Source organism: Nocardiopsis sp. KDC1DS13DA1 (assembly GCF_055632325.1).
Genome location: NZ_JBVMUY010000015.1, coordinates 56,542 through 114,212, shown reverse-complemented (window position 1 = coordinate 114,212; position 57,671 = coordinate 56,542). Strand labels below are relative to the sequence as shown.

47 protein-coding genes (2 of these 47 only partly in view) are annotated in these 57,671 nt (G+C 72.3%); 21 read left to right on the top strand and 26 right to left on the bottom strand.

The window, feature by feature from the left end; genetic code table 11:
* The 3 genes in view from ACTVAJ_RS10865 to ACTVAJ_RS10855 are tightly spaced (each overlapping or abutting the next) and all read right to left on the bottom strand, a layout consistent with a single transcriptional unit that may run on beyond the window.
* A protein-coding gene (locus tag ACTVAJ_RS10865; RefSeq protein WP_470387980.1) for an ATP-binding cassette domain-containing protein crosses the window boundary here: on the bottom strand, positions 1–261 show its 5' portion. 627 nt of this gene lie to the left of the window's left edge; only the first 261 of its 888 coding nucleotides appear in the window; its start codon is at positions 259–261; the stop codon falls past the left edge of the window.
* Positions 258–1,064: a zf-HC2 domain-containing protein gene (locus ACTVAJ_RS10860; protein WP_470387979.1), complete on the bottom strand. Its 807-nt coding sequence runs from the start codon at positions 1,062–1,064 to the stop codon at positions 258–260. Before ACTVAJ_RS10860 ends, ACTVAJ_RS10865 begins: the two co-directional genes overlap by 4 nt.
* Positions 1,061–1,648 (bottom strand): RNA polymerase sigma factor, encoded by a 588-nt coding sequence (locus tag ACTVAJ_RS10855; RefSeq protein ID WP_470387978.1) that lies wholly within the window; start codon positions 1,646–1,648, stop codon positions 1,061–1,063. The genes ACTVAJ_RS10860 and ACTVAJ_RS10855 overlap by 4 nt, the downstream gene beginning before the upstream one ends.
* A gap of 262 nt (positions 1,649–1,910) precedes the next feature.
* On the opposite strand from ACTVAJ_RS10855, the gene ACTVAJ_RS10850 reads away from it, so the two are divergent.
* From ACTVAJ_RS10850 to ACTVAJ_RS10825, 6 genes are all read left to right on the top strand, one after another.
* A complete protein-coding gene (locus ACTVAJ_RS10850; protein WP_470387977.1) occupies positions 1,911–2,846 on the top strand; it encodes an LLM class F420-dependent oxidoreductase in 936 nt (311 codons plus the stop codon).
* Positions 2,847–3,227: 381 nt separating this feature from the next.
* Entirely contained in the window at positions 3,228–5,942 is a 2,715-nt protein-coding gene (acnA, locus tag ACTVAJ_RS10845) for an aconitate hydratase AcnA (protein ID WP_470387976.1), read from the top strand.
* 186 nt (positions 5,943–6,128) lie between these two features.
* On the top strand, positions 6,129–8,174 hold the full coding sequence (locus ACTVAJ_RS10840; RefSeq protein ID WP_470387975.1) for a hypothetical protein: 2,046 nt from the start codon (positions 6,129–6,131) through the stop codon (positions 8,172–8,174).
* Positions 8,164–9,465: a hypothetical protein gene (locus ACTVAJ_RS10835; protein WP_470387974.1), complete on the top strand. Its 1,302-nt coding sequence runs from the start codon at positions 8,164–8,166 to the stop codon at positions 9,463–9,465. The genes ACTVAJ_RS10840 and ACTVAJ_RS10835 overlap by 11 nt, the downstream gene beginning before the upstream one ends.
* Before the next feature lie 158 nt (positions 9,466–9,623).
* Entirely contained in the window at positions 9,624–11,897 is a 2,274-nt protein-coding gene (locus tag ACTVAJ_RS10830; protein ID WP_470387973.1) for a serine/threonine-protein kinase, read from the top strand.
* A 256-nt stretch (positions 11,898–12,153) separates the two neighbouring features.
* Positions 12,154–12,831, top strand: a complete 678-nt coding sequence (locus ACTVAJ_RS10825) for an ion channel (protein ID WP_470387972.1) — start codon at positions 12,154–12,156, stop codon at positions 12,829–12,831.
* A 30-nt stretch (positions 12,832–12,861) separates the two neighbouring features.
* Here the strand turns inward: ACTVAJ_RS10825 and ACTVAJ_RS10820 are convergent, their stop codons facing one another.
* Positions 12,862–13,548: a TetR/AcrR family transcriptional regulator gene (locus ACTVAJ_RS10820; RefSeq protein ID WP_470387971.1), complete on the bottom strand. Its 687-nt coding sequence runs from the start codon at positions 13,546–13,548 to the stop codon at positions 12,862–12,864.
* A 142-nt stretch (positions 13,549–13,690) separates the two neighbouring features.
* Here ACTVAJ_RS10820 and ACTVAJ_RS10815 point away from each other — a divergent pair, with 142 nt between their 5' ends.
* Positions 13,691–14,563: an alpha/beta hydrolase gene (locus ACTVAJ_RS10815; protein WP_470387970.1), complete on the top strand. Its 873-nt coding sequence runs from the start codon at positions 13,691–13,693 to the stop codon at positions 14,561–14,563.
* Positions 14,564–14,585: 22 nt separating this feature from the next.
* Here ACTVAJ_RS10815 and ACTVAJ_RS10810 read toward each other — a convergent pair whose 3' ends face one another.
* Positions 14,586–15,200: a uridine kinase family protein gene (locus tag ACTVAJ_RS10810; protein ID WP_470388048.1), complete on the bottom strand. Its 615-nt coding sequence runs from the start codon at positions 15,198–15,200 to the stop codon at positions 14,586–14,588.
* A 112-nt stretch (positions 15,201–15,312) separates the two neighbouring features.
* Between ACTVAJ_RS10810 and ACTVAJ_RS10805 the strand changes: the two genes are divergently transcribed.
* The 8 genes from ACTVAJ_RS10805 to ACTVAJ_RS10770 all read left to right on the top strand — a co-directional run bounded on the left by ACTVAJ_RS10805 (position 15,313) and on the right by ACTVAJ_RS10770 (position 26,657).
* On the top strand, positions 15,313–16,488 hold the full coding sequence (locus ACTVAJ_RS10805; RefSeq protein WP_470387969.1) for an ROK family transcriptional regulator: 1,176 nt from the start codon (positions 15,313–15,315) through the stop codon (positions 16,486–16,488).
* A gap of 363 nt (positions 16,489–16,851) precedes the next feature.
* A complete protein-coding gene (locus ACTVAJ_RS10800) occupies positions 16,852–17,997 on the top strand; it encodes an ABC transporter substrate-binding protein (RefSeq protein ID WP_470387968.1) in 1,146 nt (381 codons plus the stop codon).
* An 83-nt stretch (positions 17,998–18,080) separates the two neighbouring features.
* Positions 18,081–18,878 (top strand): ATP-binding cassette domain-containing protein, encoded by a 798-nt coding sequence (locus ACTVAJ_RS10795; protein WP_268643125.1) that lies wholly within the window; start codon positions 18,081–18,083, stop codon positions 18,876–18,878.
* A complete protein-coding gene (locus ACTVAJ_RS10790) occupies positions 18,878–20,158 on the top strand; it encodes a sugar ABC transporter permease (RefSeq protein WP_470387967.1) in 1,281 nt (426 codons plus the stop codon). Before ACTVAJ_RS10795 ends, ACTVAJ_RS10790 begins: the two co-directional genes overlap by 1 nt.
* A gap of 543 nt (positions 20,159–20,701) precedes the next feature.
* Positions 20,702–21,943, top strand: a complete 1,242-nt coding sequence (locus ACTVAJ_RS10785; RefSeq protein ID WP_470387966.1) for a styrene monooxygenase/indole monooxygenase family protein — start codon at positions 20,702–20,704, stop codon at positions 21,941–21,943.
* Positions 21,944–22,006: 63 nt separating this feature from the next.
* A complete protein-coding gene (locus tag ACTVAJ_RS10780) occupies positions 22,007–22,777 on the top strand; it encodes a sulfite exporter TauE/SafE family protein (protein WP_470387965.1) in 771 nt (256 codons plus the stop codon).
* A gap of 279 nt (positions 22,778–23,056) precedes the next feature.
* Positions 23,057–24,991: a 1-deoxy-D-xylulose-5-phosphate synthase gene (dxs, locus tag ACTVAJ_RS10775; protein WP_470388047.1), complete on the top strand. Its 1,935-nt coding sequence runs from the start codon at positions 23,057–23,059 to the stop codon at positions 24,989–24,991.
* A gap of 262 nt (positions 24,992–25,253) precedes the next feature.
* Complete coding sequence (locus tag ACTVAJ_RS10770; RefSeq protein ID WP_470387964.1) at positions 25,254–26,657, top strand: FAD-dependent oxidoreductase; 1,404 nt, start codon at positions 25,254–25,256, stop codon at positions 26,655–26,657.
* 30 nt (positions 26,658–26,687) lie between these two features.
* Here ACTVAJ_RS10770 and ACTVAJ_RS10765 read toward each other — a convergent pair whose 3' ends face one another.
* Both ACTVAJ_RS10765 and ACTVAJ_RS10760 read right to left on the bottom strand, forming a co-directional pair.
* Positions 26,688–27,533, bottom strand: coding sequence for a neutral zinc metallopeptidase (locus tag ACTVAJ_RS10765; protein ID WP_470387963.1), 846 nt, complete (start codon positions 27,531–27,533; stop codon positions 26,688–26,690).
* Between the two features lie 600 nt (positions 27,534–28,133).
* Complete coding sequence (locus ACTVAJ_RS10760) at positions 28,134–28,925, bottom strand: TetR/AcrR family transcriptional regulator (RefSeq protein WP_470387962.1); 792 nt, start codon at positions 28,923–28,925, stop codon at positions 28,134–28,136.
* A 151-nt stretch (positions 28,926–29,076) separates the two neighbouring features.
* On the opposite strand from ACTVAJ_RS10760, the gene ACTVAJ_RS10755 reads away from it, so the two are divergent.
* Both ACTVAJ_RS10755 and ACTVAJ_RS10750 read left to right on the top strand, forming a co-directional pair.
* Positions 29,077–31,302 (top strand): MMPL family transporter, encoded by a 2,226-nt coding sequence (locus ACTVAJ_RS10755; RefSeq protein ID WP_470387961.1) that lies wholly within the window; start codon positions 29,077–29,079, stop codon positions 31,300–31,302.
* Between the two features lie 112 nt (positions 31,303–31,414).
* Entirely contained in the window at positions 31,415–31,681 is a 267-nt protein-coding gene (locus tag ACTVAJ_RS10750) for an MMPL family transporter (protein WP_470387960.1), read from the top strand.
* Here ACTVAJ_RS10750 and ACTVAJ_RS10745 read toward each other — a convergent pair.
* The 6 genes from ACTVAJ_RS10745 to ACTVAJ_RS10720 all read right to left on the bottom strand — a co-directional run bounded on the left by ACTVAJ_RS10745 (position 31,650) and on the right by ACTVAJ_RS10720 (position 39,369).
* Entirely contained in the window at positions 31,650–32,522 is an 873-nt protein-coding gene (locus ACTVAJ_RS10745) for a DUF4351 domain-containing protein (RefSeq protein ID WP_470387959.1), read from the bottom strand. The genes ACTVAJ_RS10750 and ACTVAJ_RS10745 overlap by 32 nt on opposite strands.
* Before the next feature lie 150 nt (positions 32,523–32,672).
* Positions 32,673–34,766, bottom strand: coding sequence for a 3-hydroxyacyl-CoA dehydrogenase NAD-binding domain-containing protein (locus tag ACTVAJ_RS10740; RefSeq protein WP_470387958.1), 2,094 nt, complete (start codon positions 34,764–34,766; stop codon positions 32,673–32,675).
* Complete coding sequence (locus ACTVAJ_RS10735; RefSeq protein WP_470387957.1) at positions 34,763–35,962, bottom strand: thiolase family protein; 1,200 nt, start codon at positions 35,960–35,962, stop codon at positions 34,763–34,765. Before ACTVAJ_RS10735 ends, ACTVAJ_RS10740 begins: the two co-directional genes overlap by 4 nt.
* A 209-nt stretch (positions 35,963–36,171) precedes the next feature.
* On the bottom strand, positions 36,172–37,254 hold the full coding sequence (locus ACTVAJ_RS10730) for a tetratricopeptide repeat protein (protein ID WP_470388046.1): 1,083 nt from the start codon (positions 37,252–37,254) through the stop codon (positions 36,172–36,174).
* Between the two features lie 198 nt (positions 37,255–37,452).
* The gene (locus ACTVAJ_RS10725) at positions 37,453–38,715 is read right to left on the bottom strand and encodes an HRDC domain-containing protein (protein ID WP_470387956.1); all 1,263 of its coding nucleotides are present in this window, start codon (positions 38,713–38,715) and stop codon (positions 37,453–37,455) included.
* Between the two features lie 78 nt (positions 38,716–38,793).
* Positions 38,794–39,369 (bottom strand): DUF3000 domain-containing protein, encoded by a 576-nt coding sequence (locus tag ACTVAJ_RS10720; RefSeq protein WP_470387955.1) that lies wholly within the window; start codon positions 39,367–39,369, stop codon positions 38,794–38,796.
* 274 nt (positions 39,370–39,643) lie between these two features.
* Here ACTVAJ_RS10720 and hemE point away from each other — a divergent pair, with 274 nt between their 5' ends.
* Positions 39,644–40,675, top strand: a complete 1,032-nt coding sequence (gene hemE, locus ACTVAJ_RS10715; protein WP_470387954.1) for a uroporphyrinogen decarboxylase — start codon at positions 39,644–39,646, stop codon at positions 40,673–40,675.
* A 36-nt stretch (positions 40,676–40,711) separates the two neighbouring features.
* On the opposite strand, the gene ACTVAJ_RS10710 is transcribed toward hemE, so the two are convergent.
* Positions 40,712–41,824 (bottom strand): DUF4349 domain-containing protein, encoded by a 1,113-nt coding sequence (locus ACTVAJ_RS10710; protein WP_470387953.1) that lies wholly within the window; start codon positions 41,822–41,824, stop codon positions 40,712–40,714.
* Between the two features lie 177 nt (positions 41,825–42,001).
* Between ACTVAJ_RS10710 and hemG the strand changes: the two genes are divergently transcribed.
* Both hemG and hemQ read left to right on the top strand, forming a co-directional pair.
* Positions 42,002–43,471: a protoporphyrinogen oxidase gene (gene hemG / locus ACTVAJ_RS10705; RefSeq protein WP_470387952.1), complete on the top strand. Its 1,470-nt coding sequence runs from the start codon at positions 42,002–42,004 to the stop codon at positions 43,469–43,471.
* Positions 43,468–44,178, top strand: coding sequence for a hydrogen peroxide-dependent heme synthase (gene hemQ / locus ACTVAJ_RS10700; RefSeq protein WP_470387951.1), 711 nt, complete (start codon positions 43,468–43,470; stop codon positions 44,176–44,178). The genes hemG and hemQ overlap by 4 nt, the downstream gene beginning before the upstream one ends.
* 202 nt (positions 44,179–44,380) lie before the next feature.
* Here hemQ and ACTVAJ_RS10695 read toward each other — a convergent pair whose 3' ends face one another.
* The 3 genes from ACTVAJ_RS10695 to msrB form a co-directional block, all read right to left on the bottom strand.
* Positions 44,381–45,196 (bottom strand): CDP-alcohol phosphatidyltransferase family protein, encoded by an 816-nt coding sequence (locus ACTVAJ_RS10695; protein ID WP_470387950.1) that lies wholly within the window; start codon positions 45,194–45,196, stop codon positions 44,381–44,383.
* Positions 45,183–45,851, bottom strand: coding sequence for a phosphatidylserine decarboxylase (locus tag ACTVAJ_RS10690; RefSeq protein WP_470387949.1), 669 nt, complete (start codon positions 45,849–45,851; stop codon positions 45,183–45,185). Before ACTVAJ_RS10690 ends, ACTVAJ_RS10695 begins: the two co-directional genes overlap by 14 nt.
* Positions 45,852–46,107: 256 nt before the next feature.
* Positions 46,108–46,554: a peptide-methionine (R)-S-oxide reductase MsrB gene (msrB, locus tag ACTVAJ_RS10685; RefSeq protein WP_470387948.1), complete on the bottom strand. Its 447-nt coding sequence runs from the start codon at positions 46,552–46,554 to the stop codon at positions 46,108–46,110.
* Between the two features lie 251 nt (positions 46,555–46,805).
* On the opposite strand from msrB, the gene ACTVAJ_RS10680 reads away from it, so the two are divergent.
* Positions 46,806–47,186, top strand: a complete 381-nt coding sequence (locus ACTVAJ_RS10680) for a hypothetical protein (protein WP_470387947.1) — start codon at positions 46,806–46,808, stop codon at positions 47,184–47,186.
* Between the two features lie 73 nt (positions 47,187–47,259).
* On the opposite strand, the gene ACTVAJ_RS10675 is transcribed toward ACTVAJ_RS10680, so the two are convergent.
* The 9 genes from ACTVAJ_RS10675 to ACTVAJ_RS10635 form a co-directional block, all read right to left on the bottom strand.
* The gene (locus ACTVAJ_RS10675) at positions 47,260–48,039 is read right to left on the bottom strand and encodes a GntR family transcriptional regulator (RefSeq protein ID WP_470387946.1); all 780 of its coding nucleotides are present in this window, start codon (positions 48,037–48,039) and stop codon (positions 47,260–47,262) included.
* 176 nt (positions 48,040–48,215) lie between these two features.
* Positions 48,216–49,007, bottom strand: coding sequence for a pyrimidine reductase family protein (locus tag ACTVAJ_RS10670; protein ID WP_470387945.1), 792 nt, complete (start codon positions 49,005–49,007; stop codon positions 48,216–48,218).
* A gap of 47 nt (positions 49,008–49,054) precedes the next feature.
* On the bottom strand, positions 49,055–51,208 hold the full coding sequence (glgX, locus tag ACTVAJ_RS10665; RefSeq protein WP_470387944.1) for a glycogen debranching protein GlgX: 2,154 nt from the start codon (positions 51,206–51,208) through the stop codon (positions 49,055–49,057).
* A 302-nt stretch (positions 51,209–51,510) separates the two neighbouring features.
* A complete protein-coding gene (locus ACTVAJ_RS10660; RefSeq protein ID WP_470387943.1) occupies positions 51,511–53,142 on the bottom strand; it encodes an acyl-CoA dehydrogenase family protein in 1,632 nt (543 codons plus the stop codon).
* 215 nt (positions 53,143–53,357) lie between these two features.
* On the bottom strand, positions 53,358–53,999 hold the full coding sequence (locus ACTVAJ_RS10655) for a pyridoxine/pyridoxamine 5'-phosphate oxidase (protein ID WP_470387942.1): 642 nt from the start codon (positions 53,997–53,999) through the stop codon (positions 53,358–53,360).
* A 184-nt stretch (positions 54,000–54,183) separates the two neighbouring features.
* Positions 54,184–54,957, bottom strand: a complete 774-nt coding sequence (locus tag ACTVAJ_RS10650) for a sirohydrochlorin chelatase (RefSeq protein WP_470387941.1) — start codon at positions 54,955–54,957, stop codon at positions 54,184–54,186.
* 141 nt (positions 54,958–55,098) lie between these two features.
* Entirely contained in the window at positions 55,099–55,800 is a 702-nt protein-coding gene (locus ACTVAJ_RS10645; RefSeq protein ID WP_470387940.1) for a phosphoadenylyl-sulfate reductase, read from the bottom strand.
* Positions 55,797–56,003 carry a hypothetical protein gene (locus tag ACTVAJ_RS10640; protein ID WP_268643108.1) on the bottom strand — a complete coding sequence of 69 codons (207 nt, stop codon included), beginning with the start codon at positions 56,001–56,003 and terminating at the stop codon, positions 55,797–55,799. Before ACTVAJ_RS10640 ends, ACTVAJ_RS10645 begins: the two co-directional genes overlap by 4 nt.
* A gap of 62 nt (positions 56,004–56,065) precedes the next feature.
* Positions 56,066–57,671, bottom strand: partial view of a nitrite/sulfite reductase gene (locus ACTVAJ_RS10635; RefSeq protein WP_470387939.1) — the 3' portion only. It continues 92 nt past the right edge of the window; only the last 1,606 of its 1,698 coding nucleotides appear in the window; the start codon falls outside the window, past its right edge — the gene reads right to left on this strand; it ends in the stop codon at positions 56,066–56,068.

The window sequence follows — 57,671 nt, the reverse complement described above, 5'->3', positions numbered from 1 at the left end:
CAGGTACCCCAGACGGCGCCGGATCTCGGTGCGCTCGGGGGCGCGCCCGGGGTCGCGCCCCAGCAGCCGCAGTTCGCCCCGGTTGGTCTCCAGGTCGGTGGCCAGGCACCGCAGCAGGGTGGTCTTCCCGGCCCCGTTGCGGCCCAGCAGGCCGGTCACCCCCGGTCCCAGGTCGAGGTCGACGGAGTCGAGCGCCGTACGGCTGCCGTAGCGGCGCGTCACGCCGCGGGCGTGGACGCCGGAGGTGGTCGTGGCGGTCACGTGGTCCTCACTCGGAGACGGAACAGGAGCGTACCGGTCAGGACGGCCAGTGCCACCGCCCACCAGGGCTGGGTGTGCGGTGCGACCAGGACCAGCGGGGTGAGGTGCCTGGCCGGGACGAGCAGGGCCAGGGAGGTCAGCCACAGGAGCCCCACGGCGCCGCTGGCCAGGCTCAGGTGGACCCACTGGCCCAGCAGGAGCGAACCGGCGACCAGGGTCAGCGAGGGCAGGAGCCAGAAGACCGACGACCACGGTGTGGCGGGGGCGGGCATCATCAGCGCGGCCAGGGTGCACAGGGCCACGGCGGGCACCAGCACCGCGCACGTGCGCAGGAACAGCAGCCGCTGCCCGGCCATCGGAGTGATCGAGGTCAGGGTGTGCGCCGGGTCCACACCGCGTCCGTAGGCGAGCGCGACCCCGGCCAGCGGGACGACCGGCGCGGTCAGGAAGAAGACGATCGAGCCCTTGGGCAGAGCGTGCGCGGCGTACAGCGCGCAGAGCAGGACCAGGACCGTGGACACCAGCCAGGCCCGGTACAGCCGCGGTGTGGCGGCCAGCAGCTTGACCGTTCCGTCGCGCAGGCCGAGGGAGCGCAACAGGCGTTCGACCGGATGCGGCCGGGGTCGGTCGACGACGTCGCGCAGGTCGGCCCAGGAACGGTCGATCCACTCCTCGTCGGCGGGGACGAGGCTTCGGCAGGGCGCGCAGTGCATGAGGTGGGCCTCCACGGACATCGCCGCGACGTCGTCGACTGCGAGGGACGCGTACGCGTGTACTTGGGCAGGGGTCAGGTGCCAGGTCATGTCAGGGCCTCCCGCAGGCGCGCCTTGGCGCGCATCACCCGTGTCTTCACGGTTCCTTCGGGGATCTGGAGTATCTGCGCCGCCTCCCGGACGGTGAGTCCGTCGAGCACGGTGGCCTGGATGGCGGCGCGCAGCTCGGGGGAGAGCGAGTGCAGGGCGGCGCCCAGGGGCCCGTGCTCGATGTTGAGCAGGACCAGGTCCTCCGCGGAGGCGTCGCCGATGGTCTCGTAGGGTTCGGGCTCGCTGTCGGCGATCCAGCGGTTGGCCCGTCTGCGCAGCTGGGAGATGAGCTGGCGGATCGCGATGGTCCACAGCCACGCCCCGGCGTCGGTGTCGCCCGGACGCGGGGTGAAGGATCCTGCGCTGCGCCACACCGCGAGGAAGGTCTCCTGGAGGGCGGCGTCGAGCTGGTCCGGATCCGAACACCGGTGGCGCAGACGGGCGCGCAGCCAGGGCGCGTGCCTGCGGTGCAGGATCTCCAGGGCTTCGGACTCCCCGGCGGCGACGGCGGCGAGCAGCTCCGGGTCGGGGCTCTCGGGACCATAGGGGGGCACGCGGCGGCGCGTGCGGCGGAACAGCTTCACGTGGGGGGCTATCGGGACGTCGGCGGTGATCGGTTCACGGGGGCGGGGCGCAGGTCAGGCGTTCAGGGTCCGGGGGTTCGCCCCTCCCCGGCCGACCGCGGCCACGGTGGGGAAGGATACCGTGGCGCCGCGACGGCGGGGGGCCGGGGCGACGGCGCGGCCTGCCGGCGTGCGACCGACGGCGGTCGGCCGGGCGGGGAAGGTCCCCCGAACGGCGCGCCGGTGGTCCGCGCCGCCGCGGCTGTGGGAGAAAATGGGGCGTATGCGCCTGAGGATCTTCCTTGAGCCCCAGCAGGGGGCCACCTACGAGGACCAGCTCGCCGTCGCCCGCGCGGCGGAGGAGCTGGGCTTCGACGCCGTCTACCGCTCCGACCACTATCTGCACATGGGGGACCACGTCAGCGGACTGCCCGGGCCGACCGACGCCTGGATCACGCTGGCGGGGCTGGCGCGGGAGACCTCCCGTATCCGACTCGGCACGCTGATGACCGCCGCGACCTTCCGCTACCCGGGGCCCCTGGCCATCTCCGTCGCCCAGGTCGACCGGATGAGCGGCGGCCGCGTCGACTTCGGCTTCGGAGCGGGCTGGTACGAGGACGAGCACGCGGCCTACGGGATCCCCTTCCCCGCCGCCGCCCGCGAGCGCTTCGACCGCTACGAGGAGCAGCTGGACATCATCACCGGCCTGTGGTCCACCCCCGTCGGGGAGACCTTCCGCTACGAGGGCAAGCACTACCGGCTGGCGGAGGGCCCCGCCCTGCCCAAGCCGGAGCAGGCACCGCATCCGCCCGTGCTGATCGGCGGGACCGGGCCCAAGCGCACCCCGCGCCTGGCCGCCAAGTTCGCCGACGAGTACAACGTGCCGTTCGCCTCACTGGAGGACACCGCGGCGGCCTTCGATCGCACGCGCGCGGCGGTGCGCGCCGCCGGCCGGCGCACCCCCATGGTGTACTCGGCGGCGCAGGTCCTGTGCGTGGGCCGCGACGGGGCGGAGATCGCCCGGCGGGCCGACCGGATCGGCCGCGAGGTCGACGAGCTGCGCCGCAACGGCCTGGCGGGCAGCCCGGACGAGCTCGTGGACCGCCTCGGTGCGTTCGGGGAGGCCGGGGCCGAGCGCGTCTACCTCCAGGTGCTGGACATGGCCGACCTGGACCACCTGGAGCTGGTGGCCAGCAAGGTCGTCCCGCAGCTCGACTGAGGAGGGGCGGTTCTGCGGGGGCGGTCGCGGGGGCCCGGCCGCCGCCCGATAACTTGATATCGAGATACAAGTTGGATACCTTGACATCAAGATAACAGCGGGACTCCCCCCGGCCCGCTCCCGGTTCGGGCGTGTGAACGTGACCGCTTGTCGGCGCCCGGCCCCGAACATCGTGGACGCCCGCGGTCAAGGGACCGCCTGATCGGTGGCGAGTGGTGTCGCCGCGGGTCAGAGTGGACCTGCGGATGCCGGTGGCGGCGGAGGGCAGCCCCGTGGCTCTCCGAGGCCCCGCATCCGGTGAGGGCGGCCTCAGCAGGCCCCGCGCCCGCCCGTCGGGCAGGATGCCGGGGACATCAGTGGCGAGATCAGGAGGCAGACACCGTGTCCGCGAACAGTTTCGGCGCCCGTGACACGTTGCGTGTTGGCGACGAGTCGTACGAGATCTTCCGGTTGGACGCCGTTCAGGGCGCCAACCGGCTTCCCTACAGCCTGAAGGTGCTGCTGGAGAACCTCCTGCGCACCGAGGACGGTGCCAACGTCACCGCCGACCACATCCGCGCGCTGGGCGGCTGGGACGCCAAGGCCCAGCCCAGCCAGGAGATCCAGTTCACCCCCGCGCGGGTGATCATGCAGGACTTCACCGGCGTCCCCTGCGTCGTCGACCTCGCCACCATGCGCGAGGCCGTCCGCGACCTCGGCGGCGACCCGGACAAGATCAACCCGCTCGCCCCGGCCGAGCTGGTCATCGACCACTCCGTCGTGGTCGACCTCTTCGGCCGCCCGGACGCCTTCGAGCGCAACGTCGAGATCGAGTACGAGCGCAACTACGAGCGCTACAAGTTCCTGCGCTGGGGCCAGACCGCCTTCGACGAGTTCAAGGTCGTCCCGCCCGGTACCGGCATCGTGCACCAGGCCAACATCGAGCACCTGGCGCGCGTCACCATGAACCGGGGCGGCCAGGCCTACCCCGACACCTGCGTCGGCACCGACTCGCACACCACCATGCAGAACGGCCTGGGCATCCTGGGCTGGGGCGTCGGCGGTATCGAGGCCGAGGCCGCCATGCTCGGCCAGCCGATCTCCATGCTCATCCCGCGCGTGGTCGGCTTCAAGCTCTCCGGCCAGCTCAAGCCCGGCACCACCGCGACCGACCTGGTGCTCACCATCACCGAGAAGCTCCGCGAGCACGGTGTGGTCGGCAAGTTCGTCGAGTTCTACGGCGAGGGCGTCTCCTCGGTGCCGCTGGCCAACCGCGCCACCATCGGCAACATGAGCCCGGAGTTCGGCTCCACCGCCGCGATCTTCCCGGTCGACGACGAGACCATCCGCTACATGCGCCTCACCGGCCGCTCCGAGCAGCAGGTCGCCCTGACCGAGGCCTACGCCAAGGCCAACGGTTTCTGGCACGACCCGGCCGCGGAGCCCGAGTACTCCGAGTACCTGGAGCTCGACCTGGCCGAGGTCGTCCCCTCGATCGCCGGTCCCAAGCGTCCGCAGGACCGCATCGCCCTGTCGGAGGCCAAGCCGACCTGGCGCCACGACGTCCACAACTACGTCTCCGACGACGAGGCGGGCGAGGAGTCCTTCCCGGCCTCCGACGCCCCGGCCACGACCGCCAACGGGCGCCCGCACCGGCCGGTCAAGGTCACCATGGCCGACGGCACGGAGACCGAGGTCGACCACGGCGCCGTCGTCATCGCCGCGATCACCTCCTGCACCAACACCTCCAACCCCTCGGTCATGCTGGGCGCCGCCCTGCTGGCCAAGAAGGCGGTGGAGAAGGGCCTGTCCCGCAAGCCGTGGGTCAAGACCTCCATGGCCCCGGGCTCCAAGGTCGTCACCGACTACTACGAGCGCTCCGGCCTGACCCCGTACCTGGACAAGCTGGGCTTCAACCTGGTCGGCTACGGCTGCACCACCTGCATCGGCAACTCCGGCCCGCTGCCGGAGGAGATCTCCAAGGCCGTCCAGGACAACGACCTCGCGGTCGCCGCGGTCCTGTCCGGCAACCGCAACTTCGAGGGCCGGATCAACCCGGACGTGAAGATGAACTACCTGGCCTCGCCGCCGCTGGTGGTCGCCTACGCGCTGGCCGGCTCCCTCGACGTGGACATCACCACCGAGCCCCTGGGCGTCGGCAGCGACGGCGAGCCGGTCTACCTGGCCGACATCTGGCCCTCCGCCGAGGAGATCCAGGAGGTCATGGACGCCGCGATCGCCTCGGACATGTACGAGAGCGCCTACGCGGACGTGTTCGCCGGCGACGAGCGCTGGCGCTCGCTGCCCACGCCGACCGGCAACACCTTCGAGTGGGAGGACGAGTCCACCTACGTCCGCAAGCCCCCGTACTTCGAGGGCATGGCCACCACCCCGGCCGCGGTCACCGACATCACCGGCGCCCGCGTCCTGGCCAAGCTGGGCGACTCGGTCACCACCGACCACATCTCCCCGGCCGGTGCGATCAAGCCGGGCACCCCGGCGGCCGAGTACCTCAAGTCCCACGGCGTCGAGCGCCGCGACTTCAACTCCTACGGTTCCCGCCGCGGCAACCACGAGGTGATGATCCGGGGCACGTTCGCCAACATCCGCCTGCGCAACCAGATCGCGCCGGGCACCGAGGGCGGCTACACCCGCGACTTCACCCAGCCCGAGGCGCCGGTCTCGTTCATCTACGACGCCGCGCAGAACTACGCCGAGCAGGACATCCCGCTGGTCGTCCTGGGGGGCAAGGAGTACGGCTCCGGTTCCTCGCGTGACTGGGCCGCCAAGGGCACCCGCCTGCTGGGCGTGCGCGCGGTCATCACCGAGTCCTACGAGCGCATCCACCGCTCCAACCTCATCGGTATGGGCGTCCTCCCGCTCCAGTTCCCGGAGGGCCGGTCCGCCGACTCCCTCGGCCTGACCGGCGAGGAGACCTTCTCCATCACCGGCGTGACCGAGCTCAACGAGGGCCGCGTCCCGAGCACGGTGAAGGTCAGCACCGACACCGGCGTCGAGTTCGACGCCGTGGTGCGCATCGACACCCCGGGTGAGGCCGACTACTACCGCAACGGCGGCATCCTGCAGTACGTGCTGCGCCAGCTCATCGCGAAGTAGAAAAAGGACTCCGCCCGCGCCCACACGGCGCGCCGCGCGGTTCACCGGGGGCCGCCACCGTCCGAACGACGGCGGCGGCCCCCGCCCTCGTGTGGGGCGTACCCGGGCGGAACGGTCACACAGGTCATCACGGCCATCGGGGATATCCGGTGCGTGGCGTGCCGGACCACTCGGTATGCTCACCGCATGCCCGATCCCCTCCTCGGCCGTGTGAGGACGTCGGTCTCGCGCGCTCTCCTCCTCGCCCTCGCGGTCCCCCTGCTCCTGCTGTCGGCACCGGTCCCGGCCGCGGCCGACGGGAACAGCCCCGCCGCGCACCTGGCCGGCCTCATGGCCGAGCAGCCCGACGGGCGGGAGGTCGTGGTCAGCGACCTCCTGGCGGGGGAGTACGACACCGCGGCCCTGGAGGAGGAGCTGCGCGCCGAGTTCGACCGCCTGGACACCCCCTACCACGTCGTGGTCACGCCCTACCTGGCCGGACGGCTCGACAGCGAGCAGTTGCTCGCCTCCCTCCAGGACCGGGTGGGCGAGGAGGGCCTGTACGTGCACATGAACGACGGCCACACGGTCGTGGCGGGCAGCACCACGCCCGGGGCGGACCTGCCGACGGGAGACGCCGGCACCGTCCTCATGGCGGACGACCGGTACGACTTCTCCTCCCCCCTGTCCGAGGTCGCCGCGGGCTACGTCGACGCCCTCCTGGCACCCGACCTGGCCCAGCGGGCCGACCGGGCCCGGGCCTCCTTCACCGCCGACGCCGAGGGGGAACCCCCGTCCGCCTGGGAGGAGCTCCTGGAGGACCTGCGCCCGGAGACCGCCAACGGGGCCGAGAACACCGGGTTCCTGGCGGGCGGTGTCGGGGGCGTCCTCCTCGGGTTCGGGGCCACCGCGTGGATCGTGCGGCTCCGCGTGCTCGCCGCGACCCCGCGCACCGCGGGAGGGGCGCGGCGCGGAACACGCGGGGTGCACGGCCGCGCCTCTTTGGTGCTCGCGGCCCGGCGCGCGGCGCTGCGGCGCGCGGGCCGACTCGCCGCGGGGTGCGCCGTCGCCGCGGCCGTCCTGTGCGGCGCCGGCCTCGTCCACGTCCTGCTCCCGCCCCAGACCCCCGGTGAGTACCGGGACGAGCGGGACGCGCTGGCCGCCCCGCCCTACGTCGCCGCCACCGTCCGGGTGGACCGCGTGGTCGCGGCGTGGGAGGACGACCCCGTCCACCTCGACCCCCTCGCCCCCGTCAACCGCGGGGACCTGGCGGAGGTGTCCGAGGCCGCCGCGGCGATCCCGGTGCCCGTCCGGGTGGCCGCGGTCCTCATGGGAGGCTCCGACGAGTCCGGGGGCGACCCCGAGGTGCTCGCCCACGCCCTGGCCCACACCGCGGGGGAGGACGGTGTCTACCTGGTCGCCGACCTCAGCGGAGGCGACGTCGGTATCGCGACACGGGGCGTCGAGACCGGTGCCGACCCGTGGGACCTGACGGACGCCGCCCGGGGCTCGGGACCCGACGCCACCGGGCCGAGCGCCACCCTCGACGTCCTGGAGCTGCTCGGCGGGGCGCGACCGGACCCCGCGGCCCCGGACACCGTCCCGGAGGAGGCCGCGTACCGCGCCGACGAGGGGCCGCCCGCGTCACGTCTGGCCCGCTTCCTCGGTGGGGGACTCCTGCCCGGACTGCTCCTGCTCGGCCCGTTCACCGGAGCCCTCCTGTACGGCGTGTCGGCACTGTGCGGGTGGCTGCTCGGCAGGGCGCGCGCCGTTCCCGGACGCCGCCTGCACCCGACGGTCCGGCGGGCGGCCGCGCGGATGGTCTCGGCCGCCGACGGCGCCCCGCCCGACCACCCGCACATTGCCGCGGCGGTCCGGGACACCGACACCGTGCTGCTCGTCCTGGGCGCGGACCCCGACGAACTCGACCTCGTCGGTGCCACCGTCCTGGCCCGCCGGGTGGTGCGCAGACTGGGCACCGAGCCCGTGCAACCGTCCGTGTGCATGGTCAACCCGCTGCACGGGACCGCCCCGGGCCAGGACAACACCGCGCTGGCCGAGGGCGGCCCACTGCCCATGTGCACGCCGTGCCTGGCCGCGCCGGACGGGGCCCGCCACCCCCTGCGCGTGGCCGCCGGCCGGCGGCCACGCGTGTCGCACCTGTCACTTGACCGAACCTGGGTCCGTACGCGGTACGGAACCAAGGGCCGTCTGGACGGAGACCGCCTGGTGGAGGAGACCCATGCACCCTGACCGTCGTCGCCCGCGCCTGATCGCGCTGCTCGGCCTGGCCGCGGTGCTCACCGCGCCCGTCGCCGTTCCCGCGGCCGCCCACGCCGACGCGCCCAGTCCGGCCGAGGCCCTCGCCGCCGAACTGGCGTCCTCCCCGGTCCACGTCGACCCCGCCTACGCCAGCGCCTTCCCCGACGACACGCGCGCGGCGGTGGGGGAGACCATCGAGGACAGCGGCCTGCCCGTCCGCGTCCTCCTGGTGCCCCTCGTCGACGGCGACACGTGGGGCGGCGACCCCGAGGCCCTGGCCTCCGCCGTCCACGACCGGATCGGCGGCGAGGCCCACTACCTCGTCCTGGACGGCACGTCGCTGCACGGCAGCGACTTCGACGCGACGGGCGTGGCCGCGCCCCTGGGACGTGCCCACCACGCCTCCCTGGCGGCGTCCTACGCCACCGACCGCGAGGCGCCCCTGTCCGAACTCGTCGAGGTGGCGGTCGGCTTCGCGGTCTCCGACGACCCCGAGGCCGCCTACGAACGCCAGGTACGCGCCTATGAGGAGGAGAGGGGGGACGACGCCGCCGCAGCACCCGCACCGCCCCGGGAGGAGGCGGAGCCGGGCCAGGAACCCGGGGACGCGCGGTGGCCGTGGGCCGTCGGCGGTGTCGCGGCCCTGCTGCTGCTCGGCGGCGGCTACCTGCTGTGGACCCGTCCGCGCTCGCTGCCGGTCCTTCGCCAGCACACGGCTTTCGACAACGTCGACCAGGCTCACCGGGAGGCGCTGGAGCGCAGGGCCGGCCAGGAGCTGGTCGAGCTCGGCGAACGGCTGAGCGCGGCGGAGCACCGGTCCGCCGCCGAGGCGGAGGCCCTGCGGGGCGCGCTCGACGCCCACGCCGCGGCCCGTGCGGTCCACGACCGGATCGACGGCGGACCGCTGTCCGACGTCGTCGGCGTCCTCGTGCTGCTGGATCTGGCCGAGGACCGCCTGGCCCGGCGCGGGCGGGGCGTCGCCCGGCGCCGCCACTGCTACGCCAACCCGCTGCACGGTACCGACACCAGGCCCACCGACTGGCGGCAACTGGGCACGACGCGTACCGTACGGGTACCCCTGTGCGGATCGTGCGCGCAGGCGGTGCGCACCCGGATGCGGCCCGACGCCCTGCTCGTCGAGCACGGCGACCGTACCGTGCCCTACTTCGAGGTGCCCGCGAAGGAGAGCGTGTGGTCGGCCACGGGCTTCGGTACGCTCGCCGACGACCTCGTCGAGCGGATCCAGCGCGGTGACCACCGCCGACCCGAGGATGAGCGGTAACGGGTGGAGAACGGATCGAACCGTACTTCGTGGCCGGTTCCGGACACGGGGTGATCTGCTCGCCCCGCGTCGTCGTGTGGCGTGGCTATAGTTCCCTGGGACCCGTCGTGGGGAGAAACCGGGGTCGTGTGACCATCAACCAAGGAAGCGGGGCGGGCGTGAACGACCCCCAACACCAGGACGGGCCGGGAACGGAACAGGACCGCGCCGGTCGCGTCGTCGGTGACTTCCGGCTGGTGCGCTCGTTGGGGCGCGGCGGGTTCGGTGAGGTGTTCCTGGGCGAGGCCCGGGACGGGAGCCGCGCGGCGGTGAAGGTGCTGCACGCCACCTGGGCCGGGGACGCCGAGATGCGCCGCCGGTTCACCGCGGAGGTGGAGCAGGCGCGTCGGGTGAGCGGTTTCTGTATCGCGGCGATCCTGGACGCCGATCCCGAGGCCGAGGAGCCGTGGATCGCCACGGAGTACATCGACGGCCCCACCCTCCATGACGCGGTGGGCCGGGACGGCCCGCGGGCGGGTGTGGAACTGCACCGGCTGGCGGTCTCCACGGCCACGGCCCTGGCGGCCATCCACGCGGCCGGTGTGGTGCACCGGGATCTGAAGCCGGAGAACATCATGCTGGCTCCGGACGGGCCGCGGGTGATCGACTTCGGGATCGCCAAGGCGGTGGAGTCGACGTCGGTGACGGCCAGCGGGGTGATCGGGACCATCGGGTACATGGCCCCGGAACAGCTGGAGGGCATGCGCCTGACGTCGGCGGTGGACATCTTCGCGTGGGGTTCGGTGATGGTCTACGCGGCCACCGGACACGAGGCCTTCCCCGGTCCGACCCAGGCCTCCCGCATCGCCCGCATCCTCAGCGCCGAACCCGAACTCGGAGCGCTCGGCGGTGCGCTGCGCGATATCGTCCGCACCTGCCTGGACAAGGATCCCGCCCACCGTCCGGACGCCACCACCCTCCTCAACCGGTTGGTCGCGGCGCCCGCGGACGGATCCCGCCCCGCACCGCCCTCCGCTGCCGCCGAGCCCGCACACGCCGGGGCGGACACCGCCACCCGGGTCGAACGCCCCCTCCCCGTCGACCCCACCCGCGCGGAGTCCGTCGGCACCGTGGACCCGACGCGCGTGGAGCGGCCCGTCCCGGTCGACCCCACCCGGGTCGAACGGCCCGTCCCGGTCGACCCGACCCGCGTCGGGCCCGCCGGGGGGATCGACCCCACCCGCGCCTACACCCGGGTCGCCCCGGCCGCCCCGCCGCCTCCGACGGGACCGACGACCGGGGCGCCGTACCCGACGGGCGCGCCCCCGCGTGACGGCGTGCCCCCGTACCACTTCGTCGGTGTCCGGTTCACCGACACCCGGTCCCTGGCGACCGCCATGCAGCAGAACTGGAACGCCGCCGTCCGGGTGTTCAGCGACCCCCAGGAACGCGCGGCACTGGGCGCGTGGATCATCGACGACCTCGTTGACACCTCGGTGGACCGGTCCCTCTTCCGCCGCCAGGTCGACGACGCCAACCTGGCCATCGCCTCCTTCATCGCGCAGCTGTGCCCCGAACTGCCCCCGGTCTTCCGCGGCCGGGGCGTCACCCCGGCCGAGCTCGGCGAGCTGTTCAACGACCCCCGGCCGCTGTTCACCGGTGCTCCGCTGGCCAACGAGATGGCACTGTTGGCCCGGCCCGAGGTCCTGCGCGTCATGGACGCGCACCGCACCGACCAACCCGGGCGGCTCCGCCAGCTCGCCGACCACCTGGAGGAGGCCGAACGCGCCGGCATCGCCTTCCACCGCCAGCTCGTCGACCAGCTGTCCGGATGGCGGTCGGCCCGCGCCGAGGCCAGCCCGGCGCTCATCCTCACCTTCCTGCTCCATCCGGAGCGGATGGTGCGACCCGACACCGGCGGCGACAGCGAACTGTCGGCCTGGGTCGAGGTCCTGTGGACCCGCGTCGAGGGGAGCCCGCTCCCGGTCAACACCGGGTGCGCGGCCGTGGTGTACGGTTCGCTGCCGACGATGCGGGCCCTGGCGGTCCAGCGGCGGGACTGGGAGGGGCGTTTCGGCGACGCCCGGGAGCGGCACGAGGCGCTGACGAGCAAGGTCGGGCTCCAGAGGCGCCTGGACACCGCGGGACGGTACTCCCGGTTCGCCTTCTTCGCGCTGCCGGTCGGCGCGGGGCTGACCATGACCGAGGTCCTGGGTTCCCTCGACTTCGCCCCGGAGGGGGTTCTCAACCTGTTGATCTGGGTCGGCCTCCTCGGTCTGGTCGGCGCGGTGGTCTCGGGCGCCGTGCTGAGGGTGGTGTGCGGCTCCCCGCCGCGCCGTGCCCGCCGGGTCTGGGAACTCCAGCAGTCCAACGCCCAGCTACCGCAGCTGACCAGCGGGGTCGAACGTATCCACGACGACCTGCGCAGGGCACGGGGGATCTGCGGAGCCTGAGGAACGCGACCGGCATACGACAGCGGGGCAGGACCCGCTCCGCCGCTTCTGCGGGGGCGGGTCCTGCGGACCGTTCCCCGTACGCCGCGGTGCGGGAGCCGGGGAGCGCGGCGCGGGCGTGCGCTCGCCCGGACCCCGGTGGCGGGCCTCGTCCCCGGTGACCGGGGTGTCGCGCTGACGTGACCGGCCCCGCTGCCGCATCATCGTGGTGCGCGCGGCGCCAGCCGCGGATGCAGGCACGGTGGGGGAGGGGAGTGTGGGCGACCGCGGTCCGAACCTGGCCCTGTTCCTGCTCTTCGTGGTGCTGCTCCAGTTCGGGTACCCGATGACCCTGCAGGGTGAGGGCTGGACCCTGCTGTACACGCTGCTCTACGTCGGGATGGTCGGCTTCGGCCTGCTCGTCGTCCGGGACGAGCGCGACCGGGTACTGCCCGTCCTGGTCATCGGCGTGGCGCTGGCGTACTTCGCCCTCTGGGTCGCCGTCGACCCCCTGAGCAGCGTCGCGCTGCTCGGTCTGTTCGCCACGCTGTTCGCCTTCCAGGGCGGCGTCGTCTACTCGCTGCTCAAGTTCGTCTACCGGCGCAGCCCGGCGCACAGCCTGAACGTGATCGTCGCCGCCGTCAGCGCCTACCTCCTCATCGGGGGTGTGTTCGCGACGTGTTTCAGCGCGTTCGAGCTCCTCGTCCCCGGGAGTTTCACGGACAGCGCGCATCCCGACGAACCGATGACCTGGCAGCGTTTCGTGTACTTCTCCTACGTCACCCTGGCCACGCTGGGTTACGGCGACATCGTCGCCGTCTCCGCCTGGATGCGCTCCCTGGCCGCGGCCGAGGCCGTGGCCGGAGCCCTCTTCCTCACCACCGTGATCGCCCGGCTCGTCAGCGTCTACGTCGCGCCGCACCCCCGTCGGCCCGGGGACGGTGCCGCGGACTGACCCGTGAACGGTGGGGCCGGAGCCGGGATGTCAGCCCGCGTCCGCGACCCTCCCGGATCCGCCCGCCGGGGGGTCGTCCGCCCACGGCCGTGGGGCCCCGGGTGCGGCCAGCGCGTCGAGCCGGGCGACGACCGAGGCCCGGGCCATCGTGTAGGGGGCGGTCCGGTCGTCCTCCAACTGGGAGATCCGGTTCGCGGACTCCAGGAACGCCTGGAACTCGAAGGCCAGCTGCGCGGGGTCGGCCGACGCCGGGAGTTCGCCCAGGTGGCGTGCGTCGTCCGCGGCCCGGGCGAGGAGACCGCTCCACTCCCGCTCCGCCTCGGCCAGGGCGTCGCGCACCCGGCCGGGCCGGGACTCGAACTCCGTGGTGACCCGGTGGAAGAAGCAGCCGCCGACGAACACGCGGCCGCTCGAGTAGACGATCCAGTCCGCGCACAGGCGCCAGAGCCGGGGCAGGCCGGGGCGCACCTCCAGCGCGTCCCGCACGACGTGGTCGGCGAAGATCCTCCGGGCGGCGCGGACCGTCGCCAGCTGGAGTTCCTCCTTGGAGCCGAAGTGCGCGAACACCCCGCTCTTGCTGACCTCCAGCTCCTTGGCGAGCCGTCCGAGGGACAGCCCCTCCAGCCCCTCCACGGAGGCGATGTCCAGCGCGCGCCGCAGGACCGCCCGACGGGTCTGGTCTCCGCGCAGGGTCCGGCCGTCGGTGCTGTTCTTCACGGTGGGGCCTCCACGGGTCCGTGCCGGGGGAGTCGAACGTTCGGTCGATGACCAGGCCAGAATATGCGGCCCTTGACGGTTGGGGAATCACAGACAAATAATACGACCGTTCGTATTGTTTTCTTCAGAGTCAGGGGTCCCCGTGCACACCGCCTCCCTCGTTGGCACCGCCCTCAACGCCCTCGCCCTGCCCGCGCCCCGCCTCGCCGGACGGCTGGCGCGGCGGTTGTGGACGACTCCCGGTCCGCCCCGTCCACTGGACGCCGACCAACGGGACCTCGTCGACGCGGCCACCTCCGACCGCCTCCGGGTGGGTCGCTGGGAGGTGGTCACCCACGCCTGGGGCGACGGTGCGCGCCCGGTCCTGCTCGTCCACGGCTGGTCGTCCCGGGCCGCCCGCTTCGCCGACCTCGTCCGGCGCCTGACCGACCTCGGCTACACCCCGGTGACCTGGGACGCGCCCGGGCACGGGGCGACCGGGGGGCCCGTGGGCACGATCCTCGACGCCCTGGAGATCATGCGCCTCCTCCAGGACCGCCACGGCCGCTTCCACGCCGTCGTCGCCCACTCACTGGGGGCGCCCTTCGCCGTGCACGCCCTGCGCGAGGGGGTCGAGGCCGACCGGGTCGTCCTTGTCGCCGGGGTGTCCGACTTCTCCTACACGATCAGCGGACTGGTGTCCGTCCTCCGGCTCCGGCCGCGGACCGTCCGGGCACTGCGCGCCGAGATCGAGCAGCGCTACTTCGGCGGTGACCCCACCGTGTGGGAGCGCTTCTCCGCCACCCACGCCGCCCACACCCTGAACCGGCCCTTCCTGCTCCTGCACGACGAGGCCGACCGCGTGGTCCCGTGGTCGCAGTCCCAGCGCACGCTGGAGGGGCTCGACGGGCGCGCCCGGCTGGTCACGACCTCGGGCCTGGGACACAACGGCATCCTCTCGGACCCCGGGCAGCTCGACCGGATCACCGACTTCGTCCAGGGGGCCGACACCCCGGCGCGTACCGGCGGCGACTGATCCCGGGCGGGCCCGGCGCCGCTCACCGCGCGACCGCACCGCTCCCGGAGTTGTCCACCACCACGTCGGCGTGCTCTCTGGGACGGTGCTCGGCGTGGAACGCGTCCTCCTGCCGCGCCCACAGGGCCCGGTAGGGGGCGTACAGGGCGGCGTCCCCGCGCAGGTCCAGCCGCCGGCCCCGCTCGGCGTCGTCCGCGGCCACCCACAGCAGCAGGTCGAGGTGCGGGCGCACCGGCCAGGCCCCGCACCCGCAGCCCTCGACGACGAGTGTGCCCCCGTCAGCCAGGTCCGGAGGCAGTGCCGTCCAGGCGTCCCCGAAGCCGCCGCGCTCCCAGTCGTAGCGCCGCCAGGCCGGGCCCTCCCCGCGTGCGAGCGGCTCCAGGACCCACTCCCTCAGGAACACGTGGGCGAGCGACAGCCCGTCCCACCCCGGGTACAGGTCCTCCATGGTCAGCACCGCCGACGGCTCGCCCCGCAGGTCCAGCGCGGTGCTCAGCCGCTCCGCCACGGTGCTCTTGCCCGAACCCGAGCGCCCCTCGACCGCGACCACGCGCAGAGGCCGCCTCCGCCCCCGGGCCAGCACGACCGAGGCCAGGCGGTCGGCCCACCGGCCATCGCCGGTCCGTACGCGCTCCACTGCCACACCCCGCACCTTAGCCGCCCCGTGTTCCCGCTTGCGTTCACTGCTTGTAGCATGCCTCACAGCAGCGCGGAGCGCTGACCGAACATCGACCACGAGGGGGAACCGGGTGACCGACGCCACAGTGACACCCGGATCCCAGTCCGCCCTGCGGCAGGCCAACGAACGCCGCGTCGTGGACGTGCTGCGCCGGGACGGAACCCGCACCCAGGCGGAACTGGCCCGGGCGACCGGACTGTCCGCCGCGAGCGTGTCCAACATCGTGCGGGGGCTGCGGGCCGCGGGCACGGTCTCGGTCCGCGACACGGCCTCCAACGGCCGACGGGCCAGGGCGGTCACCCTCCTGCGCCCGCCGGGCACGGTCCTGGCGGTCGACTTCACCGTGGACCGCGTCGCGGTCGGCGTCGGGGACAGCGACGGCAACCTCCTGGCGCGTGAGGAGATCGGCTACGACGTGGCCGCCGACCCCGGGCGCGCGGTGCGCCGCGCCGCGTGGCTGGCCGAGACCACCCTCCAACGCGCGCGGATCGACCTGAGGACGGTCTCCTCGGCCGTGGCCGCCGTGCCGGGGCCGGTCGATCCGGGGACCGGGGAGGTCGGGAGGATCTCGTGCGTGCCCCGCTGGGCGGGTTTCCGACCCGCCGAGGCCCTGGGCGAACGCCTCGGCGCCCCCGTGGTCGCGGAGAACGACGCCAACCTCGCCGCGCTGGCCGAACGGCGCATCGGTGCCGGCGAGGGTGCCGAACACCTCCTCCACCTGGTCATCGGGGAGGGCGTCGGCACGGGGATCGTCCTGGCCGGGGAACTGTTCCGGGGCGCGGGCGGCACGGCGGGCGAGATCGGGCACATCGCGCTCGACCCGCGCGGCCCGGTGTGCCGCTGCGGGAACCGCGGCTGCCTGGAGACCTTCGCCGGGGCGCGCTACCTGCTGGACATGCTGCCGCAGAACTCCGAGGTCGCGCGCGGCCCGGGCGGGCCCCGGGTGGCCGACGTCGTGGCGGCCGCGCGCTCCGGTGACCTGGGCAGCCGACGCGTCATCGCGGAGGCGGGCACGGCGCTCGGGCAGGGGCTGGCCATCGCCGCCAACCTGTTCAACCCGGACCGGGTGACCGTCGGCGGCGACCTGGCGGAGGCGGGGGAGCTCCTCCTCGATCCGATGGCGCGCGCGATGGAGCTCGGCGCCCTGGGCAGCGCGCGGGAGGACCTGACCCTGGTGTCGGGCGCGCTCGGCCGGGACGCGGCCCTGTACGGCGCTCTGTGGACCGCGGCGCACGCCGCGCCCTGATCCCGTCTTCGAGCCCTTGCGGCACCCCTGACCGTCCCCGGTCCAGTGTCCGTGCTGGACAGAGCACGGCCCCGCCGCCTTCACGCGACACCGACACCACGGTCTCGCGTACGGTGAAGTGCGAGGTCAGGGCAGCTTCGAGCGGGTGAACGCGGGAGCGTTCCACCCGTTCTTCACATGACGTCACACGTGCTCATCACCGCTGTGACCTGGGCTTTTAATGTCTTCAATGCCTGAACTCAACACTCGTAATGTTTCAGTTATGTGTTCATCAGTTGACGGCAAGCAGTCGGTGGGGTTTGACTTCACATCATCACTCGCGAGTTCCCACCACTGATCCCCCGTCCAGAGAGGCACCCCGCGTTGAGCACTCGACGTCCCTTCACGCCACGAGCGGCCCTCGGCGGCATCACCGCCGCCACCGCCGCCTTCACCCTCCTCGTCTCCGGCTGCGGCTCCCTCACCACCTCCGGTGACGACGCCGAGCGGGAGACCCACAGCCTGGAGGAGGGCTTCCACGTCGGACTCCTCCTGCCCGAGCTCCAGACGGCCCGGTACGAGGCCTTCGACCGGCCCTACTTCGAGGAGGCCCTCGCGGAGCTGTGCCCCGACTGCGAGCTCTCCTACGCCAACGCCGACCAGGACGTCGACGAGCAGCAGACGCAGGCCCAGGCGATGCTCACCGACGGTGTCGACGTCCTCGTCCTGGGCGCGGTCGACTCCGAGGCCGCGGCGGGAACGATCAACGAGGCCCAGGCCCAGGGCGTGCCCGTGGTCGCCTACGACCGTCTCGCGCAGGGCGGCGCCGACATGTACGTGTCCTTCGACAACGTGCGCGTCGGCCAGGTCCAGGGCGAGGCCCTCCTGGAGGCCATCGAGCAGGACGGCACCGCGGGCGAGGGGCAGATCGTCATGATCAACGGCTCGCCCACCGACCCCAACGCCGGCGACTTCAAGGCGGGCGCCCACGAGATCCTCGACGGGCAGATCGAGATCGGCCAGGAGTTCGACACCCCGGACTGGTCGCCCGACCAGGCCAACAACCAGATGGAGGGTGCCATCACCTCCCTGGGCGTGGACGAGATCATCGGCGTCTACTCCGCCAACGACGGCATGGCCTCGGGCATCATCTCCGCCCTGCGCAGCGCCGGTGTCGAGACCGAGGACCTGCCTCCCGTCACCGGCCAGGACGCCGAGCTGCACGGGATCCAGCGCATCATCGCGGGTGAGCAGTACATGACGGTGTACAAGGCGATCCGCCCCGAGGCCGAGATCGCCGCGGCCATGGCGGTGTCCCTGGCCACCGGCGAGGAGCTCGACGCGGGCGAGTACAACCTCACCGAGGTCGAGGACGCCGACGGCGAGACCGTTCCGGCGATCCTGCTCGACCCGATCGCGGTCACCGAGGAGAACATCGGCGACACGGTCGTCTCGGACGGTTTCTACACCATCGAGGAGATCTGCACCGACGACTACGCCGACACCGAGTTCTGCGAAGAAGCCCTGTAGACCCACGGTGCGACGCCGCGGAGGACGGGGCGGGCCGATCGGCCCGCCCCGCTCCCCGGGGCGAGGAAAGAGACACGAGCACGATGAGCACACCCGTCCTGGAACTGTCCGGGATCTCCAAGACCTTCGGGGCCGTGCGCGCCCTCAGCGAGGTCGACTTCCACGTCGGTGCCGGAGAGGTCGTCGCCCTGCTCGGCGACAACGGGGCCGGCAAGTCCACCCTGGTCAAGGTGATCGCCGGGGCCCACCCCGCCGACAGCGGCGGAACCATCACGTGGGACGGGCAGCCGGTCACGATCGGTTCGCCCTCCGACGCCCAGCGGCTCGGCATCGCCACCATCTACCAGGACCTCGCCCTGTGCGACAACCTGGACATCGTCGGCAACCTGTTCCTCGGCAACGAACGGCTGCACTTCCCGGGCACCCTCGACGAGGTGGCCATGGAGAGCCGGGCCCGGGAACTCCTGGACTCCCTCTCGGTGCGCATCCCCGACCTGCGCGTCCCCGTCTCCGGTCTGTCCGGCGGCCAGCGCCAGATCATCGCCATCGCCCGTTCCCTGCTGGGCCAGCCCCGCGTCGTCATGCTCGACGAGCCGACCGCCGCGCTGGGCGTCGCGCAGACCGCGCAGGTCCTCGACCTCATCGAGCGCCTGCGCGACCAGGGGCTGGGCGTGGTGCTGATCAGCCACAACATGGCCGACGTGCGAGCGGTCGCCGACCGCGCCGTGGTGCTGCGGCTGGGCCGCAACGCCGGGGACTTCCCCATCGCGGAGACCAGCTACGAGGAGATCGTGGCCGCCATCACCGGCGCCGCGGACAACCCGGTCACCCGCCGCTCCGAACGTACCGGCGCCTCCGCCGTGGCCACGAAGGACCACTGATGACCCAGCAGACACACCTCACACAAGAGGACACCGCCACCGAAAGGGCCTCCGCCGAGGCCGCGCGCGACCCCCGACTGCTCGTCACCGCGGCCTCGCCGCGAGGCTGGCTCCAGGCCCTCCGGCGCAACGTCCGCGGCGGCGAGCTCGGGCCGGTCCCGGTCGTCATCGGGCTGCTCCTGATCGGCATCGTCTTCCAGTCGATGAACGACCGGTTCCTGTCCCCGCAGAACCTGTCCAACCTCACCGTGCAGATCGCCGCCATCGGTCTGATGACCACCGGCGTGATCATGGTCCTGCTGTTGGGCGAGATCGACCTGTCCATCGGGTCGGTCTCCGGTCTGTCCGCCGCGGTGCTGGCGGTGCTCGCCGTGCGGCACGGGCTCCCCGAGTGGCTGGCGATCGTCGCGGCCCTCGGAGTGGGGCTCGTGATCGGTCTCATCCACGGGGTGATCTTCGCCAAGGTCGGCGTACCCGCCTTCGTCGTCACCCTCGCCGGCCTGTTGGGCTGGCAGGGCGTACACCTGTACCTCATGGGCAGCGACGGCACCATCAACACCAGTTCGACGGGCCCGATCGCGCTCCTGACCCAGACCTACTTCGTTCCGGTCGTCGGCTGGGCCATCGTCCTGCTGGTCCTGGCCCTGTACCTGTTCTCCATCCTGACCGTCGAGCGCAAGAGGAGCCGGGCGGGTCTGCCCAGCCGGGCCCCGGTCGAGGTCCTGGCCCGGACCGCGCTGCTGGCGCTCCCGTTGGTCGGCGGTGTGTGGACGCTCAACCAGTACAAGGGCGTCCCCCTGGCCTTCCTCATCTTCGTCGGCTTCGTGGCGGTACTCGACCTGGTCCTGCGCAAGACCCGCTACGGGCGCATGGTCTACGCGGTGGGCGGCAACGCCGAGGCGGCCCGCCGCGCGGGCATCAACGTGGACCTCATCCGCGTCTCGGTGTTCGGTATCGCCTCCACGCTGGCCGCGCTCGGCGGAATCATGCTGGCGTCGCGCAACTTCGCGGCCAGCGTGTCCACCGGCGGCGGCGCGGAGCTGATGATGGCCATCGCGGCGGCGGTGATCGGCGGTACCAGTCTCTTCGGCGGACGCGGCAACGCCTACTCCGCCCTCCTCGGCGGTCTGGTCCTGGGCGCGATCACCTCCGGCCTGCTGCTGCTCCAGATGGACACCTCGGTCCGGTTCATGATCACCGCCGCGGTGCTGCTCGTCGCGGTCATCCTGGACGCCGTCTCACGGCGCGGTCGCAAGACCCACGCCCGGGGCGGCGCCTAGTCTCCTCGGGCCCCCGCCTCGGCCCGAACCGCACACCCCGCGGAGGAGCCCCGTCTCCTCCCCTCCCCGGGGCGGCTCACTCCACTCCCGGCCGCCCCCGCCCCGGTCCGGCCGCTCCCGCCGGGCCGGGGCCCGTTCTTCCCGTGTGAACTCCGTCTCCTCCCGCCGGGGCCGGTGAACGCCGCACCGACGCGGGCGGTCGCCTCCGTGGCCGACCGGTGAAGCGACGGCGTCCGCCCCGTGTCCGCACCGCGGATCAGCCTGGCGCGGACGCCGTGAACTGCGGCGACGCCCCGACGGCACGATCGTGCGACACCGGGTGCGCCAAACGCCCGGTCACCGGGCCGGGGCCCCGCGCCGAGGGCCCCGGAGTCCGTTCCCCGGGGTGGATCGGGCCCTCGCCGAGCCACTGTTAGGTTCGTCGCGATCGACCGCCCTGTCCAGGGGCCACCCGCCCACGAGGCGGCTCCCAGTCATGCCCGGATACCGCCCCCTCCCACTCCGGCAGGACTCGGGGGACGCCTGTTCCAGGAGATGAAGAGCATGCGCAGGATCCTCGTCGTCGGCGCCGGCCAGTCCGGCCTCCAACTCGCCCTCGGTCTGCTCGGGGAGGACTACGACGTCACCCTGGTCGGCGCCGGCGGGCCGGAGGAGCTGCGCGCGGGGCCCGTACTGTCCACCCAGTGCCTGTTCGGACCCGCGCTGCGGCGTGAACGCCGTCACGGCCTGTCCCTCTGGCGCGACCGCGCGCCCCTCGTCGAGGGTGTCGGCGTCCGGGTCGCCGACCCCGCGGGGGGAGGGGAACCCGACGTCTCCTGGGTGGGCCGGCTGTCCGAACCCGCCCAGTCGGTGGACCAGCGGCTCAAGCTGGCCGCCTGGTTGGAACTGTTCGCCGCCCGCGGCGGCCGGTTCCTCCGCCGCCGCGTGGACGTGGACGGACTGGAGGCGCTCGCGCGGGAGCACGACCTCACCGTCGTCGCCGCGGGGCGCGGGGAGCTGGCGCGGATCTTCCCCCGCGACACGACCCGTTCGCACTTCGACGCGTCCCAGCGCGCCCTGACGGTCGCCTACGTCACCGGGGCCCACCCGCACCCCGACGGCGCGGTCCTCAACCGCAGCGCGGTTCCCGGGCTCGGCGAGGTGGTCAGCCTGCCCGTGTACTCCCTCGCCGGGGCCTGCCACGCGGTGATGGTCGAGGCCGTGCCCGGCGGTCCCATGGACCGGCCCGTCCCCTCCGACGCCTCGGCGGGAGCGGTGCTCGTGGGTCTGCTGGACGTCCTCCGCCGCCACACGCCCTGGGAGTACGAGCGCTTCGCCGACGCCGTACCCGCCGACCCTCGGGCCGCCCTGCGCGCCTCCTACGCCCCCGTGGTGCGCGAACCGGTCGCCCGGCTGCCCCGCGGCGCGACGGTCCTGGGGATGGCCGACACGGTGGTCGCCAACGACCCCGTCACCGCGCAGGGCGCCAACATGGCCTCCCTGGCCGCGGACGTCTACCGCCGGGCGATCGTCGACCACGGCGCGCGGCCGTTCGACGAGGCGTTCATGCGGGGCGCCTTCGCCTCCTACTGGCGCCACGCGCGGCACGTGACCGCGTGGAGCAGGGTCATGCTCTCCGGTCCCCGGCACGTGTGGGAGCTGTTCCGCGTCGCGGAGGAGGACCAGGCGACCGCCGACCGGTTCGCCGACTCCTTCGCCGACCCGAGCGGTCTCATCGAGTGGTTCCTGCACCCCGAGCGGGCCATGGAGTACGCCGACGGGGTCCGCGGTCTCAGCCGGGCCTGATCATCCCATCAACCGACCTCGTAATTCCGACCGGATGGGTGGAGATGTAGCGTCAGCTCCCTCATGTACACAGATCTCCTGGAACCCGTGTCCGCCGGTCCCCTCGGGAACGCGGACACCTGGGTCTTCGTCCTCCTGGCCGGTACCGCGGTCCTCGCGGGCGCGGCCGTGCAGAGCACCGTCGGACTCGGGCTCGGCCTGGTCGCGGCACCGGTCATCTCCTTCCTGGACCCCACCCTCATGCCGGGGGCGATGCTCATCGCCGCGGTCCTGCTCCCCGTGCTCACGCTGGTGCAGGAGTGGCGGCACGTGGACTGGAGGGGGGTGGCCTGGGGCCTGCCCGCCCGCCTGCCCGGAACGCTGGCGGGCGTGTGGGTCGTGGCCACCCTCCAGCCCCGGGCACTGGCGGGACTGGTCGGCGCCATGGTGCTCACCGCGGTCGCGCTGTCGGTGTGGTCCTTCCGGGTGCGCGTCACCCCGGTCTCCCTCGTGGTCGCGGGGTGCCTGTCCGGGTTCGCGGGCACGGCGACCTCCGTGGGCGGCCCTCCGATGGCGCTGGTCTACCAGTACGAGCCGCCCTCGCGCGTGCGGGCCACCCTGGCGGCCTTCTTCCTGCTCGGGGCGAGTGTCTCCCTGGCCGCGCTCGGGGCGGGCGGCCAGTTGGACGCCAGGACGGCCGTGGTGGGCGTGGCCGCCCTGCCGTTCGTCGGCGCCGGGTTCGCCCTCGGCAACGTCGTACGACGCAGGGTCGACGCCGCGAAGCTGCGGGTGGCGATGCTCTGTGTGGTGACCGTCTCGGCGATCGGCCTGCTCGGACAGGCTCTTCTCGGTTAGCGTCGTCCGGGAGGGCAACGGAGCACCCCGGAGCGAGTAATGTACGCGAAAACCCGTGTGGGAGCCATGTCCGCGAACACACCGTCCGCCCGGACCGTTCCGGGTCCGGAGAAGCCCTGCTCCGAGTGGGGTCCGGCCCCCTTCGTCCGGGTACGACCCGTGGACACAGCCTCATAGACTCAGGTATGCATACCTGCCGGTAGCCAATTCCGGGCCGGGTCAGCGGCCCGGATCGGCAAACACAGGCGGAACACGTTGGACGAGGGGACTGACGAGACAGTGGCACTGTTCGAGTCGATACACAATCCGGAAGCTCTCAAGAGGCTCCCGGCCGACCAGCTCCCGGTGCTGGCGCGGGAGATCAGAGACTTCCTGGTCGACTCCTGTGCCCAGACCGGCGGCCACCTCGGGCCCAGCCTCGGCGTCGTCGAACTGACCATCGCGCTGCACAGGGTCTTCGACTCGCCCAGGGACCCCATCCTCTTCGACACCGGTCACCAGGCCTACGCACACAAGGTGCTCACCGGCCGGCACGACTTCTCCGACCTCAAGTCCGAGGGCGGCCTGTCCGGCTACCCCTCCCGCGCCGAGTCCGAGCACGACTTCATCGAGAACTCGCACGCCTCCACCGCGCTGTCCTACGCCGACGGCATGGCCAGGGCCAACGAGGTCCGGGGCCGTGACGACCGCACCGTGGTGGCGGTGATCGGCGACGGGGCCCTCACCGGCGGTATGGCCTGGGAGGCGCTCAACAACATCGCGGAGCGCAAGAACCGGCGCCTGGTCGTGGTGGTCAACGACAACGGCCGCTCCTACTCCCCGACCCGGGGCGGAATCGCCGACCACCTGGCCTCCCTGCGCCTGGCGCCCGGATACGAGCAGGCCCTCGACCTGGCCAAGAGCACGCTCAACCGCACCCCCGTGGTCGGCCAGCCGCTCTACGAGGCCCTCCACGGCCTGAAGAAGGGCGTCAAGGACGCCATCCAGCCGCAGATGATGTTCGAGGACCTGGGGCTCAAGTACCTCGGCCCCATCGACGGCCACGACGAGCCCGCCCTGGAGAAGGCACTGCGCCGCGCCCGCGACTTCGGCGGCCCCGTGATCGTCCACTGCATCACGCAGAAGGGCAAGGGCTACGCCCCCGCGGAGAACCACGACGAGGACCAGTTCCACGCCCCCGGCCCCTTCGACGTCAGCACCGGCCAGGCCAAGCCCGGCCCCAAGGTCGAGAAGTGGACCTCGGTCTTCGGCGAGACCATGGTGGAGATCGGCGCCGAGCGCGGGGACGTCGTCGCCATCACCGCGGCCATGCTCTACCCCACCGGCCTGAACACGTTCGCCGCGGCCTACCCCGACCGCTGCTTCGACGTCGGCATCGCCGAACAGCACGCCGCCACCGCCGCCACCGGCATGGCGATGAACGGCCTGCACCCGGTCGTGGCGGTCTACGCGACCTTCCTCAACCGCTGCTTCGACCAGGTGCTCATGGACGCCGCGCTGCACCGGCAGGGCGTCACCTTCTGTCTGGACCGCGCCGGTGTGACCGGCAACGACGGCGCCAGCCACAACGGCATGTGGGACATGTCGATCCTCCAGGTCGTCCCCGGTCTGCGCCTGGCCGCCCCGCGCGACGCCGAGCGCCTGCGCCGCCTCCTGCGTGAGGCCGTCGCGGTCGAGGACGCCCCCACGGTCGTGCGCTACCCCAAGGGCGCGGTCGCCGAGCACCTGGAGGCGATCGGTCGGGTCGGCTCCATGGACCTGCTCCGCCGGGCCACCGAGGGCGGCCGGTCCAAGGACCTGCTCATCGTCGGCGTCGGCAGTATGGCCCAGGTCGCCTGCGAGGTCGCCGACCGGATGGCCGACCAGGGCATCGGCGTCACCGTCCTCGACCCCCTGTGGGTCAAGCCCCTGGACGAGGCCCTGGTCGCCGAGGCCGCCGAGCACAGCGTCGTGGCGGTCATCGAGGACAACGGCCGCACCGGCGCCGTCGGCGACGCCGTCGCCCGCATGCTCCGCGACCACGACGTCGACGTGCCCGTCCGCACGTTCGGCATCGAGCAGGAGTTCCTCGACCACGCCAAGCGCGACCGCATCCTCCAGCAGCAGGGACTGACCCCCCAGGAGCTGTCCCGCAAGCTCACCGAGACCGTCTCCCGCCGCACCGAGTCCGCCGAGGACTCCGACGGCCGCGCCCTGACCGGGGACAAGGCCTGAGCTGTGCTCGTCGTGGGTCCCCGCTTCGCTCCGACCCGTGGTCGTGCGCCCCGGAAGCCGGGGATGCCTCATCCCCGGCGGGGCCTGCCGCCCGGTCCTCGCCCGCGGCTCGCCCCGTCCCGCGCAACCCTGGCGGCGTCCGGACCGAACCCTCCGGGGTGACGGCTCACCCCACCGGATCCAGGCCCATGGGGCGCCCCCGCGTCGGGGGCGCCCCTCGGCGTGTGCGGGCCACCGGCCCCGGAGCTGTAAGAATGGGCCTATGACCGCTCCCGAACCCGACCAGCAGCGCACCGAGGACACCGAGCCGCTCCGGGTGGCGGTGATCGGCTCCGGCCCCGCGGGCATCTACGCGGCCGACGCACTCACCCGACAGCACCGCGTTCCCGTCCGGGTGGACGTCATGGACCGGCTGCCCACCCCGTACGGTCTGGTCCGCTACGGCGTGGCCCCCGACCACACCAGGATCAAGGGCGTCGCCCGCGCCCTGAGCAAGGTCCTGGAACACCCGCACGTACGCTTCGTCGGCGGGGTCGAGTTCGGGGACACCCTCACCCGCGCCCACCTCGCCCGCACCCACCACGCCGTGGTCTACGCGACCGGCGCCAGCGTGGACCGCCGCCTGGGCGTGCCCGGCGAGGACCTGCCCGGCAGCGTGGCCGCCACCGACTTCGTCAACTGGTACTGCGGCCACCCCGACAGCGAACTGGAGCGGTTCGTCCTGGACTCGGAGGAGGTCGCCGTGGTCGGGGCGGGCAACGTGGCCCTCGACGTGGCGCGCATCCTCGTCAGGACCGCCGACGAACTCCGGCACACCGACATTCCCCAGCCCGTCCTGGAGACCCTGGCCGCCAGCCGCGTCCGCACCGTCCACCTGCTCGCCCGACGCGGCCCGCTCCAGGCGAAGTTCACCGCCCCCGAACTGCGCGACCTGCTCGCCCTGCCGGACGTCGACGTGGTGGTACCCGCCGACCAGGTCGCCATCGACCCCGCCGACGTGGGCGGCCCCGCTCCCGAGGTGCACCAGGTGGCCCGTGCCGCCCGCACCAACCTGCGCCTGCTCTCGGACCAGGCGCGGCGCCCACCGCGCGGGTGCCCGCGCCGCGTCCTGCTGCACTTCTGGACGCGGCCGGAGGAGATCCTGGGCACCGACCGGGTCACCGGCGTCCGTCTGGAGCGCACCCGCATGGCGGCCGACGGGCACCTGGAGGGAACCGGGGAGACGACGGTCGTCGACGCCGGGATGGTGCTGCGCTCGGTGGGCTACGCGGGGGTCCCCCTGCCCGGGGTGCCCTTCGACCCGGTCGAGCGGACCGTTCCGCAAAAGGACGGACGCGTGCTGGACCCGGGCGGTCTGCCGGTCCGCGGCGACTACGTGGCCGGGTGGATCAAGCGCGGTGCCACCGGGGTGATCGGGACCAACAAGTCCGACGCCGCCGGAACCGTCCGCTCCCTGCTCGACGACGCGCCCGAACTGCGGTCGGGCGCGCCCGAACTCGTGCCCCTGGAGACGGTGCTGGACGAGCTCGGGATCGCCCACAGCGGGTACGGCGACTGGTTGCGTATCGACAGCGCCGAGGCCGAGCAGGCGCAGGCTCTGGACCGGGGCGAACGGGTCAAGCTGCACGGCTGGCGGGCCTACCGCGACGTCATCGGCGGCGGATGAGCACCGGCGCGGGCGCAGCGCCGGTTCCGCTCAGGAGACCCGGCCCCCGTCCGCGCCGTAGGTGTTGCAGCCCTCCACGGTCTCGCGTGACCAGCCCTCCTCCAACCAGAACGACCGGTTGACCGCGCTGCCGTGCGTGTCCAGGTCGCCCCCGCCGTTGAAGTGCTCGTCGACCGCGTCCAGGGCGTCCGCGTCCCCGTCCATGATCGCCCGCAGTCCGACGCCGGCCATGCACTCGGCCTGGAGTTCCGTGCGGCGCAGCGCGTCCAGCTCCTCCTCCTCGTCCTCGGCCCCGACGCGCATGTCGTAGGAGAGGTCGAGGATGCCGGTCGCGAACTGGACGTGGTGGCCGTACTCGTGCCCCATCAGGGCGACCCAGACCTCCTCCTGGTCCTCCTCGGGGATGAACGCCCCGAGCTCGCGGACATTGGGCAGGACGACGGTGATGCGGGTGTAGTCGCCCTCGTAGTAGGCGAGCGTGTAGCCCTCCTCGTCACCGGAGTCGGGCGACTCGCGGGTGACGGTGATCTCCGGCGTCTCCGGGTGGAGGCCGAGTTCGTCCATGACCGGGGTCCACAGCGCGTCCAGACACGTGCTGGTCGCGTTGGCGAAGGCCTCCCAGGACTCGTCCGAGTCCATGTCCAGTTCGGGGGTCTGGCACTCGACCGTCGTCGGCGTCGCGACCCCGTACAGGGGGTGTTCGACGAGGTCGACCTCCACCGGGTCGGGGGCCGCGACCAGCGCGCCGTCGTAGTACAGGCCCAGGTCGGCGCCGCCCGCGGACGGGTTCTCCCGGGGGGTGTTGACCACCGTCACGACACTGGCGGCGAGCGCGGCGACCGCGACCGCGGCCGCGACGGAGGCCCCGAAGAGCACGCCCGCGCCGCCGCGGCGGCGCGGGGGAGGCTGGGGAGCGGACCACGCGTGCGGCGGGGCCCAGACCTGTTGCGGTGGCCATCCCCAGCGTGGTGGTACGCCCTGCGGGTGCGGGTGCGGCCCCGGGGTGCCGGGACCCCGGTACGCACCCGGGTGGGGCGCCGGACCCGGCCACGGGCCTCCGGGGACCTGGTGGGCGGTCGGCGGGAAGCCCTGGGGAGCGCCGTGCGGGGGGCCGACGGGTGGGTGCGGTCCGGGCGCGGTCGGGTGCGGTGCCGGAAGGCCGTGCGGCGTCGGGACACCGGTGGCGGTCGGGGTGGTCCGGGGAGGTGCTGCGGGGGGAGCGGTGGGTCCTGCGGAGGGGGTGTGCGTCTGGGGTGCGGGGGCTGCGGGGTTCGGGGGGGTCTCCGGGGCGGTGGTTTCGGTGGGGGCGGTGCCGCCGGGTCCGGGTTGTTCCGTCGGGGGTTCCCCGTTCCCGGCCCCGTCACCGCCGGGTTGGTTCTCCACGGGTCCGTCCTCCCTCTCGTGCCGACGCGCGCTGGAGATGGCCGGACCCGCCCGGGCGAATCCGGCAAGTACGGCGAACCTCCAGTATGGGGTCTAATCGGGAGTGCCGAGGGTGCGGGTCCCGTTGCCCTCCGGCGGTGCGTACCTCACGCCCAGGTCCGACAGCACGGCGTGCAGTTCGGACTCGAAGAGCGGTTCCAGATCGCCCATGACGATGCTCATGTGGTCGAACACCTCCATGCAGACCACCCCGTAGAGCCGGACCCAGCAGGAGGTGAGCACCATGACCGCCTCCACCGGGATGTGCGGCGCGGAGAAACCGCAGCTCTCGGCGAAGGAACGCAGCTCACGGCTGAGCTCCGGCGTGACGTGCCCGCTGTCGGGCAGGGTGAAGCGGCGCTCGACCAGCAGCCGGTCGAAGAGCGTGTAGAAGGTGGCGGCGAAGCGGCGTGCCGCCTCCAGCCCCGGTGTGAGGTCCGCGTTCGGGTCCAGCCTGGCCCTCGGCCCGAACATGACCGCGAACTCGCTCCGGTGCCCGATCGCCCAGGCCCGGAAGGCACGCAGCGACGTGAGGATGCGCCGGTCGGTGTCCTGGTCGGGAACGCTGGCGTCGGCCGCGGCGACTGCGTCGGCCAGTTCGTCGAACATGTCGGCCGTGATGGCGATGAGCAGGGCGTCGATCCCCGACACGTAGCGGTAGAGCCCGGGCGCGGTCATCCCCATCTCCCGCGCGATGGCACGCAGGGAGACCCCCGTGGGGCCGTGCTCGACGAGGTGGCGGCGGGCGATCGCCTTGATCTCGGCGAGTGTGGCTTCGCGCACACGTTCGCGTCGGCTCAGTGTGCTCTGGTCCGCTCGGCCCCGGGCGACCTGCGGTTTCGTCATGTGCTGCACTACACCCCGTCTCAGGGCGCCAGATCGGTGGCGCTGTGGTTCTCCTCGGCGATATTGACATCGTAATGGGCGCACGCTTTAGTGAACACCGTTAGCAAACAGTGTTCACCACCATGAATCATGTTCACTGAGAGGGCGTCGCATGCCGACACACCCGGGCCTCTTCGGCCGACTGGGCCTGTCCGTACACCGGCGGCGATGGTGGGTGCTGGCGGCCACCGGCCTCTTCGCCGCGTTCGCCGTCGTCTGGGGATCGGGGGTCTTCTCCGACGTCAGCGAGAGCGGGTTCGAGGACCCGGGGGCCGAGTCCTCGCGCGCCACCGAACTGCTCCAGGAGGAGCTCGGCCACGATGACATCGACATCGTGGCCGTCTTCCGCAGCGACGAGATGCGGGTGACCAACCCCACCTTCGCCGCCGCCGTCGAACGCGTCACCGACGACCTCCCCGAGGACCTGGTCGCCTCCTACGACGTCTACCTGGACGAGAGCCTCGGCGACGTCGAGCGGGGCATGCTCGTCTCCGAGGACCAGCACGCCACCTACGTGCCCGTGACCCTGAGCGGGCAGACCCACACCGAACGGCTCCACCAGTACGAGGAGGTCGCCGAGGTCCTGGAGTCCGGGCCGCTGGAGACCCGCCTCGGCGGTCCCGTCGGCGTCGAGAACGAACTGTCGGCCACGGCCGAGGGCGACATCGTCCGCGCCGAGCTGTTCACCCTGCCGGTCCTGCTGTTCCTGCTCGTGCTCATCTTCGGCGGGCTCATCGCGGGGCTGGTGCCGCTCAGCGTCGGCGGTCTGGCCATCCTCGGCTCCCTGACCCTGCTGCGCGCCCTGACCCACGTCACCGAGGTGTCGGTGTTCGCGGTCAACGTCGCCACGATCCTGGGCCTGGGGCTGGCGATCGACTACGGCCTGTTCATGGTCAGCCGCTTCCGCGAGGAACTGCACCGGGGCGCGTCCGTCCCCCGGGCGGTCGGCCGCACCGTGGACACGGCCGGGCGCACCGTGGCCTTCTCCGGCGTCACCGTCGGCATCGCCTTCGCCGGGCTCCTCTTCTTCCCCCAGCCGATCCTGAAGTCGATCGGCTGGGGCGGCATCGCCGTCGTCGTGTTCGACCTCCTGGCGGCCCTGGTGTTCCTGCCCGCGCTGCTGTCCGTGGTCGGGCGGCGCATCGACCGGCTGCGGCTGCCCCTGCCGACGCGCACCGTCACCGGGGCGGTCCACGACGGGGCCGGGACGTGGGCGCGTCTGGCCCGCACGGTGATGCGCGGACCCGCGGTGTCCCTGGTCGCGGTCGGCGGTGTGCTGCTGGTCCTCAGTTCGGGTCTGTGGGCCACCGAGCTGGGCTCCACGGACCAGCGCTACCTGCCCGGGGACGCCTCCAGCCGGATCGCCACCGAGGCGTTGGAGGAGGACTTCCCGGCCGGCGGTCTGGGCCGGCTGCACGTGGCCGTCGTCGGGGAGGTCGCGGAGGACGACCTGGCCGAGTACACCGAACGGCTGGAGGGGCTGTCGTCGCGGGTCGCCCTCTCCCGGGTCGAGCGCACCGGCGAGGGCCTCGCGCACGTACTGGTCGCCTACGAGGGGGAGATCGACGATCCGGAGACCGGTCGGCTGGTGCGCGACATCCGGGCCGAGCCGCTGCCGGAGGGCGCCGAGGAGGCCCTGGTGGGCGGGGTGGCCGCCCGGCAGTTGGACAACGTCACGGCGATCGTCGACGCGGCCCCCACGACCGTCGCCTTCGTCGCCACGGCCACGCTGCTCCTGCTCTTCCTGGCCTTCGGTTCCGTGGTGCTGCCGGTCAAGGCGGTGCTCATGGGGGCGTTGTCGCTCGGCGCCTCCCTGGGGGTGGTGGTCCTGGGCTTCCAGGAGGGCGCGTTCGGCGGTCTGCTGGGGTTCGAGGCCGTGGGCACCATCGACCCGACCTACCTCGTGCTGATCACCATCGTCTCCTTCGGCCTGGCGATGGACTACGAGCTGTTCCTGCTCAGCCGGGTGCGCGAGGAGTACCTCCGGACCGGGGACAACACGCACGCGGTCGCGACGGGCCTACAGCGGACGGCGCGCATCATCACGAGCGCGGCGCTTCTGCTCGTGGTCGTCCTGCTGGCCATGGGGACCTCGGGGCTGCTCTTCCTGAAGATCATCGGCGTCGGCCTGGCCATCGCCGTGGTGGTGGACGCCAGCCTGGTCCGTGCGGTGATGGTGCCCGCGACCATGCGGCTGCTCGGCGACCTCAACTGGTGGCTGCCGCGCCCGCTGCGCTGGCTGCACGACCGGGTGGGTATCTCCGAGGGCGGAACCGAGGAGGACGCGGAGCCCTCCGCCGCCCCGACCGAGCCGCTGCGGGTACCCGAGCGCGTGTAGGAGCCCGGCGGCACCGGAGTCGGCGGGGGCCGTCCCAGGCGGGGCGGCCCCTCGTCGTGTGCGCGGCACCGGTGGAAAATCATGATCACGCGCCTTCGCGAGGATCTGGCCCGTGGGAACACCGTCGCGGAGGCGGGGCACCGCGTCCGTGGCCAGGGTCGGGCGCACCGTGGCCTTCAGCGGACTGACGGTCGCGGCGGCCCTGTCGTGCCTGCCGCTGTTCCCCTTCCCCTTCCTCCGGTCCTTCTCCCACGCCGGTGCGGCGGCCTCCGTGTGCGTCGCGCTGCCCGTCCTGCCCGCGGCCCTGGTCCTGGTCGGCCACCGCGTCCGGCCCCGCCCGGGCCGTGCTACTCGTCGAAGAGTTCCTCGATCGCGGTGATGTCCAGCGCACGGTCGGCCCAGGCTTCGAGCTGCGCGAGGTCCTGGCAGCCGGTGATGCGCTCACGTGCGTCCTCGCTCACCCGGACTCCGCGCCGGGTGAGGATCCGCAGCAGCATCTTGGCCTCGCCCCTGGCCTCGCCCTCGGCCCGGAGGCTGTCCACCCAGGGGCTGTGGTAGTCGGACATGTTCGTCATCATGAGCGCCTCCAGGGCCTTCTGTCCGTCGGTGCCGGCGAGCAGGTGCAGCGAATAACCAATGTACTTCGCCGCCTTCTCCGGATCGATCTTGTCGAGGCCGGTGTGCAGGGCGTCCAGGACGCCCTTCTTGGTGGCCCCGTGTGCCGCCGCTGACAGCACCCCCAGGGTGGGGGAGGCGGCGACGGTGGCCGGGTCGGTGATCACCGGGATGTCCTTCGGCCCCACCACGAGCGGGTGCAGGACGAAGCCGGGGTGGCCGAGCGGGATCGGATCGGCGTAGCGGTCGGCCACCGGCTGGCGGGGGCAGACCACCAACAGGGCGACCGGGCACCGGTGCCGGGACCGCAGGCACGCCACATACTCGGGCCAGGTGAAACGCTTGCCCTCCTTCTCGTCTCGCTGGACCTCCACGATGACGCCCATGAGCGGGTCGAGAGGGCCGCCGGGACCCTCGCCGCGCAGCATGATCGCCACGTCGGAGCGGCGCTCGACCGGGTCGACGTGCCCGAGGTCGCAGGACGTGATCTCGCTGCGTTCGTAGTCCGGGACGCGGACATGGCGCTTGCGCAGGAATTCCACGGCCATGTCCGGGGAGTCGGCGAACAACTCCGTGTAGATCTGATGTTCCGGGGAGATTGCCACGCACCGGATGTTACACAGGGTTACTGATAAGTATGAATGGGTGGGCGAATTGTTCAGTTTTTCGGAATTGTGGGATTCGGTCCAGAAAAACGGGCCCGGCCGCCTGTCGGCGGCCGGGCCCGCGGGGGTCCGTCCAGGGTCCTGCGACCGTCAGAGAGCCTTGAGGGCCCCCTCGTGGAACGGCTTGCCGTTCACGGCCTCGGACACGCCCGAGCGGTCCAGGTAGGGCGTGATGCCACCGGTGTGGAACGGCCAGCCCGCGCCCGTGATCAGGCACAGGTCGATGTCGGCGGGCTCGGCCACGACACCCTCGTCCAGCATGATCCGGACCTCCCGGGCCAGCGCGCGCAGGGCGCGGTCCAGGATGGCGCTCTCCTCGGAGGGGTTGGCCCCGCCGCTGAGCAGCTCCTTCACCTCCGGGTCGATGGTCAGGTCCGGCGCGAAGATCTGGCTCTTGCCGGCCTTGACCACCTCGGCCAGCTGCTCGGACACCGCGAAGCGCTCCGGGAAGGCCTCGTGCAGCGTCTCGGAGACGTGCAGCGCCACCGCCGGGCCCACCAGCTGGAGAAGCATCAGCGGCGACATCGGCAGGCCCAGGGGCGCGACCGCGCGGTCGGCGACCTCGGGCTCGGTGCCCTCCTCCACGGCCGCCAGAACCTCACCCATGAACAGGGTGAGGAGGCGGTTGACGACGAACGCCGGGGCGTCCTTGCACAGCACCGCGGTCTTCTTCAGCTTCTTGGCCGTGGCGAAGGCCGTGGCCAGCGCGGCGTCGTCGGTCCTCTCACCGCGGATGATCTCCAGCAGCGGCAGGACGGCGACCGGGTTGAAGAAGTGGAAGCCCACGACCCGCTCGGGGTGCTGGAGCTTGGCCGCCATCTCGTTGATCGACAGCGAGGAGGTGTTGGTGGCCAGGATCGCCTTCGGGGAGACCACGGCCTCCACCTCGGCGAACACCTGCTGCTTGACCTCCATCTTCTCGAAGACGGCCTCGATCACGAAGTCGGCGTCGGAGAAGGCGTCCTTGGTCAGCGAACCGGTCACCAGGCCCTTGAGGCGGTTGGCCTTGTCCTGGCTGACCCGGCCCTTCCCCAGGAGCTTGTCGACCTCGCCGTGGACGTAGGCCACGCCCTTGTCGAGGCGCTCCTGGTCCAGGTCGGTCATGACGACCGGAACGTCCAGGCGGCGGGCGAACAGCAGCGCCAGCTGCCCGGCCATCAGACCGGCGCCCACGACACCGACCTTGGTGACCTTGCGGGCCAGCGACTTGTCCGGCGCGCCCGCGGGCCGCTTGGCGCGCTTCTGCACCAGGTCGAACGCGTACAGGCCGGACTTGAGCTCCTCGCTCATGATGAGGTCGGCGAGCGCGTCGTCCTCGGCCGCGAAGCCCTCGTCACGCGTGCGGTTCTTGGCCTCGGCGACCAGCTCGACCGCGCGGGCCGGGGCCGGGGCGGCGCCGTGCAGCTTGCCCTCGACCACGAACCGGGCCATGTTGACCGCGTTGTCCCAGGCCTCGCCCTTGTCGACCTCGGGGCGCTCGACCTTGACGTCGCCCTTGACGACCCGGGCCGCCCAGCGCAGCGACTCCTCGACGAAGTCCGCGGGCTCGAAGACGGCGTCGGCGATGCCCATCTCGAAGACCTGCTTGCCCTTGATCATCTTGTTCTGGGCGAGCGGGTTGTCGACGATCAGCTTCAGGGCCTTCTCGGCACCGATCAGGTGGGGCAGCAGGTAGGTGCCGCCCCAGCCCGGCACGAGGCCCAGGAAGGCCTCGGGCAGCGCGAACGCCGGGACGCCCGAGGAGACGGTGCGGTAGGTGCAGTGCAGCGCGACCTCGACGCCACCGCCCATGGCGGCACCGTTGACCAGCGCGAACGTCGGTACGTCCAGCTCGCCGAGCTTGCGGAACACGTCGTGCCCGAGCTTGCCGATGGCGTGCGCCTGCTCGCGGTTCTGGAGCGCCGGGACACCGGTCAGGTCGGCGCCGACGGCGAAGATGAACGGCTTGCCGGTGACGGCCACGGCCACGATGTCGGTGCGCGCCCTGGCTGCCTCGATCGCGGCGTCCAGGCTCATCAGACCACCGGGGCCGAAGGTGTTCGGCTTGGTGTGGTCGTGCCCGTTGTCCAGGGTGATCAGCACCGCGGTGCCCGCGCCGTAGGGGAGCTGGACGTCGCGGGAGATCGCGTTGGTGACGACCTCGGAGCCGAAGAGTTCCCTTGCCTGCTCGATCGCGGTGCTCACTTGCCCCCCTCGTAGTTGGTGTTCTCCCACAGGATGGTCCCGCCCATGCCCAGGCCGACGCACATCGTGGTCAGGCCGTAGCGGACGTCGGGACGCTCGGCGAACTGGCGCGCGAGCTGCATCATCAGGCGCACGCCGGAGGAGGCGAGCGGGTGGCCGACCGCGATCGCGCCGCCCCACGGGTTGACGCGGGCGTCGTCGTCGGCGACGCCGAAGTGCTCCAGGAAGGCGAGGACCTGGACGGCGAAGGCCTCGTTGATCTCGATGATGCCGATGTCGTCGATCGAGAGGCCCTGACGCGCGAACAGCTTCTCCGTGGCCGGGACGGGGCCGACGCCCATGACCGCCGGGTCGACACCCGCGAAGGAGAAGTCGACCAGGCGCATGCGCGCGTCCAGGCCGAGCTCGGCGGCGACGTCCTCGGCGGCGAGCAGCGCACCGGTGGCACCGTCGTTGAGACCGGCGGCGTTGCCGGGCGTCACGTTGCCGTGGGCGCGGAACGGGGTCTTCAGACCGGCGAGCGACTCCATGGTCGTGCCGGGCCGCGGCGGCTCGTCCTCGGTGGCCAGACCCCATCCCTTCTCCAGGGAGCGGACGACCATCTCGACGAGGTCCTGCTGGATCCTGCCGTCGGCGTAGGCCTTGGCGACCTTCTCCTGGCTGCGCACCGCGTAGGCGTCGGCGCGCTCCTTGGTGATGGTCGGGTAGCGGTCGTGCAGGTTCTCCGCGGTGTTGCCCATGACGAGGGCCGACGGGTCGACCAGCTTCTCGGAGAGGAAACGCGGGTTGGGGTCGACGCCCTCGCCCATGGGGTGACGGCCCATGTGCTCGACGCCGCCGGCGATCACCACGTCGTAGGCGCCGAAGGAGATCCCCGCGCCGGAGGTGGTGACGGCCGTGAGCGCACCGGCGCACATGCGGTCGATGGCGTAGCCGGGGACGCTCTGCGGCAGCCCGGCCAGGATGGCGGCGCTGCGGCCGATGGTCAGGCCCTGGTCGCCGATCTGCGTGGTGGCGGCGATGGCGACCTCGTCGACACGCTCCGGCGGCAGACCCGGGTTGCGGCGCAGCAGCTCGCGGATGACGCGGACGACCATGTCGTCGGCACGCGTCTCCGCGTAGAGGCCCTTGCCAGACTTGCCGAACGGGGTGCGGACCCCGTCGACAAACACGACATCGCGTGCGGTTCGCGGCACGATGGGCCCTCCTTCTCAGGCGGTGGGACGGACTTGTCAAGCTCATGCTACTCGCCAGTAACAAATAACGCGAGTGCCGCGAGCGGGCACTGCTCCGGAGGCGTCGTCCGGGGGCGGCCGTGGGTGGCCGACGGGTCGCGCACGCGTCGCCGGGCACAAGGAAGGGCGCGCGGACCGGTGGGTCCACGCGCCCGGAAGCGGTGTCGGGATCAGAGGAGGGCGGCGGCCTCACGGGGACGCCCCGCGGCGTTGTAGGCGCCCGCCAGATCGCGGCGCAGCCGCAGCGTCAGCCGTCGCACCTCCGGATCGCCCGACGAGTTCAGCGCCACCCGGTAGGCGTCGCGCAGCACCTCGACCGCCTCGTCGGACCGACCCGCCTGCGTGAACGCGCGTCCCAGCCGGTGGTGCACGCCGAGCGTGTCCAGGTGGCCCTTGCCCAGGCGGCGGCGGCGCGCCATGAGCACCGTGCGCAGCTGTCCGATCGAGGCCTCGCAGCGGCCCGACTGGCTCAGCGCCATGCTCAGCCCGAGGCGGAGCTCCTCGCGCCGCTCGGTGGAGGCGACGTCCTCGATCGCCCGCTCGTAGTGGGCGATCGCCGCGTCCAGCCGACCGTCGCGCCGGTAGCACGCGGCCAGGTGGCTGCGCGCCTCCACGGTGTCCTCGTCGGCCGGGCCGAACTGCTCCTCGCGCTCGCGCAGCAGGATCTCCCACTGGGTGGCGGCCTCCGCGGGCTGCCCCGCGTCCTCCAGCGCCCACGCCAGGTTCTCGCGGATGATCTCGGTGCGCGGGTGCTCGTCCCCGTGCACCGCCACGGCCTCGACCAGCGCCAGCTCGAACTGCTGCACGGCGGCCAGCCGGCGCCCCATCTGCGCGTACTTGGTCGCGAGGTTGTTGCGTGCGGTGATCGTGTCCGGGTGCTCGGTGCCGTGCCGCTCCACGAGCGACTGGAGGGTCCGCTCCAGCGACGCGGCGCGCGACCCCCCGTTGCGGGCGGGGGACGCCCCCCGGGCGACCGGCCTGCGCGGCAGGGGGCCGACGGTCGCCTCGGCGGTCGCCACCCCAACCGATCCGCTCTCCGGGGCGGCCGGGGCCTCGGGCGGGGCCGACACCTCCGGAGCGGTCGGTGCCTCGGCGGAGGCGGCTCCGGCCGGGCTCACCGCCCGGACCCGCACGTACTCCTCCACGGCCGCACCGTGCGGAGCCACGGGAGTGGGCGCGGTGGTATCCACCGGGCGCGCCCTGTCCGCGCGGGACAGACCGGTTTCGCGCAGAAGTGCACGCCAGAACGCCAGCAGACTCACCACATCTCCCTGATCGCCGCGCGCGACGGCCGTCGCCGCGGGTCTTCGCCTTGTTGATCATGCCCGGGGGAACCAGAGCACATTTCCATAACATAATCGGACAGTGGGCGCTGCAACAGGCATGAACCACCCCTGGATCAGGGTGAGTTCAGTCACTTTGGGGTTGGGTGGGTGAAGGCGGGGTAAAAGTTACGCCTTCTCGGCGCCCGAAAGGGCGGTCGCCAGTGGCTCCGCGGTCAGTCCCACCTGCCAGTTCCGTGCTCCGCGCTCGCGCAGGAACACGGCCACCGAGTCCGGGTCCACCGCTCGGGGCGGCGCCCACGCCAACCGCCGGACCGTGTCCGGCAGCAGCAGGTTCTCCGTCGGCATGACCACGTCCTCGGCGATCCCCGTGACCGTCGCCCGGGCCGCCTCCAGCCGCCGCGCGGCCTCCGGGGCCCGGTCCGCCCACCGGTTCACCGGCGGTGGGCCGTCACCGGGTGCGTTGGGACGGGGGAGCTCGGTCTGGGGCATGTCCCGCGCCCGGTTGACCGCCCGGATCCAGGTGTTGAGGTAACGGCGCGCCAGTTTGATCCCGAACTGCCGGATTCCGGTCAGCTCGCCGGGGGTCCGCGGCATCGCCGCCGCGGCCTCCACGATCGCGGCGTCCGGAAGGACGCGTCCGGGGGAGACGTCCCGCTCCTGGGCGATGCGGTCACGCTCGTACCACAGCTCGCGCACGGCGGCCAGGGACCGCTGGTTGCGCACCCGGTGGATCCCCGACGTACGGCGCCACGGGTCCGGTCGGGGCTCCTTGGGCGGGGTGGCCAGTACGGACGCGAACTCCTCGCGCGCCCACTCCAGCTTCCCGGTCTCGGTCAGCTCCTCCTCCAGCATGTCACGCAGCTCGATGAGGATCTCCACGTCCAGCGCCGCGTAGCGCAGCCAGTCCTCGGGCAGGGGGCGCTGGGACCAGTCCACGGCCGAGTGCTCCTTGGCCAGGCGCACGTTGAGCAGGCGCTCCACCATGAACCCCAGCCCGACGCGCTGGTAACCGAGCAGCCGGCCGGCGAGTTCGGTGTCGAACAGGCTCCGGGGGCGCAGGTTGATCTCCGACAGGCACGGCAGGTCCTGGTGGGCCGCGTGGAGCACCACCTCGGCCCCGTCCAGCGCGGCGTCCAGGGCACTGAGGTCCGGGCAGGCGATCGGGTCGATCAGCGCCGAACCGGAGCCCTCACGGCGCAGCTGAACCAGGTAGGCGCGCTGGCCGTACCGGTACCCGGAGGCCCGTTCGGCGTCCACCGCCACCGGTCCGGTGCCGGAGGACACGGCCGCGACCACGTCGGCGAGCGCGTCGGCGTCGGAGGTGACGTCGGGCAGGCCCTCCCGCGGCTCCCGCAGCAGAGGCGCCCTCTCAGCGTCGTCGCTTCCTGGTTCGTGGGGTTCTGTCTTGGAGTTCAACGCGTTCGCCACACCACTACGGTATGCGCTGTGGCCACCGGACGCGGAACACGGGCCCGCGCCACCGCCCGAGGGCGGTGCCGGTCGGGGTCAGGAACGGGAGCGCTGCCGGGTGATGTCGGTGACGTCCAGCGGAGGGAGCCCGGAGGCCGACGCGAGCAGCGCCAACCACGCGGCGACGTGTCCCGACAGCCGGTCCGACTCCGGCGTCCACGAGGCGCGCATCTCCACCTCCGTGGTGGCACCCTCACCGGCCTTGGTGCCGAACCCCTCCGTCGTGGCGCGCGTGACCGTGCCGCTCAGCGTGTGGTGGGCCGCGTCGTGCGCGGCCAGGGCGTCGGTGAGCCAACTCCAGGCGACCGGACCGAGCAGCGGGTCGGTGGCGATCTCCGACTCCAGTTCGGAGTTGACCTGGCACACCACCCGGAACGGTCCCGGCCAGGACCGGGTGCCCTCGGGGTCGTACAGGACGATGAGCCGCCCCCAGGCGACCTCCTCGCCCTGCACGGTGACATCGGCCGACACGGCGGCCGCGTGGGGGGCCAACCTCTGGGGTGCGGGGATCTCCCGTACGGCGATCTCCGGGCGCACGGAGGGGCCGTGCAGCGCCTGGACCGCTCGCCGGAACGTCTCGTGCGCGTTCTCGGCGCTACCGACATCAGGCATGGTGGAAACGTCAGCCTTCATCTTGTGGTGATCACGTCCCGGGTTCGTTCGGGCATACCCAGCCGACCGGCACCCGGACGCGGGTCGGTTGATGGGAACGGAACCGACCGTGGCACGAGTCACCTTCGTCGGTACGGAGTTCGCACGGCGTGTCGGTGTTTTGTGATGATCTTGGGACCAGCGCGCCGCCGAAACCGCCGGAATCCGTGACACCGGGTCCCCGCTCCCGCCGATCCGCGCGAGAGCACCGGGGCGGGCATGGCACGATCGAGGTGTGACGCTTCAAGACTCTCCCTTTCTCCGCGCCTGCCGACGGCTCCCGGTGCCCCACACCCCGGTGTGGTTCATGCGCCAGGCGGGGCGCTCCCTGCCCGAGTACCGCCGGGTGCGCGCCGACGTTCCCATGCTCGAGGCCTGCTCGCGCCCCGACATGATCACCGAGATCACGATGCAGCCCGTCCGGCGCCACGACGTCGACGCCGCGATCTTCTTCAGCGACATCGTCGTTCCGCTCCGGGCCGTCGGTATCGACCTCGACATCAAGCCGGGGGTCGGCCCCGTCGTCGCCGAGCCGATCCGTGACGCGACCGGACTCAAACGGCTTCGCGAGATCGAGCCCGACGACCTGCCCTACATCACCGAGGCGGTCGGCCAGCTGGTCGGTGAACTGGGCGACAAGCCGCTCATCGGGTTCGCCGGCGCCCCGTTCACACTGGCCTCGTACCTCATCGAGGGCGGGCCCTCCAAGAACCACGAGCACACCAAGGCGCTCATGTACGGCGAGCCCGAGCTGTGGGACGAGCTGATGCGCCGCCTGGCCGCGATCACGCTGGGCTTCCTGCGTACCCAGGTCGAGGCGGGTGCCAGCGCCGTGCAGCTCTTCGACTCCTGGGTCGGCGCGCTCAGCGCCGAGGACTACCGCGCCTCGGTGCTGCCCTACACCTCGTGGATCTTCGGGCAGCTCGCCGAGTACGAGGTGCCGCGCATCCACTTCGGCGTCGGCACCGGTGAGCTGCTCGGCCTGCTCGGCGAGGCCGGGGCCGACGTCGTGGGCGTGGACTGGCGCGTGCCGCTCGACGAGGCCGCCCGGCGCGTGGGTCCCGGCAAGGCCCTCCAGGGCAACCTGGACCCGGCGACGCTGTTCGCCCCCTGGGAGGTCGTCGCCGAGCGGACGCGCGACATCCTGGCCCGGGGCCGTGCGGCCGAGGGCCACATCTTCAACCTGGGCCACGGAGTGCTGCCGAGCACGGACCCGGACATGCTCACCCGCCTGACCGCGTTCGTCCACGAGCAGACCGCGGGCTGACCCCGGGGCGGGACCCGGAGGCGACACGCCGTGCCGTCATCCGTCCCGCCCGGGGCCGCCCTCGTCTCCGCTTCCGTCTCCGGCCCGGTCCGCGCTTCCGTTCCCGGGGCCGTCTCCGGTCCCGTCCGCGGTGCTCCCGGAGCCGTTGGTGTCATCGCCCCCGTCCACGGGGCCGGCTTCGGCGGTCACGGCGACGGAGACCCGTTCGGGTCGCCCGGTGCCCCGCGTCGCGCCGCGCCCGTCGCGGACGCGCTTCCTGCGGTACCACCACAGCGGGCCCACGACCACGGCGGCGACCGCCAGGAACGGCAGTGCCCAGCCCGCGATCACGGCGCACCACAGGGCGACGGCCGCCAGGGCGCTCCACCCCTGCCGCAGGGCCTCCACGAACCCGACGGCGTCGCCGGAGGGGGCGTCGACGTAGGTGTCCGGGGTGTCCAGGCTCAGGTGCACGGTCGAGTAGGTCGTCTGGTTGGTCAGTGCCTCCAGCCGCGCCTGGTAGGACTCCAGTTCCGACTGGCGGCTCTGGATCTCCTGCTCGATCCGCAGCAGGTCGTCGACGTCCTCGGCCTCCGCCAGGTAGCCGCGCAGGGTCTCCAGCGACGTCTCCGCGGTCTCGATGCGGCTCTCGGTGTCCGCCACCTGGTCGGTGACGTCCTCGACGGAGCGCTCCAGGTCGGAACGGTCGCCGAGCTCGGCCAGCTCGGTCAGCGCGTCCTCGTAGCCGTCGTTGGGGATACGCAGGGTCAGTTCGGCGCTGGGCACCCGGCCGGCCGGGGTCGTGAGCTGTTCGGAGGCCACGTAGCCGCCCGCCCCGACGGTCAGATCCTTGGCGCTTGCGGAGGCCTCGGCCACGTCCGCCACACGCACGCTCACGTAGGCGGTGTGGATGAGGTCGCGGTCGGCCGCCTCGACGTCGGATCCGAGGGCCGCGCCGCCGTCCTCGCCCTGGGGGGCCTCCCCGGGCGGGGCGCCCTCGATCATCTCTGCGGAATCGGCGCGGTCGACGGCCGCGGCGCCCGCGCCGCCGTCCTCGCTCAGGGACTCGTTCGTCGTCGCCCCGCAGGCGGTCAGCGCGAGGGCCGCCAGACCGAGGGACACTGCGGCCCCGGCGACACGCCACTGCTGGGGGAAAGCGGTAGTAGCCATGTGTCTTTGACGGAGACCGCCCCGCGAACGTTGCGGTTCCCCGGTAACGACCGGACAACGAGGCGGTCGCGGGCGGGAGCGCGCAGGTGGGGCACGGGGCGGACGGGGCGCGCGGGCACGGGCGTGTTTCGGGTACGGCGGGTCCGTGTGACCCAGGGCATCTGGAAAGCTGGTGGCATGGCACAAGCACCGCACGTGGTCGTGGTCGGGGGAGGGGTCTCCGGACTCACCGCCGCGCACCGCCTCACCGGACTCGGAGCCGCCGTCACCGTCGTGGAGGCGGCGGACACGCCCGGCGGCAAACTGCACGCCTCACCCGTGGCCGGTGTCCCGGTCGACGCGGGGGCCGAGTCGGTACTCGCCCGCCGTCCCGAGGCACTCGACCTCATCCGCGAACTCGGCCTGACCGACCGGATCGTGCACCCGGGCCCCGGATCCGCGGGCGTCTACACGCGGGGGCGGGTCAGACCGCTGCCCAAGGGGCAGCTCATGGGGGTGCCCGGCAGCCTGCGGGAGCTCGCGCGCAGCGGCGTGCTGAGCTGGTCGGGGACCCTGCGCGCCGGGCTGGACCTGGTCTGGCCGCGCACCCCCGTGCGCGGGGACGTGCCGGTGGCCACCTACGTCGGCATGCGCATGGGCCGCCAGGTCGTCGACCGCCTGGTCGAACCCCTGCTGGGCGGCGTGTACGCGGGCCGGGCCGACCGACTCTCACTCGACGCCGCGCTGCCCCAGATCGCCCCCATGGCCCGCGACGACCGCTCCCTCATGCGCGCGGTGCACGCCGACCTGGCGGGCAGGGGTGCGGCACCCGCCGCCACCGGACCGGTCTTCGCCTCGCTGCGCGGCGGGATCGCCGGACTCGTGGGCGCCCTGGCCGACCGGCACGGCGACCGCGTGCGCACCGGTACCCGGGTCGACTCCCTGCGCCGGCTGGCCCGGGGCTGGCGGGTCCACCTGGACACCGGTGACCGGCTGGACTGCGACGCGGTCCTTCTGGCCTGCCCGGCGACCGAGGCGGCCCGCCTGCTCGCCGAGCACGTGCCCGAGGCCGCCCGGGACCTGGGCGGAGTGGAGTACGCCAGCATGGCGCTGGTGACCCTCGCGCTCCCCGCGTCCGCCTTCCCCGCGCCGTTGACGGGCAGCGGGTTCCTCGCTCCGGCCGGCGAGGGGCTCACCATCAAGGCGGCCACCTTCTCCAGCAACAAGTGGCCCTGGATCGCCGAGGCGCTGCGCGCGGCCAACCCCGGCGACGACCTGGTCGTGGTGCGCTGCTCGATCGGCCGCGGCGGCGACGCGGCGGCCCTGGAGCGCTCCGACGAGGAGCTCGCCGAGGTGGCCGTCGCCGACCTCGCCACGGTCACCGGCCTGGCCGGGAGCCCCGTGGAGACCCGGGTCACCCGTTGGCGGGACGGGATCCCCCAGTACGGAGTGGGGCACACCGCGCGGGTCGGCCGGATCCGCTCCGCCGTCGACCGCCATCCCGGTCTGGGGGTGTGCGGTGCCGTCTACGGCGGCGTCGGCATCCCCGCGTGCGTGGCCGACGCGGGCCGCGCGGCCGAGCGGTTGGCGCGCACCCTACCCGAAGACAGCCACACCATCCCCGGCGGCGACGCCGCAGGAACGACAGAACAAGGAGTCACCCCGTGACGGGCCAGCAGAACACCGCCGTCGACAAGGACGGCACCGACCTGAACGCGCTCATCCGCTACACCATGTGGTCGGTCTTCAGGGTCGAGGGCCTCGACGGCGTCGACCGGGCCGCGGCGGCCGACGAGCTCCAGACCCTCTTCGACAAGGCCGCCGAGCGCGGCATCCTCACCCGGGGCAGCTACGACGTGCAGGGCCTGCGCGCGGACGCCGACATCATGTTCTGGTGGGTGGCCGACACCTCCGAGCAGGTCCAGGAGATGTACACCGCCTTCCGCCGGACCCGCCTGGGCCGCGCCAGCACCCCGGTGTGGTCGGTCGTGGGCCTGCACCGTCCCGCGGAGTTCAACCGCGGCCACGTGCCCGCCTTCCTCGCCGGTGAGGAGCCGCGCGACCACATGTGCGTGTACCCGTTCGTGCGCTCCTACGAGTGGTACCTGCTGCCCGACGACGAGCGCCGCGCGATGCTCGCCGAGCACGGTCGTATGGCCGCCCCGTACCCGGACGTGCGCGCCAACACCGTGTCCTCCTTCGGTCTCAACGACTACGAGTGGCTGCTGGCCTTCGAGGCCGACGACCTGCACCGGATCGTCGACCTGATGCGCCACCTGCGCGGCGCCAAGGCCCGCCTGCACACCCGTGAGGAGATCCCCTTCTACACCGGCCGCCGCAGGAGCGTGGCCGAACTCGTCGACGCCCTGCCGTAACGGTGTTCCTCGCGGTCCCGCGCTTGGCTCCGGACCGTGTTCGGGTGCCCGGGCGGTCAGGCGCCCCCGTCCTCGGCTGCGCCTGACGCCCGTTCTCCGCCAGCGGCCCGCCTCGTCCAGCGGCCACCTGGCGGCACCCGAACGATGATCGGGCCCCGGGCTGGACCAGCCCGGGGCCCGACGCGCTCGGTCGCCCTCCCCCTCAGCGGTCGGCGGGGCCGCGACCGGCCGAGGGCCTGCGGGTGGCCAGGACGTAGAAGGGGATCGTGACGATGAAGCCGAGGACCACGGCGCTCATGAGGTAGATCAGGGCGTCTCCCGCGGGCAGGCCCAGCCCCCAGACGGCCATGAGCGCCACACCGACGGCCAGGGACCCGAGCACGGCGTAGATCCTGCGCCCGCGCGGCTTGGGGTACTCCATGCGGCTCACCATCAGCCAGGAGATGACCAGCACGGCGGTGACGCCCGCGTACAGCGGCGGGTCCATCAGGACCACGGTCACCACGGCCATCGCCCCGAACGGGCAGGGGAGCCCGGTGAAGTAGCTGGCCCCCGGTGCCTGGCAGGAGAAGCGGGCCAGGCGCACGATGACCGCCAGCAGGACGGCGCCCCCGCCGATGACGGGCAGTGCCGTCGGGCCTCCGGAGAACATGCCCCACACCACGAAGAAGAACGCCGGGGCGAACCCGAAACTGATCACGTCGGCGAGGTTGTCCAGCTCGGCCCCCATGCCGCTGCCGCCGAGCTTGCGCGCGACACGGCCGTCCAGGACGTCCAGCGCGGCCGCCACCAGCATCAGCCCGACGACCGTGGCCATGGCGGCACGGGGGAGGGGCCCCGCGGCGCCGGAGGCGGCGTGCGCGGACTGGGCCGTGGCCAGCGCCCACACCGCCAGGAAGCCGCACAGGGCGTTGCCCAGCGTCAGGTAGTCCGCGACTCCCAGGCGCAACCGGGGGGCGCCGGTGTCCGGGGGAGCCGTGCGCTCCGGCCCCAGGACCGACCGCTCAGTCGGCGTCAAGACGGGTTTCTCCGGCACGGACCTTCTGGCCGACCTCCACCGCCGGGGCGACCCCGGCCGGAAGGTAGACGTCGACGCGCGACCCGAACCGGATGAGACCGATCCTCTCGCCTTGCTCGACCTTCTGCCCCGCAGCGAGATACGGGACGATACGCCTGACCATCGCGCCGGCGATTTGAACGACCGTGATCTCACCGATCTCGGTTTCAAGGGTCCAGATGACGCGCTCATTACGCTCGCTGTCCTTGTCGAATGCGGGGCGGAAGCCCCCGGGGCGGTGCTCGACCCGGGTGATCACTCCGGCGAGGGGTGCACGGTTGACGTGCACGTTCAGGGGGTTCATGAACACCGCGACCCGGGTCCGGCCGTCGGGCTGCAGGTCCAGGCTCTGGACGACGCCGTCGGCCGCGGAGATCACCCGTCCGGTGGCCGGACCCCGCTCGGGGTCGCGAAAGAACCACGTCATGCCCGCGGCGAGGGCGATGACCGGGACTGCGGCCGCCGCGCGCGTGCGGGATCCCCGGGCGGCCAGAGCCGCGGCTCCCGCCGCACCCAGGGCGGGCAGCAGCCAGGGCGCCGACCCCTGGGCCATACCGAGGCGCGGTCGGGCCGGAGGCCGGGGGGAGGACGCTGTGGAAGGTGATTCGTCGGTCATCGGGCGCTTTCGTCGCGGCTTGGGTCGGTTCGCCCTTTTCTCGGGCGCCATTGTGGGGCTGCCCGTGGGCTCGGGGCGGGTACGCGGAGACCGGGTGGGTCTGTGTCGCGCCGCGCGCCGCGGGTCGGCGGAGCCGAACGTTGGCGCGCTGGACGCGATTATCCCCGATACGCCGGGGACGGATCGCGGGCACCGAACCTCGGGTGGTCGTGGATGGTCCCCGCGCGCGTGTCCGGAACCAGGATGGTACGCCAACCTACTCCGTCGGGTCGGTCGGCTCCAGGGCCAGGGCGACCGAGTTGATGCAGTAGCGCTCGTCGGTGGGCGTGGCGTACCCCTCACCGCGGAACACGTGGCCCAGGTGGGACTCGCAGGCGGCGCACCGGACCTCGGTCCTGACCATGCCGAGAGAGGAGTCCTCGTGCAGGGTGACCGCCGATGAGTGGGCGGGGTCGTAGAAGCTGGGCCAGCCGCAGTGCGAGTCGAACTTCTCGGTGGAGCGGAACAGCTCGGTTCTGCACCCCCGACACTGGTAGACCCCCTCCATCCTGGTGTCGACGTAGGCGCCGCTCCAGGGGCGTTCGGTGCCCGCCTGCCTGAGTACGGCGTACTCCTGCGCGTTGAGTCGTTCGCGCCACTCCGCGTCGGTCCGGGGAATCCTCGCGGCTCCGTCTCCGGTGCCCTGTTCCGCTGCGTCAGCCATGGTGACGACGCTACCGGTATTTCGCCCGGGGTGCCGCCTCGACCACGTTCCGGATGGAACACGCATCAACATTTTTAGGGGTGTAAATCATGCTGTAGCGTCACAAAGCCCTAACCTCCTCGCTTGTTACGTTCGGTTGCCTAACCCCCGGGTAGTCCTTGAACAGGGTCCAGTGGTCGATGTGCGCCGAGGCAGGTGACATGGCAGTTACGGCACAACAAGCACTCGGAGTGAGCAGGCGACCACTGCGCGTGGGGAGAATCAGATACGGGCTGTGGTGGCTCGACCAGGCCACCGCAGGAGCCCGGGTCTGGCCCAGGACGGTGGCCGTGGAAACGGTCACCGTCGGCCGGGAACTGCGCTGGGCGACGGAGCTCAGCGCACGCGCCGCGGTGGCGCGGATCGACGCCGCCAGACCGGAGCCGTGGAACGACCGGAAGCTGCTCGCCCTCGTCGCCGTCGTCGCGGTGTGCGCTCTGGGCGTGGCGATGGTCCTCGGCCTCGGGGTCGCCAGGTGGGCGATGACGGCGTCCGACAGCCTGCCCTTCGCCGCAGCAGGGGCGATCGCGGTGGGTCTGGCCTTCCTGGTCCTGGCGTATCTGGTGTTCGCCTCCAGGCGGGGTGGTCGCTGAGTACCGAAGGAGGACGGGAGGGGTCACGTCAGGACCCCTCCCGTCACGTCGGTTCGGCGCGGTGTCCGCGGGCTCAGGCGTCGAAGTCGTACTGGAGGACGTAGGCCGAACCGTCCATGGTGATCTCGTTGAACTCGACCGGGCGGTGTTCGCGGGTCAGCGCGGTACGGGCCACCTCCAGCACGGGTGTACCGGCCGCGATCGCCAGGTGCGACCTCTCCTCGGGGGTGGGCATGCGCACCCGGATCTCCTCGGTGAAATGGGCGGGCGCGTGTCCCAGGTCGGCCAACCGGGCGTAGATCCCGCCGGGCCCGGTGTCGTGTTCGCGGACGCGGCGCGCGGCGGGGGAGTCGCCCCCGGACTCCAGAACGGCCAGCGGAAGGTGGGAGACGGCGCTCTGCACAGGGCGGCCGTCGACCAGGTAGCGGCGGGAACGGCGCAGTACCCGGGCGCCCTCGGGCAGTTCCAGCGCGCGTGCCACGTGTTCGGGGGCCGCGCCCTCGGTCACCTCCAGGGAGTCGACCTCGTAGCCGCGGTCCGCACTGTCGGTCTGCCAGATCGCCCTGCCGCTGCCCCAGAGTTCCTGGGACAGGCGGCGCGCGCCGTGTCTTCGCACGGGCCGGAAGAGCCGGACGTAGATGCCCGAGCCGCGCACGGCCACGGCCAGGCCGTCGTTGATGAGTACGGACAGCGCCTGGCGTGCCGTGGCCCGGGCGATGCCATGGCGTTCCATCAGGGCGTTCTCCCCGGGAAGGCGGTCGCCGTCGGCGTACCGCCCGGCACGGATCTGTCCGCGTAGTTCCTCGGCTATCTCCCGGTAGACCGGAGGGGACCCGTTCTCGGACGTCGGCACTCTGGTTCATCCTCTCGCCCGGGGGGCCAAGCCGGTAAGCCCCGTCAATGCGATGTGTCCAGTGGGGGTGTTTCCAGTGGATGGCACACATCGGGTATGTCCGGTTGCGGGGAGGTTCATGCGTGGTTGTGTGGCGGCCGAAACCGGCCGGTTCCGGCCGACCCCCGGCAGCCTCCCTATTCTCGGACGTAACGCGCGAAGAGGTTTCCGTCCGCCTCCAGAAGATGCGCCATGCGCACGGGTGTGTTCCTCACCGAGGCCCGTGTCGGGGCACCGGGGGTCCCGGGACCCCCGGCGACCACCCGCGGGGAGCCCGCCCCCAACAGGTGGGGGCTGAGGGTCAGGCACAGTTCGTCCAGCAACCCGGCCGCGACGAACTCCGCGAGCAGGTGCGGTCCGCCCTCGGTCAGCACGCGGAACAGACCTCTCTCCCCGAGCGCGTTGACGATGTGTTCGGGCCCCACGGAGACACCGTCGACGACGATCAGGTCGGCGCTCGCGCGGACCCGGTCCCGGCGCCTCCTGGGTGCGGAGGCCGTCGTGAACACGATGGTGCGCGCCTCCCCGGGCGCGGCGGCCAGCAGCCGCTCCGGGATGTCCAGAGTCCGCGAGACCACCGCGATCGGCGGGGTCCGCGGCCGCCCGCGCCGCAACGGCTCCCACGCCTGGCGCGGGCGGACGGGCGCGTACCCCTCGACACGGGCGGTCGCCGCGCCCACCAGGACCACGTCGCACAGGCCGCGCAGCACGCCCATGACCCTCCGGTCAGGGGCGGAGGACAGGTCGCGGCTGCGCCCGGACGGGCCGATCGCGCCTCCGTCGGCGCTGGCGACCATGTTGGCGCGCACCCAGGGTCGGTCCAGGTGGTCGGGGTAGGCGTACACGGAGGCCAGGTCCACGTCCGTGCCGTCGTGGGGCAGGAGTCGGCGGAACGGGCCGGGGTCGGGCGGTGCGGTGTTCGAAGCCATGATGTCCTAGCTTGGCATCCTCCCGCCCCGGACGGGCCCCACCGCGCCTACGGCAGTCGGCCGTGCCGGTGGGAGACCCTCCGCAGCAGCAACAGCGCCCGGTCGATCACCCGGACGGGGTCGGAGGCCGAAGCGGAGGGGCGCCCGGACACGTCCGGCTCGGCCGTGTCCAGGACCGTCTCCCACGCCATTCCGTACTCCGTACCGGGCAGGGCGAAGTCCACCGGGTCCGCGCCGCTGTTGAGCAGCAACAGGAACGAGCTGTCGCGGATCCTGCGTCCGCGCGGGTCGGGTTCGGTGATGGCGTCGCCGTTGAGGAACACACCGAGCGCCTGGCCGGTGGAGTTCCAGTCCGGCCCCGACATCGGCTTGCCGTCCGGCCGCAGCCACACGATGTCGGGGAGGCCGTGTCCGTCGTTGCGTCCGCACTCGACCGGGCTGCCGCGGAAGAATCTGCGCCGTCGGAAGACCGGATGGTCGCGGCGCAGGTGTCCGAGTACCCGGACGTAGTCGAGCAGGTCGTTGTCGGGCTCCTCCCCGCTCAGACCTGCTCCCCTCCAGTCGATCCAGGCGATCTCGTTGTCCTGGCAGTAGGCGTTGTTGTTGCCGTCCTGGGTGCGGCCCACCTCGTCGCCGTGCGAGAGCATCACGACCCCCTGGGACAGGTACAGGGTCGTGAGGAGGTTGCGCACCTGGCGGCGGCGCAGGGTGATGATCGCCGGATCCCGGGTGGACCCCTCCACGCCGTGGTTCCACGAGCGGTTGTCGTCCGTGCCGTCCCGGTTGTCCTCACCGTTGGCCTCGTTGTGCTTGTGGTCGTAGGAGACCAGGTCGGCCAGGGTGAAGCCGTCGTGGCAGGTGATGAAGTTGATGGAGGCCACCGGGCGGCGGCCGTCGTCCTGGTACAGGTCGCTGGATCCGGCCAGGCGGGAGGCGAGTTCGCCCAGCACCGGCTGGCCCCGCCAGTAGTCGCGCACGGTGTCGCGGTACTTGCCGTTCCACTCCGTCCACAGCGGAGGGAAGTTGCCCACCTGGTAGCCTCCGGGACCGACGTCCCAGGGTTCGGCGATCAGTTTGACCTGTGAGATCACCGGGTCCTGCTGGACGATGTCGAAGAAGGTGCTCAGCCGGTCGACGTCGTGGAACTCCCGTGCCAGCGCCGACGCCAGGTCGAACCTGAAGCCGTCCACGTGCATCTCCAGGACCCAGTACCGGAGCGAGTCCATGATGAGCTGGAGCGAGTGCGGGTGGCGCACGTTCAGGCTGTTGCCGCAACCGGTGTAGTCGAGGTAGTAGCGCTGGTCCTCGTCACTGACCCGGTAGTAGCTCAGGTTGTCGATCCCGCGCAGTGACAGGGTGGGCCCCATGTGGTCGCCCTCGGCGGTGTGGTTGTACACCACGTCCAGGAGCACCTCGATCCCGGCCTCGTGCAGCGACTTCACCATCGCCTTGAACTCCTGGACCTGCTGGCCCCGGGAACCGAGCGCGGCGTACCCGCTGTGCGGGGCCAGGTAGGCCAGGGTGTTGTACCCCCAGTAGTTGGTCAGTCCGCGGGCCACCATGGCGTGCTCGGGGACGAAGTGGTGGACGGGCATGAGTTCGACCGCGGTCACCCCCAGCGAGGTGAGGTAGTCGATCATCGCGGGGTGGGCCAGACCGGAGTAGGTGCCCCGCTGGTGTTCGGGGATCCCCGGGTGGCGCATGGTCAGGCCGCGCACGTGCGCCTCGTAGATCACCGTCCGGTGGTACGGGGTGCTGGGCCGGGACTCGTTGCCCCAGTCGAAGAACGGGCTGACCACCACGCACTTGGGCACGTAGGGCGCGCTGTCGGCGTTGTTGCGGCGCGTCGGGGCGGCGAAGTGGTAGCTGAACAGCGACTCGTGCCAGGTGAGTTCCCCGTTCAGGGCCTTGGCGTAGGGGTCCGTGAGCAACTTGTTCGGGTTGCAGCGCAGACCGTGATCGGGCGCGTAGGGACCGTGGACGCGGTATCCGTACCGCTGCCCCGGGCCGACACCGGGAAGGTATCCGTGCCAGACGAATCCGTCGTATTCGGTGAGGGGTACGCGGGTCTCCTCCCCGTCGTCGTCGAACAGGCACAGGTCGACCTGTTCGGCGACTTCGGAGAAGAGGGAGAAATTGGTGCCGGACCCGTCGAAGGTCGCACCGAGCGGATAGGAACTACCGGGCCAGACTTCCACCATTGGCGTCGTCAGTCTCTTGGTGTCGGGGCCTTCGCCGACCGGTGCGGTGGCGGCCGCGGTGATCCTCCCAGTTCGGAGCCCCCCGTGCCGCGTTCCCGCCCCGGTCCGAAAGCGGTTGGTCGGGTTCGCCTTCTTCCTTCCGCTCCGATCGCCGGATTATGCCGACCAGGGGCGATGATCATTCGCGCCCTGTCTCGATTTGTGGCTTTTCATGAGAATTATCAGCGTGTTCCGGTACGGATCTCGATCCCGACACACCCTCGCGGACGTGGTCGGGGAGACGGTCCTTCCCGACCACGCGACTACCCTCGCGGCCGTGCGCGCTCCAGGATCGCCTCGGTGTCCACCCCGCGGGGCAGGGTGCCGAACACGTGCCCCCAGTCACCGCCCAGACGGCTGACGGTGAAGGCCGCGGAGACAGGGGCGGGAGCGTACCGCAGCAGCAGCGAGGCCTGGAGGGTGAGGGCCATCAGCTCGACCACCGACCGCGCCCGGTACTGGGCCTCGTCCAGGTCGGACAGGGCCTGCTCCAGCCGCTTGAGCGCGGTGTCGAAGTGCTCGTCCACGCCCGCCGCGGCGCGCAGTTCGGCGAACAGTGCCTCGACCGACTCCGGGCTGCGGCCCATCGCCCGCAGCACGTCCAGCGCGGCCACGTTCCCCGACCCCTCCCAGATGGAGTTGAGCGGGGAGTCCCGGAACAGGCGCGGCATCCCCGACTCCTCGACGTAGCCGTTACCGCCCAGGCACTCCAGGGCCTCGGCCGCGTGCGCGGGCTGGCGCTTGGTCACCCAGAACTTGCCCACGGCCACGCCCAGGCGGCGGAAGGCGGTCTCCGCCCCGTCCCCCCGGGCCGAGCGGTCCACGGCCCCGGCCAGGCGGGTCATCAGCGTGGTGGCCGCCTCGGACTCCAGCGCCAGGTCGGCCAGGACGTTGCGCATGAGCGGCTGGTCGACCAGCCGGGCCCCGAACGCGGAGCGGTGTTCGGCGTGGTGCAGGGCGTGTACCACGGCGGCGCGCATCCCGGCCGCCGAACCGATCACGCAGTCCAGCCGGGTGCTGTTGACCATGTCGATGATGGTGCGCACGCCCCGGCCCGGTTCACCGACCAGGTGTGCGACCGCGCCGTCGTACTCCAGCTCGGCCGACGCGTTGGAGCGGTTGCCCAGCTTGTCCTTGAGCCGCTGGACGTACAGCGCGTTGCGGGTGCCGTCGGGCAGTACACGGGGGACGAGGAAGCAGCTCAGCCCCTCGGGAGCCTGGGCGAGGGTGAGGAAGAAGTCGCTCATCGGGGCCGACGTGAACCACTTGTGCCCCGTGAGCAGGTGGTGGCCCTCGGCGGTGGGTACGGCGCGCGTGGTGTTGGCGCGCACGTCGGAGCCGCCCTGTTTCTCCGTCATCGACATGCCCGCGATGAGGCCCCGCTTGCCCAGGGGCGGGCGCAGCCCGAAGTCGTAGGTCCTCGAGGTCAGCAGCGGTTCGTAGCGTTCGGCCAGCTCGGGGGCGTGGCGCAGGGCCGGGACCACCGCGTAGGTCATCGAGATCGGGCAGCCGTGGCCGCTCTCCGGCTGGGACCACAGGAAGAACTTGGCGGCGCGCGCCACGTGCGCGCCCGCCCGGCGGTCCCCCCAGGGGGCCGCGTGCAGTCCGTTCTCGACCGCCTGTTCCATGAGCACGTGGTACGCGGGCTGGTAGTCGACCTCGTCCACGCGGTGGCCGTACCGGTCATGGGTGCGCAGCACGGGCGGGTAGGTGTTGGCCGACTCGCCCCAGGAGCGGACCCGCTCGCTTCCGGCGGCGGTGCCGACCTCGCGTACCTCCGGCTCGGCCCACCCGGCACCCTCGCGTCGCAGTCCCTCCAGGAGCGGGGGGTCCTCCGCGGCGGCGTAGTCGCCGAGCGGGATGGCCTGGTTGAACACCTCGTGTGTGGCGGGCATCGTTGCCTTTCCGTCCGTGGGTCGGCGGTGGGAGTGCGGGAATCGTAACCCGCGCCACCGAGCCCTAACCGAACCGGGTTCGGTCGAGAATCGAGCTGATACCCGGTGCGGCCCACACGACCCACCGCACGGGCCCTGCCCGGTCGACGTACCCGCCGCACCCGCCCGGGCCCGTCCCTCCGCCGGGAGGAGGGCCCACCCGGGTCACCCCGGCCTCACGGCCACAGCAGTTCGCTGTCCCACCCGGCGTCGACGGTGGGCCGCGTGTAGCGCAGACGCGTGTGCCGCCGGTCGGGGTCGGCCTGCCAGAACTCGACCTCGGTCGCCGCCACCCGGTACAGCCCCCAGTCGGAGGGCACCAGGTCCGGGTCGGCCGCCAGGCGCGCGCGGCTCTCGTCGGCCGTGCGATGGATGTCGGCCAGCTCGGCCAGGGGCTCGCTCTGCCGTCCGTGCAGACCGGCCACCCGCGACTCCAGCGGTCTGGCCAGGTAGTCGGCGGCGCACCGCTCGGGACTCGCCAGCTCCGCGAACCCGCGCACCCGAATCTGCCGCCCCTGTTCGCCCCAGTAGAACGACAGTGCCACCGCCGGGTTCTTGGCCAGGTCCCGTCCCTTGCGGGACCCCGTCGTGGTGGCGAACCACCATCCCTCGGGGGTGAAGTCCTTCATGATGACCACCCGGGAGGACGGCTCCCCGTGCTCGTCGACCGTGGCCACCGTCATCGCGTGCGGTTCCCGGACCCCTGCCGCCACCGCCTCGGCGAACCAGGTCCGGAACAGTCGGGCGGGATCCTCCGGTGCGGTCGAGGGGTCGAACTCCGCGAGCGCCCCCGCGAACACGGGCAGTCCCCGCAGCATGTCCCGGATCCCCCAGCGCCTGTCACCGTGCTCCGACACATCGACCCCCGATTGCTCCCGTCGCCTCGGCGACCCGGTCGGGTCGCCGTGCCAACGATTCTTCTTCGCTACGGGGGCCGCGACAAGGGCCAATCGGTGACCTGTGGACGGGGCGGCAGACCCGGCGGCCGCCCCCCGGGCGGTGTCAGAGGCGGGCGTGCCGCGTGGCCACCGCGGCGTCGTAGCGCTCCAGCACCACCTCGGCCAGTTCGGGCGCGTCCCCCAGAACCTCGGACACCACCGACGCGCCGGCCGCCGCCGACCGGTCGCGGATCCGGTCGGAGAAGAACCCCGGCGCCAGCAGGTAGCTGGCCACGGCCACCCGGTCGGCGCCGCGCTCCCGCAGATCCGCCACCGCCTCACCGGGACCGGGTGACTCCGCCGACGCGAACGCCGCGACCACCTCCCGCCACGGCCCGCGCCCGGCCAACCGGGCCGCCACGGACCGCACCGTGGAGTTGGCCCCGGCGTCGCTGGAGCCCGCTGAGGCCAGGACCAGGGCGGTGTCCGGACCGGGACGCGCGCCCGCCTCGGCCAGCCGCCGTTCCACGGCGTCCAGCAGCAGCGGGTGCGGACCAAGGGTGTCGGCGTAGGACACGCGCAGCCAGGGGCTCTCCTCACGCACCCTGGCCAGGACCCGGGGCAGGTCCACCTTGCTGTGGTAGGCCGCCGTCAGCAGGGTCGGCAGCACCACCGCCCCGCCAGCGCCGCCTGCGGCCAGGTCGGCCAGTGCGGCCTCGGCCCCGGGCGCCACGTGGTCGAGGTAGGACACGCGGACGTCCAGACCGGGCCGCAGTGCGCGCACCCTGTCGAACAGGGCCGACACGGCCGCCGCCGACCGGGGGTCGGTGCTGCCGTGCGCCACCGCCAGGAGCGGTACCGCTCCACGTCCCACTCCGCGCTGGGTCTCCGTGCTCATGAACCTGTCGGGGCGCGCAGCCCGTCCTGCGGGCCGAAGAGCAAGCCCCTGCCTCCTTCTCTGGGTCTCGGGTGCGGCGGGACGGGGGTGAGTCGCCCCGCCGCGGTGGACGCACCGCCGTTTCTCCCCGGGGGGATTTCGTTACACGTGGATCCCGCACTCGGTCTTGCCGAGCCCGGCCCACCGGCCGCTCCGCGGGTCCTCGCCAGGAGCCACACGACGGGTGCACGGCTCGCATCCGATCGAGGGGTAGCCGTCGTACTGGAGGGGGTTGACCATCACGCCGTGCTCGGCGATGTAGGAGTCCACGTCGTCCTGGGTCCACCGTGCGATCGGGTTCACCTTGGTCATCCGGCGGCGCCGGTCCCACTGGACGATCGGCGTGTCCCGACGGGTCGCGGAGTCCTCCCGGCGCAGCCCGGTCAGCCACGCCGAGTACGGTGCCAGCGCCCGCTTGAGCGGTTCGACCTTGCGCAGGTGGCAGCAGAGTTCGGGGTTGCGCCCGTGCAGGCGGGGCCCCAGGGCCCCGTCCTGCTCGGCCACCGTGCGGTTCGGCTCCACGTTGACGAGGTTGATGTCGTACACCGACTCGACCGCGTCGCGCGTGCCGAGGGTCTCGGCGAAGTGGTAACCCGTGTCCAGGAAGATCACGTCGATCCCCGGCACGACCCGGGAGGCCAGGTCGACCATCAGCGCGTCAGCCATGGAGGAGGTCATGCACAGGCCGTCGCCGAAGGTCTGCGAGGCCCAGGCGATGATCTCCCCGGCGGAGGCCTCCTCCAGTTCACGCGCGGCCCGCTCGGCGAGTTCCGGACCGCCCGCGGGGGTGGTGGTGGCGTTCATGCGTTACCTTCCGTCGGTCTGGAGGGGGCGCCTCCCGCGGAGAACGACGCGGAGCGCAACCCGACGTACTTCACCCGGAACACCCGGGCACAGGAAAGACAGGCCCAGGGGTATCCCTCGCCCTTGACCGCGGCGCCCTCCTCGGGCACCAGGTCCTCGTCACCGCAGTAGGGGCAGTAGTAGGGCGCGGCCCTCTCGGACATGGCGCACCTCTTCTTCCTTCGTGGTCGGCCCGGCCCCGTCGCCGGGGCCGGGTGTCCGTCTCCTACTTCAGGTCGGCCTCGTCGGCCCGGCCGACCCAGGCGGCGAAGGACTCCCCGTCCTCCTTCTGGGCCTGGAAGCGGCGCAGTACGCGCTCCACGTAGTCGGGCAGCTCGTCGGCCGTGGTCTTCAGCCCGCGGACCTTCTTGCCGAAGGACGCACTGAGCCCCATGCCGCCGCCCAGGTGGATCTGGTAGCCCTCCACCTGCTCGCCGCGTTCGTTCATCACCAGCTGGCCCTTGAGCCCGATGTCGGCGACCTGGATGCGCGCACAGGAGTTCGGGCAGCCGTTGACGTTGATGGTCAGCGGTTCGTCGAAGTCCGGCAGCCGCTTCTCCAGCTCGTCGATCAGGGAGGAGGCGCGGCCCTTGGTCTCGACGATGGCCAGCTTGCAGAACTCGATCCCGGTGCACGCCATGGTCTGGCGGCGGAACGTGCTCGGACGGACCTGGAGCTCCTCCGCCTCCAGGGCCTCGGTGATCGAGTCGACCCTGTCCTCGGCGACGTCGAGGATGACCAGCTTCTGGTCGGCGGTGGTGCGGACCCGGTCCGAACCGTGCGCCTCGGCGATGTCGGCGACGCGCAGCAGCGTGCTGCCCGACACCCGGCCCACCTTCGGCGCGAAGCCCACGTAGAACCTCCCGTCGCGCTGCCGGTGCACGCCCACGTGGTCGCGCTCCAGCCCGGGGTCCAGCTCCGGTGCCGGGCCGTCCGCCAGCGCGTAGCCGAGGTACTCCTCCTCCAGGACCTGGCGGAACTTCTCCGCCCCCCACTCCTTGATGAGGAACTTGATCCTGGCGCGGGTGCGCAGGCGGCGGAAGCCGTAGTCGCGAAAGACCGAGCAGACCCCGGCCCAGACCTCGCTGACCTGGTCGGGGCGGACGAACGTGCCCAGACGCTTGGCGAACATCGGGTTGGTGGACAGGCCACCGCCGACGAACAGGTCGTAGCCCGCCTCACCCGCCTCGTCGCGTACGCCGACGAAGGCCACGTCGTTGATCTCGTGGTTGGTGCAGTACGAGGAGCACCCGGAGATCGACGACTTGAACTTGCGCGGCAGGTTCGAGAACAGCGGGCTGCCGATGTGGTCGTCGTAGACCTGGTGGACCTCCGGGGTGGCGTCCAGGATCTCGTCCTCGGCCACGCCGGCGAGGGGACAGCCCAGAATCACGCGGGGTGTGTCGCCGCAGGCCTCGGTGGTGGACAGCCCCACCGACTCCAGCTTCTCCCAGATGGCGGGGACGTCCTCGACCCGCACCCAGTGCAGCTGGACGTTCTGCCGGTCGGTGATGTCGGCGGTGTCGCGCCCGTAGTCCCGGGAGACCTCCGCGACCGCGCGCAGCTGCGCCACGGACAACTGGCCGCCGTCGATGCGGACGCGCAGCATGAAGTAGCGGTCGTCGAGCTCCTCGGGCTCCAGCACGGCGGTCTTGCCGCCGTCGATGCCGGGGGCGCGCTGGGTGTAGAGCCCGTACCAGCGGAACCGCCCGCGAAGGTCGGCCGGGTCGATCGAGTCGAATCCGGCCTTGGAGTAGATGTTGATGATCCGGTCGCGGACGTTGAGCCCGTCGTCGTTCTTCTTGTTCTCCTCGTTCTTGTTCAGCGGCTCG

What these genes read in the sequence shown, in the direction of transcription:
- ACTVAJ_RS10860 (WP_470387979.1), bottom strand. Translation starts at nt 1,064, where the DNA reads ATGACCTGGCACCTGACCCCTGCCCAAGTACACGCGTACGCGTCCCTC.
- ACTVAJ_RS10850 (WP_470387977.1), top strand. Translation starts at nt 1,911, where the DNA reads ATGCGCCTGAGGATCTTCCTTGAGCCCCAGCAGGGGGCCACCTACGAG.
- ACTVAJ_RS10840 (WP_470387975.1), top strand. Translation starts at nt 6,129, where the DNA reads ATGCCCGATCCCCTCCTCGGCCGTGTGAGGACGTCGGTCTCGCGCGCT.
- ACTVAJ_RS10835 (WP_470387974.1), top strand. Translation starts at nt 8,164, where the DNA reads ATGCACCCTGACCGTCGTCGCCCGCGCCTGATCGCGCTGCTCGGCCTG.
- ACTVAJ_RS10795 (WP_268643125.1), top strand. Translation starts at nt 18,081, where the DNA reads ATGAGCACACCCGTCCTGGAACTGTCCGGGATCTCCAAGACCTTCGGG.
- ACTVAJ_RS10790 (WP_470387967.1), top strand. Translation starts at nt 18,878, where the DNA reads ATGACCCAGCAGACACACCTCACACAAGAGGACACCGCCACCGAAAGG.
- ACTVAJ_RS10785 (WP_470387966.1), top strand. Translation starts at nt 20,702, where the DNA reads ATGCGCAGGATCCTCGTCGTCGGCGCCGGCCAGTCCGGCCTCCAACTC.
- ACTVAJ_RS10780 (WP_470387965.1), top strand. Translation starts at nt 22,007, where the DNA reads ATGTACACAGATCTCCTGGAACCCGTGTCCGCCGGTCCCCTCGGGAAC.
- ACTVAJ_RS10770 (WP_470387964.1), top strand. Translation starts at nt 25,254, where the DNA reads ATGACCGCTCCCGAACCCGACCAGCAGCGCACCGAGGACACCGAGCCG.
- ACTVAJ_RS10760 (WP_470387962.1), bottom strand. Translation starts at nt 28,925, where the DNA reads ATGACGAAACCGCAGGTCGCCCGGGGCCGAGCGGACCAGAGCACACTG.
- ACTVAJ_RS10755 (WP_470387961.1), top strand. Translation starts at nt 29,077, where the DNA reads ATGCCGACACACCCGGGCCTCTTCGGCCGACTGGGCCTGTCCGTACAC.
- ACTVAJ_RS10720 (WP_470387955.1), bottom strand. Translation starts at nt 39,369, where the DNA reads ATGCCTGATGTCGGTAGCGCCGAGAACGCGCACGAGACGTTCCGGCGA.
- ACTVAJ_RS10710 (WP_470387953.1), bottom strand. Translation starts at nt 41,824, where the DNA reads ATGGCTACTACCGCTTTCCCCCAGCAGTGGCGTGTCGCCGGGGCCGCA.
- hemG (WP_470387952.1), top strand. Translation starts at nt 42,002, where the DNA reads ATGGCACAAGCACCGCACGTGGTCGTGGTCGGGGGAGGGGTCTCCGGA.
- ACTVAJ_RS10690 (WP_470387949.1), bottom strand. Translation starts at nt 45,851, where the DNA reads ATGACCGACGAATCACCTTCCACAGCGTCCTCCCCCCGGCCTCCGGCC.
- msrB (WP_470387948.1), bottom strand. Translation starts at nt 46,554, where the DNA reads ATGGCTGACGCAGCGGAACAGGGCACCGGAGACGGAGCCGCGAGGATT.
- ACTVAJ_RS10670 (WP_470387945.1), bottom strand. Translation starts at nt 49,007, where the DNA reads ATGGCTTCGAACACCGCACCGCCCGACCCCGGCCCGTTCCGCCGACTC.
- glgX (WP_470387944.1), bottom strand. Translation starts at nt 51,208, where the DNA reads ATGGTGGAAGTCTGGCCCGGTAGTTCCTATCCGCTCGGTGCGACCTTC.
- ACTVAJ_RS10660 (WP_470387943.1), bottom strand. Translation starts at nt 53,142, where the DNA reads ATGCCCGCCACACACGAGGTGTTCAACCAGGCCATCCCGCTCGGCGAC.
- ACTVAJ_RS10655 (WP_470387942.1), bottom strand. Translation starts at nt 53,999, where the DNA reads ATGCTGCGGGGACTGCCCGTGTTCGCGGGGGCGCTCGCGGAGTTCGAC.
- ACTVAJ_RS10650 (WP_470387941.1), bottom strand. Translation starts at nt 54,957, where the DNA reads ATGAGCACGGAGACCCAGCGCGGAGTGGGACGTGGAGCGGTACCGCTC.
- ACTVAJ_RS10645 (WP_470387940.1), bottom strand. Translation starts at nt 55,800, where the DNA reads ATGAACGCCACCACCACCCCCGCGGGCGGTCCGGAACTCGCCGAGCGG.
- ACTVAJ_RS10640 (WP_268643108.1), bottom strand. Translation starts at nt 56,003, where the DNA reads ATGTCCGAGAGGGCCGCGCCCTACTACTGCCCCTACTGCGGTGACGAG.